The 56,778-nt window shown below is 65.8% G+C and carries 50 protein-coding genes, 1 tRNA gene and 1 riboswitch (2 of these 52 only partly in view); of the genes, 28 read left to right on the forward strand and 23 right to left on the reverse strand.

Annotation, left to right across the window (positions count from 1 at the left end; translation table 11 throughout):
- From metF to ADAD_RS0101605, 9 genes are all read left to right on the forward strand, one after another.
- Positions 1-613: the 3' portion of a methylenetetrahydrofolate reductase [NAD(P)H] gene (metF, locus tag ADAD_RS0101565; RefSeq protein WP_010408541.1), read on the forward strand. The gene continues 347 nt to the left of window position 1, outside the view; the window shows 613 of its 960 coding nt (coding positions 348-960); the start codon falls outside the window, past its left edge; the stop codon is at positions 611-613.
- Positions 610-1,680, forward strand: coding sequence for a homocysteine S-methyltransferase family protein (locus ADAD_RS0101570; RefSeq protein ID WP_029139821.1), 1,071 nt, complete (start codon positions 610-612; stop codon positions 1,678-1,680). The genes metF and ADAD_RS0101570 overlap by 4 nt, the downstream gene beginning before the upstream one ends.
- Positions 1,680-4,376, forward strand: a complete 2,697-nt coding sequence (gene metH / locus ADAD_RS0101575; protein ID WP_010408545.1) for a methionine synthase — start codon at positions 1,680-1,682, stop codon at positions 4,374-4,376. Before ADAD_RS0101570 ends, metH begins: the two co-directional genes overlap by 1 nt.
- 55 nt (positions 4,377-4,431) lie before the next feature.
- Positions 4,432-4,528: riboswitch (glycine riboswitch) on the forward strand.
- A 136-nt stretch (positions 4,529-4,664) separates the two neighbouring features.
- Complete coding sequence (gcvT, locus tag ADAD_RS0101580; RefSeq protein WP_029139822.1) at positions 4,665-5,780, forward strand: glycine cleavage system aminomethyltransferase GcvT; 1,116 nt, start codon at positions 4,665-4,667, stop codon at positions 5,778-5,780.
- Positions 5,781-5,784: 4 nt separating this feature from the next.
- Positions 5,785-6,156: a glycine cleavage system protein GcvH gene (gene gcvH, locus ADAD_RS0101585; protein ID WP_010408549.1), complete on the forward strand. Its 372-nt coding sequence runs from the start codon at positions 5,785-5,787 to the stop codon at positions 6,154-6,156.
- A gap of 47 nt (positions 6,157-6,203) precedes the next feature.
- Positions 6,204-7,571 carry an aminomethyl-transferring glycine dehydrogenase subunit GcvPA gene (gene gcvPA / locus ADAD_RS0101590; RefSeq protein ID WP_010408552.1) on the forward strand — a complete coding sequence of 456 codons (1,368 nt, stop codon included), beginning with the start codon at positions 6,204-6,206 and terminating at the stop codon, positions 7,569-7,571.
- Complete coding sequence (gene gcvPB / locus ADAD_RS0101595; protein ID WP_010408555.1) at positions 7,568-9,169, forward strand: aminomethyl-transferring glycine dehydrogenase subunit GcvPB; 1,602 nt, start codon at positions 7,568-7,570, stop codon at positions 9,167-9,169. The genes gcvPA and gcvPB overlap by 4 nt, the downstream gene beginning before the upstream one ends.
- A 62-nt stretch (positions 9,170-9,231) precedes the next feature.
- Positions 9,232-9,924 (forward strand): hypothetical protein, encoded by a 693-nt coding sequence (locus ADAD_RS0101600; protein ID WP_010408558.1) that lies wholly within the window; start codon positions 9,232-9,234, stop codon positions 9,922-9,924.
- Positions 9,925-9,943: 19 nt separating this feature from the next.
- Positions 9,944-10,675, forward strand: coding sequence for a hypothetical protein (locus tag ADAD_RS0101605; protein ID WP_010408562.1), 732 nt, complete (start codon positions 9,944-9,946; stop codon positions 10,673-10,675).
- 93 nt (positions 10,676-10,768) lie between these two features.
- Here ADAD_RS0101605 and mmsB read toward each other — a convergent pair whose 3' ends face one another.
- The 12 genes from mmsB to ADAD_RS0101665 form a co-directional block, all read right to left on the reverse strand.
- On the reverse strand, positions 10,769-11,641 hold the full coding sequence (gene mmsB / locus ADAD_RS0101610) for a 3-hydroxyisobutyrate dehydrogenase (protein WP_010408564.1): 873 nt from the start codon (positions 11,639-11,641) through the stop codon (positions 10,769-10,771).
- On the reverse strand, positions 11,638-11,907 hold the full coding sequence (locus ADAD_RS0101615) for a hypothetical protein (protein WP_010408566.1): 270 nt from the start codon (positions 11,905-11,907) through the stop codon (positions 11,638-11,640). The genes mmsB and ADAD_RS0101615 overlap by 4 nt, the downstream gene beginning before the upstream one ends.
- The gene (locus ADAD_RS0101620; RefSeq protein ID WP_010408568.1) at positions 11,892-12,674 is read right to left on the reverse strand and encodes an enoyl-CoA hydratase-related protein; all 783 of its coding nucleotides are present in this window, start codon (positions 12,672-12,674) and stop codon (positions 11,892-11,894) included. The genes ADAD_RS0101615 and ADAD_RS0101620 overlap by 16 nt, the downstream gene beginning before the upstream one ends.
- A 122-nt stretch (positions 12,675-12,796) precedes the next feature.
- Positions 12,797-13,846 (reverse strand): enoyl-CoA hydratase/isomerase family protein, encoded by a 1,050-nt coding sequence (locus tag ADAD_RS0101625; RefSeq protein ID WP_010408570.1) that lies wholly within the window; start codon positions 13,844-13,846, stop codon positions 12,797-12,799.
- Positions 13,843-14,232, reverse strand: a complete 390-nt coding sequence (locus ADAD_RS0101630) for a VOC family protein (RefSeq protein WP_029139823.1) — start codon at positions 14,230-14,232, stop codon at positions 13,843-13,845. The genes ADAD_RS0101625 and ADAD_RS0101630 overlap by 4 nt, the downstream gene beginning before the upstream one ends.
- Positions 14,229-15,374, reverse strand: coding sequence for an acyl-CoA dehydrogenase family protein (locus ADAD_RS0101635; protein ID WP_010408573.1), 1,146 nt, complete (start codon positions 15,372-15,374; stop codon positions 14,229-14,231). Before ADAD_RS0101635 ends, ADAD_RS0101630 begins: the two co-directional genes overlap by 4 nt.
- 79 nt (positions 15,375-15,453) lie before the next feature.
- Entirely contained in the window at positions 15,454-16,023 is a 570-nt protein-coding gene (locus ADAD_RS0101640; RefSeq protein WP_010408575.1) for a hypothetical protein, read from the reverse strand.
- Positions 16,024-16,146: 123 nt separating this feature from the next.
- Entirely contained in the window at positions 16,147-16,953 is an 807-nt protein-coding gene (locus ADAD_RS0101645) for a hypothetical protein (protein WP_010408577.1), read from the reverse strand.
- A 171-nt stretch (positions 16,954-17,124) separates the two neighbouring features.
- Positions 17,125-18,048: a polysaccharide deacetylase family protein gene (locus ADAD_RS0101650; RefSeq protein WP_010408579.1), complete on the reverse strand. Its 924-nt coding sequence runs from the start codon at positions 18,046-18,048 to the stop codon at positions 17,125-17,127.
- Positions 18,049-18,152: 104 nt separating this feature from the next.
- Positions 18,153-18,692: a hypothetical protein gene (locus ADAD_RS0101655; RefSeq protein WP_033193124.1), complete on the reverse strand. Its 540-nt coding sequence runs from the start codon at positions 18,690-18,692 to the stop codon at positions 18,153-18,155.
- Positions 18,693-18,720: 28 nt separating this feature from the next.
- Complete coding sequence (locus ADAD_RS0101660; RefSeq protein WP_010408583.1) at positions 18,721-20,226, reverse strand: CoA-acylating methylmalonate-semialdehyde dehydrogenase; 1,506 nt, start codon at positions 20,224-20,226, stop codon at positions 18,721-18,723.
- Between the two features lie 103 nt (positions 20,227-20,329).
- Positions 20,330-21,556: a DUF819 family protein gene (locus ADAD_RS0101665; RefSeq protein ID WP_010408585.1), complete on the reverse strand. Its 1,227-nt coding sequence runs from the start codon at positions 21,554-21,556 to the stop codon at positions 20,330-20,332.
- A gap of 530 nt (positions 21,557-22,086) precedes the next feature.
- Here ADAD_RS0101665 and ADAD_RS0101670 point away from each other — a divergent pair.
- The 4 genes from ADAD_RS0101670 to ADAD_RS15370 all read left to right on the forward strand — a co-directional run bounded on the left by ADAD_RS0101670 (position 22,087) and on the right by ADAD_RS15370 (position 28,612).
- On the forward strand, positions 22,087-24,936 hold the full coding sequence (locus ADAD_RS0101670; protein WP_083825543.1) for a TonB-dependent receptor plug domain-containing protein: 2,850 nt from the start codon (positions 22,087-22,089) through the stop codon (positions 24,934-24,936).
- Between the two features lie 93 nt (positions 24,937-25,029).
- Positions 25,030-26,505: a putative basic amino acid antiporter YfcC gene (yfcC, locus tag ADAD_RS0101675; protein ID WP_139020293.1), complete on the forward strand. Its 1,476-nt coding sequence runs from the start codon at positions 25,030-25,032 to the stop codon at positions 26,503-26,505.
- Positions 26,505-27,731 carry a cyanophycinase gene (locus ADAD_RS15365; protein ID WP_010408591.1) on the forward strand — a complete coding sequence of 409 codons (1,227 nt, stop codon included), beginning with the start codon at positions 26,505-26,507 and terminating at the stop codon, positions 27,729-27,731. The genes yfcC and ADAD_RS15365 overlap by 1 nt, the downstream gene beginning before the upstream one ends.
- The gene (locus tag ADAD_RS15370) at positions 27,728-28,612 is read left to right on the forward strand and encodes an isoaspartyl peptidase/L-asparaginase family protein (protein ID WP_010408593.1); all 885 of its coding nucleotides are present in this window, start codon (positions 27,728-27,730) and stop codon (positions 28,610-28,612) included. Before ADAD_RS15365 ends, ADAD_RS15370 begins: the two co-directional genes overlap by 4 nt.
- 48 nt (positions 28,613-28,660) lie before the next feature.
- Here ADAD_RS15370 and ADAD_RS0101690 read toward each other — a convergent pair whose 3' ends face one another.
- Positions 28,661-29,659 (reverse strand): copper resistance protein B, encoded by a 999-nt coding sequence (locus ADAD_RS0101690; RefSeq protein ID WP_010408596.1) that lies wholly within the window; start codon positions 29,657-29,659, stop codon positions 28,661-28,663.
- A complete protein-coding gene (locus ADAD_RS0101695) occupies positions 29,656-31,356 on the reverse strand; it encodes a copper resistance system multicopper oxidase (protein WP_029139824.1) in 1,701 nt (566 codons plus the stop codon). The genes ADAD_RS0101690 and ADAD_RS0101695 overlap by 4 nt, the downstream gene beginning before the upstream one ends.
- A gap of 76 nt (positions 31,357-31,432) precedes the next feature.
- Here ADAD_RS0101695 and ADAD_RS0101700 point away from each other — a divergent pair, with 76 nt between their 5' ends.
- Positions 31,433-31,732 (forward strand): metal-sensitive transcriptional regulator, encoded by a 300-nt coding sequence (locus tag ADAD_RS0101700; RefSeq protein WP_010408599.1) that lies wholly within the window; start codon positions 31,433-31,435, stop codon positions 31,730-31,732.
- Between the two features lie 3 nt (positions 31,733-31,735).
- On the opposite strand, the gene ADAD_RS0101705 is transcribed toward ADAD_RS0101700, so the two are convergent.
- Complete coding sequence (locus tag ADAD_RS0101705; RefSeq protein ID WP_010408600.1) at positions 31,736-32,326, reverse strand: DUF305 domain-containing protein; 591 nt, start codon at positions 32,324-32,326, stop codon at positions 31,736-31,738.
- A gap of 238 nt (positions 32,327-32,564) precedes the next feature.
- Positions 32,565-33,419 (reverse strand): LysR substrate-binding domain-containing protein, encoded by an 855-nt coding sequence (locus tag ADAD_RS0101710; protein WP_083825530.1) that lies wholly within the window; start codon positions 33,417-33,419, stop codon positions 32,565-32,567.
- 61 nt (positions 33,420-33,480) lie between these two features.
- Here ADAD_RS0101710 and ADAD_RS0101715 point away from each other — a divergent pair, with 61 nt between their 5' ends.
- From ADAD_RS0101715 to ADAD_RS0101735, 5 genes are all read left to right on the forward strand, one after another.
- Positions 33,481-34,701, forward strand: coding sequence for an MFS transporter (locus tag ADAD_RS0101715; RefSeq protein WP_010408602.1), 1,221 nt, complete (start codon positions 33,481-33,483; stop codon positions 34,699-34,701).
- A gap of 50 nt (positions 34,702-34,751) precedes the next feature.
- Positions 34,752-35,933 (forward strand): GDSL-type esterase/lipase family protein, encoded by a 1,182-nt coding sequence (locus ADAD_RS0101720; RefSeq protein ID WP_010408603.1) that lies wholly within the window; start codon positions 34,752-34,754, stop codon positions 35,931-35,933.
- Positions 35,930-36,706: an SDR family NAD(P)-dependent oxidoreductase gene (locus tag ADAD_RS0101725; RefSeq protein WP_010408604.1), complete on the forward strand. Its 777-nt coding sequence runs from the start codon at positions 35,930-35,932 to the stop codon at positions 36,704-36,706. Before ADAD_RS0101720 ends, ADAD_RS0101725 begins: the two co-directional genes overlap by 4 nt.
- 318 nt (positions 36,707-37,024) lie before the next feature.
- A tRNA-Gly gene (locus ADAD_RS0101730) sits at positions 37,025-37,098 on the forward strand.
- A 164-nt stretch (positions 37,099-37,262) separates the two neighbouring features.
- Positions 37,263-39,725: a YadA-like family protein gene (locus ADAD_RS0101735; RefSeq protein ID WP_158005180.1), complete on the forward strand. Its 2,463-nt coding sequence runs from the start codon at positions 37,263-37,265 to the stop codon at positions 39,723-39,725.
- A 60-nt stretch (positions 39,726-39,785) separates the two neighbouring features.
- On the opposite strand, the gene ADAD_RS0101740 is transcribed toward ADAD_RS0101735, so the two are convergent.
- The 3 genes from ADAD_RS0101740 to ADAD_RS0101750 form a co-directional block, all read right to left on the reverse strand.
- A complete protein-coding gene (locus ADAD_RS0101740) occupies positions 39,786-40,286 on the reverse strand; it encodes an EF-hand domain-containing protein (protein WP_010408606.1) in 501 nt (166 codons plus the stop codon).
- A 91-nt stretch (positions 40,287-40,377) separates the two neighbouring features.
- Positions 40,378-40,785 (reverse strand): hypothetical protein, encoded by a 408-nt coding sequence (locus tag ADAD_RS0101745; protein WP_010408607.1) that lies wholly within the window; start codon positions 40,783-40,785, stop codon positions 40,378-40,380.
- Between the two features lie 284 nt (positions 40,786-41,069).
- Complete coding sequence (locus ADAD_RS0101750; protein WP_029139829.1) at positions 41,070-42,890, reverse strand: DUF885 domain-containing protein; 1,821 nt, start codon at positions 42,888-42,890, stop codon at positions 41,070-41,072.
- Positions 42,891-43,105: 215 nt separating this feature from the next.
- On the opposite strand from ADAD_RS0101750, the gene ADAD_RS0101755 reads away from it, so the two are divergent.
- A complete protein-coding gene (locus ADAD_RS0101755; RefSeq protein ID WP_010408609.1) occupies positions 43,106-45,151 on the forward strand; it encodes a S9 family peptidase in 2,046 nt (681 codons plus the stop codon).
- A 66-nt stretch (positions 45,152-45,217) separates the two neighbouring features.
- Here the strand turns inward: ADAD_RS0101755 and ADAD_RS15375 are convergent, their stop codons facing one another.
- The gene (locus ADAD_RS15375) at positions 45,218-45,622 is read right to left on the reverse strand and encodes a hypothetical protein (RefSeq protein ID WP_010408610.1); all 405 of its coding nucleotides are present in this window, start codon (positions 45,620-45,622) and stop codon (positions 45,218-45,220) included.
- Between the two features lie 133 nt (positions 45,623-45,755).
- Positions 45,756-46,622 (reverse strand): MipA/OmpV family protein, encoded by an 867-nt coding sequence (locus tag ADAD_RS0101765; protein WP_029139830.1) that lies wholly within the window; start codon positions 46,620-46,622, stop codon positions 45,756-45,758.
- A 130-nt stretch (positions 46,623-46,752) separates the two neighbouring features.
- On the opposite strand from ADAD_RS0101765, the gene crtY reads away from it, so the two are divergent.
- The 6 genes from crtY to ADAD_RS0101795 are packed head-to-tail and all read left to right on the forward strand — an operon-like array spanning position 46,753 to position 53,386.
- On the forward strand, positions 46,753-47,979 hold the full coding sequence (crtY, locus tag ADAD_RS0101770; protein ID WP_029139831.1) for a lycopene beta-cyclase CrtY: 1,227 nt from the start codon (positions 46,753-46,755) through the stop codon (positions 47,977-47,979).
- Entirely contained in the window at positions 47,972-49,474 is a 1,503-nt protein-coding gene (locus ADAD_RS0101775) for a phytoene desaturase (protein ID WP_010408613.1), read from the forward strand. The genes crtY and ADAD_RS0101775 overlap by 8 nt, the downstream gene beginning before the upstream one ends.
- Positions 49,471-49,899: a hypothetical protein gene (locus ADAD_RS0101780; protein WP_010408614.1), complete on the forward strand. Its 429-nt coding sequence runs from the start codon at positions 49,471-49,473 to the stop codon at positions 49,897-49,899. Before ADAD_RS0101775 ends, ADAD_RS0101780 begins: the two co-directional genes overlap by 4 nt.
- Entirely contained in the window at positions 49,896-50,477 is a 582-nt protein-coding gene (locus tag ADAD_RS0101785; protein ID WP_010408615.1) for a TIGR00730 family Rossman fold protein, read from the forward strand. The genes ADAD_RS0101780 and ADAD_RS0101785 overlap by 4 nt, the downstream gene beginning before the upstream one ends.
- Complete coding sequence (locus tag ADAD_RS0101790; protein WP_010408616.1) at positions 50,474-51,484, forward strand: phytoene/squalene synthase family protein; 1,011 nt, start codon at positions 50,474-50,476, stop codon at positions 51,482-51,484. The genes ADAD_RS0101785 and ADAD_RS0101790 overlap by 4 nt, the downstream gene beginning before the upstream one ends.
- Positions 51,485-51,517: 33 nt before the next feature.
- Positions 51,518-53,386, forward strand: a complete 1,869-nt coding sequence (locus tag ADAD_RS0101795; RefSeq protein WP_010408617.1) for an acetyl/propionyl/methylcrotonyl-CoA carboxylase subunit alpha — start codon at positions 51,518-51,520, stop codon at positions 53,384-53,386.
- A gap of 47 nt (positions 53,387-53,433) precedes the next feature.
- Here the strand turns inward: ADAD_RS0101795 and ADAD_RS0101800 are convergent, their stop codons facing one another.
- Complete coding sequence (locus ADAD_RS0101800) at positions 53,434-54,732, reverse strand: multidrug effflux MFS transporter (protein WP_083825531.1); 1,299 nt, start codon at positions 54,730-54,732, stop codon at positions 53,434-53,436.
- 66 nt (positions 54,733-54,798) lie between these two features.
- Here ADAD_RS0101800 and dinB point away from each other — a divergent pair, with 66 nt between their 5' ends.
- Positions 54,799-55,941, forward strand: coding sequence for a DNA polymerase IV (gene dinB, locus ADAD_RS0101805; protein ID WP_010408619.1), 1,143 nt, complete (start codon positions 54,799-54,801; stop codon positions 55,939-55,941).
- A gap of 33 nt (positions 55,942-55,974) precedes the next feature.
- A complete protein-coding gene (locus ADAD_RS0101810) occupies positions 55,975-56,334 on the forward strand; it encodes a hypothetical protein (protein WP_010408620.1) in 360 nt (119 codons plus the stop codon).
- Here ADAD_RS0101810 and ADAD_RS0101815 read toward each other — a convergent pair.
- Positions 56,331-56,778, reverse strand: partial view of an NUDIX domain-containing protein gene (locus tag ADAD_RS0101815; RefSeq protein WP_010408621.1) — the 3' portion only. It continues 17 nt past the right edge of the window; only the last 448 of its 465 coding nucleotides appear in the window; its start codon lies beyond the right edge, outside the window; its stop codon occupies positions 56,331-56,333. The two genes, ADAD_RS0101810 and ADAD_RS0101815, sit on opposite strands and share 4 nt — an antisense overlap.

A 56,778-nucleotide genomic window follows, 5' to 3' on the forward strand; every position in this document is an offset into this window, starting at 1 on the left:
AGCGGGCGTGCGCCACATCGTCGCGCTGCGGGGCGACATGCCGCAGGAAGACGGCACCCTCGGCCCGTTCGAGCCGCATCCGGAGGGTTATAACAGCGCCGAAGAGCTGGTTCACGGGCTGAAGGAAGTGGCCGATTTCGAAATCTCGGTCAGCGCCTATCCGGAGATGCACCCCGATGCGCAGGACCAGCAGACGGAGATCGACTATCTGAAGCGCAAGATCGATGCAGGCGCCAGCCGCGCGATCACCCAGTTCTTCTTCTCGCCCAACACCTTCTTCGATTACCTCGAAAAGACCGACAAGGCGGGGATCGACGTGCCGATCGTGCCGGGCATCCTGCCGATCACCAACGTCGCCAAGGCGCGCCTTTTCGCCGGGCAGAACGGGGCCGAGTTCCCGGACTGGATGGATGACCTGTTCGAAGGGCTGGACGACCGGCCTTCCGCGCGCAAGCTCGTCGCCGCGACAGTGGCGGGCGAGATGTGCCGCCGCCTCTACGCCGGCGGCATCCGCCACTACCACTTCTACACGCTCAACCGCGCCGATCTGGCCTATTCCATTTGCCACCTGCTGGGGATGCGGCCGAAGGGCGGCCAGGAGACCGGCCAATGACCGACGCTAGCACCAGGGGCGAGGGCGCCCGCGAAAGACTGATGGCCGAAGCGGCCAAGCGCATCCTGATCTCCGACGGCGCCTTCGGCACGCAGATCCAGAACCGCAAGCTGGAAGAAAAGGACTACGCGGGCGATCTGGGCCTGACGGCGGACCAGAAGGGCAATAACGACATTCTGGCGCTGACCCGGCCTGACGTGATCGAGGACATTACCCGCGCCTATTTCGACGCCGGTTCGGATATCGTCGCCACCAACACCTTCTCCGCCAACCGCATCAGCCAGGCGGATTACAACGCGGAAGACAAGGTAGAGGCGATCAATGTCGAATCCGCGCGCATCGCGTGCGAACTGGCGCAGGAATATGCCGGGAAGGACGGGCGCCCGCGCTTCGTTGCCGGGGCCATCGGTCCGACCAACAAGACGCTCTCGCTCAGCCCGGATGTGGAAGACCCGGGCTACCGCGAGATCACCTTCGATCATCTGGTGGACGTCTACCACGAACAGGCCGCCGCGCTGGTCAAGGGCGGGGCGGACTTCATCCTGATCGAGACCGTGTTCGATACGCTCAACGCCAAGGCCGGCATCTTCGCGGTGAAGAAGCTGGAGCGCGAGGTCGGCCATGAGGTGCCGATCATGATGTCCATGACGCTGACCGATCTTTCGGGCCGCAATCTTTCGGGCCACACGGTGGAGGCGTTCTGGCATTCGGTGCGCCACGCCAAGCCCGTCACCATCGGGCTCAATTGCAGCTTCGGTGCGGAGCAGTTGCGCCCGCATGTGCAGCTTCTGGCCAAGCTCGCCGATACGCTGGTGATGGTCTATCCCAACGCGGGCCTGCCCAACGAGCTGGGCGAATACGACGAGGCGCCCGAAACGACGGCGGAACTCGTTTCCAAATGGGCGACCAACGGCAACGTGAACATTCTTGGCGGATGCTGCGGCTCCACCCCCGAACATATCGCCGCGATGGCCAGGGCCGTCGATGGTCTTGCCCCGCGCACTCTGGCCGAAGCGAAGCCCGCCATGCGGCTGGCCGGCCTCGAACCCTTTGAGATTGCAGCCTGATGACAGATCAAGCCACAGCCAGCTTCGTCAATATCGGCGAGCGTACGAATGTGACCGGGTCCGCCCGGTTCAAGAAGCTCATCATGAACGGCGATTACACCGCCGCCGTGGAAGTTGCGCGCCAGCAGGTGGAGAACGGCGCGCAGGTGATCGACGTGAACATGGACGAAGGCCTGCTCGACGCGGTCGAGGCGATGACCACGTTCCTCAAGCTGATCACCGCAGAGCCCGATATCGCGCGTGTGCCGATCATGGTCGACAGCTCCAAGTGGGAGGTGATCGAAGCGGGGCTGCAGTGCGTGTCCGGCAAGCCGATCGTCAATTCGATCAGCATGAAGGAAGGCGAGGAGGAATTCCTCGATCATGCGCGCAGGTGCATGGATTACGGCGCCGCCGCGGTGGTGATGGCCTTCGACGAGGTCGGCCAGGCGGACACCAAGGAGCGCAAGGTCGAAATCTGCACCCGCGCCTACAAGCTGCTGACGGGGATCGGCTTCCCGCCCGAAGACATCATCTTCGATCCCAATATCTTCGCTGTGGCGACGGGGATCGAGGAGCATGATCGCTACGGCCTCGACTTCCTGGAGGCGGTGAAGGAGATCAAGGAAAACTGCCCGCACGCCAAGACCAGCGGCGGCCTTTCCAACCTGTCCTTCAGTTTTCGCGGCAACGAGATCGTGCGCCGGGCGATGCACTCGGTCTTCCTGTACCACGCCATCCCGCTCGGCTTCGACATGGCCATCGTCAATGCAGGCCAGCTGGACGTCTACGACGATATTGATCCCGAACTGCGCGACGCGTGCGAGGACGTTATCCTCAACCGCGAGGTGGAAGGCGACGAGACCGCGACCGAGAAGCTGATCGCGCTCGCCGAAAGCTACAAGGGCAAGGACAAGAAGGCGGAAAAGGAAGCCGCCGAATGGCGCGGCTGGCCGGTCGAGAAGCGGCTGGAGCACGCGCTGGTCAAGGGCATCGACGCGCATATCATCGACGATACCGAGGAAATGCGCGCCGCCACCGCCGAACGCGGCGGGCGTCCGATCGAGGTGATCGAAGGCCCGCTGATGGACGGGATGAACGTGGTCGGCGACCTGTTCGGATCGGGCAAGATGTTCCTGCCGCAGGTGGTCAAGTCCGCCCGCGTGATGAAGAAGGCCGTGGGCTACCTGTTCCCCTTCATCGAGGAGGAAAAGGACGAGAACGCCAAGGCCAAGGGCAAGATCGTGATGGCGACCGTGAAGGGCGACGTGCACGATATCGGCAAGAACATCGTCGGCGTCGTGCTCCAGTGCAATGGCTACGAAGTCATCGATCTTGGCGTGATGGTGCCGTGGAGCGACATCCTGAAGGCCGCCAACGAGAACGATGCCGACATCATCGGCCTGTCGGGCCTGATCACCCCCTCGCTGGACGAGATGGTGACCGTGGCCGAGGAAATGCAGGACGCGGGGATGGACATTCCGCTGCTGATCGGCGGCGCGACCACCAGCAAGGTGCACACTGCGCTCAAGATCGACCAGGCCTATGACGGGCCGGTGATCCACGTGCTCGATGCGAGCCGTGCGGTCGGAGTCGCCAGTCGCCTGCTGTCCGACACGCAGCGCGATGCCTTCGTCAGCGATACGGCTGAAGAATACCACACCGTGCGTGAAAAACGCGCGGGCAAGGGGCCCAGCAAGCTGCTGCCGATCAGGGAAGCGCGCGAGAATGCGGCGCCGATCGACTTTTCCGAGAAACCGCGCGCGCCCATCAAGCCGGGCCTGCATGTGTTCGACGACTGGTCGATTGCCGATCTGCGCAGGTATATCGACTGGACGCCCTTCTTCCGCGCGTGGGAGCTGCACGGCAACTATCCCGCGATCCTGGAAGACGAGACCGTGGGGGAAACCGCGCGCAGCCTGTGGGACGACGCGCAGGCCATGCTCGACACGATCGTCGAGGAAAACTGGCTCAGGGCGCGCGGCGTTGCGGGCCTGTGGCCGTGCCACCGCGATGGCGACGATCTGGTGATCCATCACCGGCACGTGCACGACGTCGTGAGCAAGGATGGCGGCCATTACGAGGACGGCGCGATCCCCGATCTCGACCGCACGAACGAACGCAGCGCGCGCCTCCCCATGCTGCGCCAGCAGGTGCAGAAGAGCCGGGAACGCCCGAACATGTGCCTGGCCGATTTCGTCGATCCGGCGGGCGACTGGGTCGGCGGCTTTGCGGTCGGCATCCATGGTATCGACGAACCGTCCAAGCGCTTCCAGGAAGCCAAGGACGATTATTCGGACATTCTGCTCAAGGCGCTGGCGGATCGCTTCGCGGAAGCCTTCGCCGAGGCGCTGCACGAGAAGGTGCGCAAGGAACTGTGGGGCTACGCCCCGGACGAACAGTTCACCAACGAAGCGCTTATCAAGGAGCAGTATCGCGGCATCCGGCCCGCTCCGGGCTATCCGGCATGCCCCGACCATTCCTTGAAGCCGATCCTGTTCGACATGCTGGACGCGGAAGAGAACACGGGCCTTTCCCTGACGGAGAGCTTCGCCATGTGGCCCACCTCCGCCGTCAGCGGCCTTTATTTCGGGCATCCCGAAAGCGCCTATTTCGGCGTCGCGACCATCGGCCGCGACCAGCTGGAGGATTACGCGAAGCGCAGGGACGTGGATATCGACACCGCCGAACGCTGGCTGCGGCCCAATCTGGATTGACGCACTGCAGCAGATGACGCACACGAACACTGTTCTCCGCAGAAGCGATTCTGCGGCGGAGCGCGCGGGAGAGCCCGCCGGCCTGCAAGCCGGCGGCGCCGAAGGAGCAACCGCCCCGGAAACTCTCAGGCACGACGAACCGCGCGCGCCGAACGGACACTCTGGAAAGCGCCTCGCCCGACAAGGCAGGCCACCGAAGGGGTACGCTCTCAGGTTTTCCGACAGAGGGGGCTGGCGGCAAGGATGCGCGATACCGCGCGTCTTCCCGCGACTGTCGGATATTGAATGATGAGCGAAGAAGAGACCGAAACTCCGCCCGAAACCCTGGCCCTCGATGCGTGGCATCGCGCCCATGGCGCGCGCATGGTTCCTTTCGCGGGCTATGAAATGCCGATCCAGTATGAAGGGATCGTGGCGGAACACGACTGGACGCGCGCCCACGCGGGCCTGTTCGACGTGAGCCACATGGGCCAGCTGACGCTCTCCGGCGACGGTGCGGCGCAAGCGCTGGAAGCGCTGGTCCCCGGCCTCGTCTCCAGCCTCAAGCCCGGCAAGATGCGCTATTCGCTGCTGCTGGCGGAAGATGGCGGCATCCTCGACGATCTGATGATCACCAATACGGGCGAGCATATCGCGCTGGTGGTCAACGGCGCGTGCAAGTGGGACGATATCGCGTTCCTGCGCGAACACCTGCCCGACGAGATCACTCTGACCCATCATGACGAGCAGGCGCTGCTGGCACTGCAGGGTCCCGAAGCGGTCGATGCACTGGGCGAACTGGTGCCGGGCGCCGCCGAACTCGTGTTCATGACCGCAGGCTATTACGACTGGAACGGCGTGCCGCTGTGGATCAGCCGCGCGGGCTATACCGGTGAGGACGGGTTCGAGATTTCGGTCCCCGCCGAACATGCCGAGAAGCTCGCCACCGCGCTGGTGGAAGACAAGCGCGTGAAGCCGATCGGGCTGGGCGCGCGCGATTCGCTGCGCCTCGAAGCGGGCCTGCCGCTCTACGGGCACGACCTGACCGCCGAGATCGACCCCGTCAGTGCCGACCTGACCTTCGCGCTGAGCAAGAAGCGGCGCGAGAGCGGCGGCTATCACGGGCACGAGCGGATCAGCGCCGCGCTGCTCGATGGTTCGCAGCGCACCCGCATCGGCCTCGTGCTCGATGGGCGACTTCCCGCGCGCGAGGGTTCGGAGATTTTCGCGGGCGACACCCAGGTCGGTACCGTCACCAGCGGCGGCTTCTCACCCACGCTCGGCCACCCCATCGCCATGGGTTACGTCGAGGCGGGCCGCGCCGAGATCGGCACCGCGCTCGAAGTGCAGGTCCGCAGCAAACGCCTTCCCGCGCGCGTCGCGCAAATGCCCTTTGTCCCACATCGCTATTATCGAGGGAGTTGAGCAAATGTCCCGTTACTACACCGAAGACCACGAATGGATCGAAGTGGAAGGCGAAGCCGCCACCGTCGGTATCACCGAATATGCACAGGAACAGCTGGGCGACATCGTGTTCGTCGAATTGCCCGAGGAAGGCGCCGAGCTTGAGAAGAGCAAGGACGCGGCGGTCGTCGAATCCGTGAAGGCGGCGAGCGACGTCTACGCGCCGATCACCGGCACGGTGATCGAAGTGAACTCCGCGCTCGAAGACGACCCCGCTCTGGTCAATTCCTCGCCCGAGGAAGACGGCTGGTTCTTCAAGCTGACCATCGCCGACGAGAGCGAGCTCGAAGGCCTGATGGACGAAGCCGCCTACAAGAGTTTCGTCGACGGGCTGTGATGCCTCAAGCCCCCTCCCCTTCAGGGGAGGGGGTGACTGGAGAAATTATGCGCTACCTCCCCCTGACCGATGCCGACCGTGGCGAAATGCTGGCCAAGATCGGTGCGTCCAGTATCGACGACCTGTTCGTCGACGTGCCCGAAGAGGCGCGGCTCGACGGCCCGATCCACGACCTGCCGATGCACGCCAGCGAGATGGCGGTGGAGCGGCATATGCGTGCGCTCTCCAAGAAGAACCTCGCGGCAGCAGACGCGCCGTTCTTCCTCGGCGCGGGCGCCTATCGCCACCACGTGCCCGCGAGCGTCGATCACATCATCCAGCGCGGCGAGTTCCTGACGGCCTACACGCCCTATCAGCCGGAGATCGCGCAGGGCACGCTGCAGATGCTGTTCGAGTTCCAGAGCCAGGTCGCGCGGCTCTATGGGTGCGCGGTGGCCAATGCCTCGATGTACGACGGCTCGACCGCGTGCTGGGAAGCGATTGCGATGGCGGGGCGGATCGCGCGGGGCAAGCGCAAGAAGGTCGTCCTCTCGGGCGCGCTGCACCCGCATTATGCCGAGGTCATCCGGACCATGGCGAAGTTCACCGAGGACGAGATTGCCGACGCGCAGCCAACCTTGCAGGGCAGCCCCGATGTCGATGGTCTGGTGAGCCGGATCGACGAGGATACCTCCTGCGTCGTGGTCCAGTACCCCGACATCCTCGGGCGGCTGTGCGACCTCGAGAAGATCACCGAGGCCGCGCACGCCAAGGGCGCGCTGGTGATCGCGGTCAATCTGGAGCCCGTGGCGCTCGGTGCGATCAAATCGCCCGGCGAGATGGGCGCGGATATCGTGGTGGGGGAAGGGCAGGCGCTGGGCGTCGGCCTGCAGTTCGGCGGGCCTTACCTCGGGCTGTTCGCGGTCCGCGACCAGAAGCACGTGCGCATGATGCCGGGGCGGCTGTGTGGCGAGACCGTGGACGCGGAGGGCAAGCGTGGCTTCGTGCTGACGCTCTCGACGCGCGAACAGCATATCCGGCGCGAGAAGGCGACCAGCAATATCTGCACCAATAGCGGCCTGTGCGCGCTCGCCTTCAACGTCCACATGACGCTGCTGGGCGAGGAAGGGCTGCGGCGGCTGGCGGCGGAGAACCATCGTCTTGCCTGCATCGCGGCGGACAAGCTGGCGCAGGTGCCCGGCGTCACCGTGCTGAACGATCATTTCTTCAACGAATTCACGATCCGGCTGGGTCAGGATGCGCGCGAAGTGGTGCGCAAGCTGGCCCAGGACGGCATCCTCGCGGGTGTCTCGCTCGGTCGCCTCTATCCGGATGCGGACGACCTGTCGGACGGGCTGCTCGTCACGCTTACCGAAACCACCAGTGAGGAGGATATCGACGCCCTCTGCGCTGCCCTGAAGGAGGTGCTGGCATGAACGCGCCCAACAAGTCCGGCTGGAAGCCCAGCGCGCCCGTAACCGGCGACAGCGACAGCCCCACCACCACCGGCAACCGCGCGCTGATGCTGGAAGAACCGCTGATCTTCGAGATCGGGCGGACCGGCACAACCGGCGTCGACCTGCCGCCGGTGCCGGAGAATACCTCCAACCGCCTCGGCGGGATGGAGCGCAGCGAGACGATCGGCCTGCCCGGTCTCTCGGAGCCCGAAGCGGTGCGCCACTATACCCGGCTGAGCCGCCAGAACTATGCGATCGACCTCGGGCTCTTCCCGCTGGGCAGCTGCACGATGAAGCACAACCCCCGCCTGAACGAGAAGGTGGCGCGCATGCCCGGCTTCGCGGACGTTCACCCGCTGCAGCCGGCGGATACCGTGCGGGGCGCGCTGGAAGTGGTCAGCGAACTGGCCAACTGGCTGGTCACGCTCACCGGCATGCACTCGGTCGCGATGAGCCCGAAGGCGGGCGCGCATGGCGAGCTGTGCGGGATCCTGTGCATCCGCGCCGCGCTCGAAGCGCGCGGCGATGCGCGCAAGGTCGTGCTGGTGCCCGAGAGCGCGCACGGCACCAACCCCGCCACCGCCGCCTTCGCGGGCTACGAGGTGGAGGATATCCCCGCCACCGCCGAAGGCCGCGTGGATCTGGAAAAGCTGAAGGCACGCCTCGGACCGGACGTTGCGGCGGTGATGATCACCAACCCGAACACCTGCGGGTTGTTCGAGCGGGACATGAAGGCGATCTCCGACGCGGTCCACGCGGCGGGCGGCTTCGTCTATTGCGACGGCGCGAACTTCAACGCGATCGTCGGCAAGGTGCGCCCCGGCGACCTCGGCGTGGATGCGATGCACATCAATCTGCACAAGACCTTCTCCACCCCGCACGGCGGCGGCGGGCCGGGCAGCGGCCCGGTCGTTCTGTCCGAAGCGCTCTCTCCCTACGCCCCGCTCCCCTTCACCGCGAAGGGTGAGGACGGCACGGTGCATCTGGTGGAAGAAGAGAACGCCGGTGAATGGGGCCATTCGGACGCCTTCGGGCGGATGACCGCGTTCCACGGCCAGATGGGCATGTTCACGCGTGCGCTGGCCTACATGCTCAGCCACGGGGCGGATGGCCTGGCTCAGGTGGCCGAGGATGCGGTGCTCAACGCCAACTACATCCTGCGTTCGCTCGACGATCTGCTGCTTGCGCCATACGGCGAAAGCGGCCCCTGCATGCACGAGGCGCTGTTCGGCGATGAAGGCTTTGCAGAGGATATCTCCACGCTCGACCTCGCCAAGGCACTGATCGACGAGGGCTTCCATCCGATGACCATGTACTTCCCGCTGGTGGTCCACGGCGCGATGCTGATCGAGCCGACCGAAACCGAGAGCAAGGCGGGGCTCGACCAGTTCATCGCCGCGCTGCGTTCGGTCGCGGAACGGGCCAAGGCGGGCGACGATAGTCTGAAGGCCGCGCCGTACTTTGCGCCGCGCAGACGGCTCGACGAAACGCAGGCGGCGAGGAAGCCGGTGCTGGCGTGGGAGGGCGAGCTCGCCCCCGCAGGCAAACCTGTGGCGAGCGAGATCGGCGGGCAGTAGTCTTGTAACGCGCGCGCCTGCCCGGCATGATCCTTCCTCGCAACCGGGGGAGGTCAGACATTATGCGTTTTGCGATCGGGATCGTGGCTGCGGCCATTCTGGTGAGTGGCTGCGGAGAGGCATCGGCGGATGATGTCCCCTCGGCAGGTGAAGCAGCCTCCGCCACGCAGGCCGCCGCCTCGCCGGAGGCAGCCGAACCCGAACCGCTGCGCGGTCCGGACCTTTCGGGCCTTTTCGACGCGGACGAGAACCATGTACTCGCGCCCATGACCATGGATGCGCGCATGCTGCTCGACTATTCCTTCAAACGCAGCGAGGATGGCACGGCGCTGGTCTCGACTGGCCCGCGCCCGGTGCCGACCACGGAGTCCACTGTCACGTCGCGGATCATCCCGCCCGAGGGCGCAGACGGCCTGTGGAAGGTGCGACTGGATTTCGAAGGTCAGTGGGAAGGTCTGCAGGTTCTCGGCCTAGGGACGGACACATGGCCCGAAGCCTTCACGCCAAGGCCGAATCTAACGATGATGTACTTCGCGCAGCCCGTGCCCGTCGTCGCGGCGAAGCTCGCGGAACTCGGGATCGAGGTGAACCCGGATGGCTCGCCGAAGGTGCTTAACCGGACGCCGGCCGATCTCCACCCGGCCGGAGTCGGGAATCGCTTCGACTGGCACGGTCAGGTCAGCATGGTGCGCGAGGTGGAGGGCAAGACGGCCTACGTCTTCTGGCAGGGCTTTTTCGACGACGGCACCTACTGACCGGAAACGGAAAGACAATGTGCGGATAATCTTCAGCCGCAAGGGGTTCGACAGCGGATCGGGCGGGGGATCCTCGCCCATCGTGGACCGCGTTCCGGTTTCGCTGCCAATCCCCGACACCAAGGGGATCGCGCGCACGACCTACGGCGATCTGGGCCTGGCCGAGCATGTCGCACAGGCGAGCAGGGGTGCCTATGGTACGGACAGTCTCTGCCACCACGATCCGATGTTTACCCCCGACGGTCGCTGTATCTTCGGGCAGGTCGGCTCGGCGCAAACGCACCTTGCCAACAATGGCGTGCGGCGGGCCGATGTGTTCGTGTTCTTCGGGCGTTTTGCGGGCGAGGGGCAGGGGCCGCATCATCGCATTTTCGGGTATTGCGAGGTCGAGCAGGTGATCGACCTGACCAGATGCGACGAAGCGATGCGCTCCGAATACGCCGCGCTCGGTCATCCGCATGCGCTGGGCCTGCATGGGGCGAACGATACGCTCTATGTCGGGCCGGGGCGCATGGCGGGCAGGGCGTCCGACGCGCTGCGACTGACTGCGCCGGGTGAAGCGCTCAGCCGGTGGGTGCGGCCGAAGTGGCTGCGGCGCGGCGACCTTTCGTTTCATGATGCCGATTGGCGCTGGGCCGAGCGCGGACGTCTGATCGCGGTCAGCCGCGGGCAGGAATTCGTTGCGGATGTGGGCAGGCGCAAAGCCCCGCGCGAATGGCTCGCGCGGGTGATCGCGCAGATCCACGCATAGTTCGTCATTGCGAGCGGCGGAGCCGCGCGGCAATCCAGAGTGTGCGTGAGGGCCCCTGGATTGCTTCGCTCCGCTCGCAATGACGAGGAAGTGCTACTTGTACGTCTTGATGATCGCCGAGAAATCGAGGCCGTCATTGCCCGCGCCCGCGAAATCCTCGTACAGGCTCGCCGCGCGTGCGCCCAGCGGAACGCCCGCGTCGACCTCTTCCGCGGCCGCCATCGCGAGGCGCAGGTCCTTGAGCATCAGCGCGGTCGCGAAGCCGCCCTGGTAGTCGCGGTCGGCGGGGCTTTCGACGCCGACGCCCGGGAGCGGGGTATAGGCGTTGAGCGACCAGCAATAGCCGCTCGACTGCGACGAAATCTCGTAAAACTTCTGCGGATCGAGGCCCAGCTTCTTCGCCATCTGCATCGCTTCGGCGACGCCGATCATGCTGATCGCGAGCAGCATGTTGTTGCAGATCTTCGCGGTCTGGCCCGCGCCCGCGTCGCCCGCGTGGATCACCGCCTTGCCCATGCCTTCGAGGATCGGCTTGGCCGCCGCGAAGGCCTCTTCGCTGCCGCCAACCATGAAGGTCAGCGTGCCGCCGTCCGCCGCCGCGATCCCGCCGCTGACCGGCGCATCGACCATCTTGTAGCCCTTGGCGGTGGCCATCTCGCTCACTTCCTTGGCTGTGGCGACGTCGATGGTCGAGCAGTCGAGCAGCGCGGCACCTTCGGGCGCGTGGCCGATCACGGCGTCCGAATAGACCGACTTCACGATTGCCCCATTGGGCAGCATCGAGACCACCGCATCGACGCCCTGCACCGCTTCCTTCGCGTCGGTGAAGGTCTCGCAGCCATTGCTCTTGGCCTTGGCGAGCGCGTCTTCGGACAGGTCGAACGCGCGCACTTCGTGGCCGTTCTTGACCAGGTTCGCGGCCATCCCGCCGCCCATGTTGCCGAGGCCGATAAAGGCGATTTTCATATTGCACCTGCTTCTTCGAGGAGACCGTATACACTGAAGCTAGTCAGCAGCACTCCGAAGAGTAGCGACATGACCAACTGAAAATAATGGAGCCATTTGTCGAAGGCTGTGCGGGGTTCTGGCTCCTCCCCCGCGACCTTCAGTATCGCAGCTTCAGCGACGCTGATCGAACCACCATCTCGATACTTCCAGAGCCGTGAGGCCATCCAGAGGAAGAACAGACCGCCAATCAATAAGACCAGTCCAAAGATTACCGCCCCTTCCATTCACCATCCCTCTTTTCGATGAAGGCTTTCATGCCCTCGGACTTGTCCTCGGTCGCGGTGAGGATCTGGAACAGGCGGCGTTCGTGGAGCACGCCCTGGCCGAGGAAGGTCTCGTAGGCGGCGTTGACCATTTCCTTGTTCACCATCGCGGCCATCGGCGGCATCCCGGCGATCGTTGCGGCGGTGGTGCGCGCCTCGTCCATCAGCGTGTCATGCGGCACGACGCGCGCGACGAGGCCGCTGCGCTCGGCTTCCTCGGCGTCCATCATCCGGCCGGTCAGGCACATTTCCATCGCCTTGGCCTTGCCGACCGCGCGGGTGAGCCGCTGCGATCCGCCCATGCCCGGCGCGACGCCCAGCTTGATTTCGGGCTGGCCGAACTTCGCCTTGTCGCTCGCAATGATGAAGTCGGCCATCATCGCAAGCTCGCACCCGCCGCCCAGCGCGAAGCCGTTGACCGCCGCGATCCACGGCTTGCGCACCGCCTCGACGATGTGGCTGGTCCACTTGGCGAAGAAGTCCTGCAGATAGAAATCCGCCGCGTCCTTCTCGCTCATTTCCTTGATGTCCGCGCCTGCTGCGAAGGCCTTGTCGCCCGATCCGGTCAGGATCGCGCACAGCTGGCTGTCGTCGTTCTGGTAGGCGGCGAAAGCCTCGATCAGCTCGTCGAGCACCACGCTGGAGAGCGCATTGAGCGCCTGCGGGCGGTTGAGCGTGATGGTGGTGACGGCACCGTCGGTCTGCGTGGTGATGGTTTCGTAGGCCATTCAGGGCTCCTCAAATTCGTCACCCTGAACTTGTTTCAGGGTCCAGTCTTCGATCCGTACCGTCTGCCCGAGAGGCGGGCTGGATGCTGAAACGAGTTCAGCATGACGGTCTTGCCAAAGGATCAGCTCAGCGGCGTCCACTCCTCGCCCTCGGGCAGGACGGCGAAGATCGCCTCGATCTGTTCGTCGGTTACGCCTTCGGGCGTGGCGGGGTTCCACTGCGGGTCGCCGGTCTTGTCGACGATCACCGCGCGGACGCCTTCCGCGAAATCGTGGCTGACGAGCACGCGGCTGCCGATGCGGTATTCCATCCGCATCTCGTCGGCGAAGCTGCCCAGCGTCAGGCTGTCCGCCAGCTGGCGCAGCGCGACCTTGCAGCTCTGCGGGCTCTTGGTGCGCAGCGTCTTGAGTTCCTTCGCGGCCCACTCGGAATCGTCGGCCTCGAGCGCGGCGAGGATCTCCTCCAGCGTGCGGCCTGCGAACAGCCGGTCGATATTCTCGCGGTTGGCGAGGATGCGCGCCTCGGGCGGCGTTTCTGATGCCTCGTCGAGGATCGCCTGGATATTGGCCGGATCGTCGATGATCGCGGCCTTCACGCGCGCCAGCTTCTCGCTCGCGATGTAGTGCGTGGCGAGGCCGATGGCGTGGCACTCCGCCCCGTCGAGCCGCGCGCCGGTCAGCGCGAGGAACTTGCCCGTCTGGCCCGGCAGGCGGCTGAGATACCAGCCGCCGCCGACATCGGGAAACAGGCCGATCCCCGTCTCGGGCATGGCGAACTTCGTGTTCTCGGTCGCGACGCGGTAGCTCGCGGGCTGACTGATGCCGACCCCGCCGCCCATCGTGATCCCATCCATGAAGGCGACCACCGGCTTCTTGTAAGTGAACAGCTGGTGGTTGAGCTGGTACTCGGCGTGGAAGAATTCGCGGCCCGTCTTACCCTCGTCATTCAGCGCCGAGTTGCGCAGCATGGCGATATCGCCGCCCGCGCAAAACCCGCGCCCTTCGGCATGGTCGATCATCACCGCAGCGATGCCATCGTGGCTGGCCCACTCGGTCAGCGCCTCGGCCATCGCGACGCACATCTCGGTGGTCAGCGCATGGATCGCCTTGGGGCGGTTCAATGAGATATGGCCCACGTTCTGGTGGGCGTGGATGTTGAGCTGGTCGGTCATGCCGCGTCCTTGTGTTCGATGAGATCCCAGCGGTTGCCCCACGGATCGTTGAAAACCGCGACGGTGCCATAGGTCTCTTCGCGCGGTGCTTCGGTGAATTCGACGCCCCATTGCGCCATGCGACGATGGTCGGTCGCGAAGTCATCGGACTGGAGGAACCAGCCGACGCGCCCGCCTGCCTGATGGCCGATCGCCGCAGTCTGTTCGTCGTTTGCGGCGCGCGCGAGCAACAGTTTCCCGCCGCTTGCCCCTGCTACCACCACCCAGCGCTTGCCGCCGCCCAGATCGCTGTCTTCCTCGACCGCGAAATCGAGCGCGTCACGGAAGAAAGCGATCGCCTCGTCGTAATCGGGGACGAGGAAGGTGGTCATGGCAAGGCCGGTCACTGCCGCAGCAGATCCCGGCCCACGATCATCCGCATCACCTGGTTGGTGCCTTCGAGGATCGAGTGCACGCGCAGGTCGCGCCAGTAGCGTTCGATCGGGTAGTCCTTGAGATAGCCGTAGCCGCCGAACAGCTGCAGCGCGTCGTTGACGACCTTGCTGCCATTGTCGGTCGCCAGTCGCTTGGCCATCGCGGAGAAGCGCGACTTGTCGGGCGCGTTGTCGGTGACTTTCGCCGCCGCGAGATAGAGCAGCGCGCGCGCCGCCTCCAGATCGGTCGCCATGTCGGCGAGCATGAACTGCGTGTTCTGGAAGTCGGCAATCTGCTGATCGAACTGCTGGCGTTCCTTGGTGTATTTCACCGCCTCGTCGAGGCAGCGCTGCGCCCCGCCGAGCGAGCAGGCGCCGATGTTCAGCCGCCCGCCGTCGAGACCCATCATCGCGAAGCGGAAGCCTTCGCCTTCGTCGCCCACCCGGTTCTCCACCGGCACGCGCGCATCCTCGAAGATGACCTGCGCGGTCGGGCTGGCATTCCAGCCGAGCTTCTTCTCGGGCGCGCCGAAGCTGACGCCGGGCGTATCCTTGTCGACCACCAGGCAGGTGATGCCCTTGGTCTTGTGATCGCCCGTGCGGACCATCGTGACGTAGACGTCGTTCACGCCGCCGCCCGAGATGAACTGCTTGGTGCCGTTGAGCACATAGTGGTCGCCATCGAGCACCGCCTGCGTCTTCAGCCCCGCCGCGTCCGACCCGCTGCCCGGTTCGGTGAGGCAGTAGGAAGCAAGCTTTTCCATCGTCACCAGCTGGGGAAGGTACTTCTCCTTCACGCCCGCCCCGCCGAAGCGGTCGATCATCCAGCTGGCCATGTTGTGGATTGAGATGAACGCGCTGGTGGTGGGGCAGCCATAGGCCATTGCCTCCATGATCAGCGCAGCTTCAAGGCGGCCGAGGCCGATCCCGCCCGATTCCTCGGACACGTAGATCGCGCCGAAGCCGAGTTCGGCGGTCTGCTTGATCGTGTCGACGGGGAAGATCTTCTCCTCGTCCCACTTGCCCGCGTGAGGCGTGATGTTGTCGGCGGTGAACCGCTGCGCCATGTCCTGGATCGCGAGCTGGTCTTCTGAGAGCTGAAATTGTCCGGTCATGGCCTGCGGCCTAGCCCCGCCAGCCGGGCAAGAAAAGGGGGCGCGCGAGAGCGCAGGGGCGAACCCTGCCCGGGCCGGGTCAGGACGAAGGGTCGGTCCGTTCCGCAGGGCAGCGGCGGCGCGTCGTGCCCGGGCCCGATTGCGAGACTTCGCGCACTGCAAGCTGCTCGCGATTCTCGCCCAGGTTCATGGCGTACTGACTGGTCCAGCTTTCGCCTTCGCCTTCCATGGCCAGGCTCAGAACGATGCCGGGCCGCCCGCGTCGCACGGCGGTGACCTCGCCCTGCGATTCGTAGAAGGTGATCGTGCCCGGCCGGATGGTCATGAACATCTCCGATTCGGGCGAGCACGGGCCGTCGGGGGCATCCCACTGGCCGAGAAAGCGTGCCGGGATCGCGGTGAGCGCGGCGCGATCCTCTGCCACGTCGCCCGCCGGAACGTCGGGCAGGTTGTACAGCGTGGGCTCGGGCGCCGGGCTCTCGCCGTCCTCGGGCGCGGCGGGAGTGGCGCCATCCGCGGCTTCGGTCGGAGAAGGCGCAGGCGTCATCTCGCTCGCGGCGATGTCGATTTCCTCGCCGTCGATCGCGGCCGTCGTCTGCTGGGCAGACGGCGCGGGCGCCTGGGTATCGCATGCGCTCAACAGGCTCATGCATGCCAGCACAGTTACAGCCGTGATTCTCATGCGCCGTCTCCCTGTCCCGAACCGCGCGATACGGACCTTCTACCGCAATCCGCCCGAGTTAGCGATAGGCCTGTCCGGGCGGCGTGGGCGTCAGCACCGGTTGTAGTCGAACGGCTCCATCCCATCGAAGAGCTCGCTCAGGCGCTCGCCGTCGTCCGAAAGCTCGATCTCGTGGCTTACGGGTTCGGTGGTCGGTTTACCGTTTTCGACATACCGGCCTTCAACCGCGATCGTGTTCGCGCTGACCCGGCGAACGCTGGAGATTTCGACCCGTCCGGACCCGTAGTAGACGATGCGGTTCGCGGTGATCGTCATATCCTGCCCGGAGTTTTCTCGGGCGCAGGCCATGTGATCGCCTTCCCCGCCCCAGGTCCCTCGATAGCGTGCCGGGATGGTGTTGAGCGCCGCCTGATCCGGGCGGGCGGCGGTTGCGCTTTCACCGTCGCATCGCACGAAGTTGGTTGAGGACATCTGCGGGGCGAACAGGGTCATGCCATTCCCGTTGCCGTTCAGCGCAAGGCCGAAGCGCTGGTCCGCATCGGGCGCGTTCGGATCGGGTTCGCCCAGCAGCTCCACCGTATTGGCGTTGATGATCCTCACGTCGACCACGCGGTTGCGCTCGCCATCCCAGGCGCTGGTCCAGTTTTCGCCGACCACATAGCGAGGCTCGCCAGGCGTGCAGCTGTCGGACGCGCGCATGTCCCACGATCCGCGGAAGTCCGCCGGAATGGAAACGGAGGGTTCGTCCCCCTTCGCATCGCTCGTCTGTTCACCCTGGGCCGGGGCCTGCGCTTTGCCAGCGTCCCCGGTTTCGGCTGCTTCGGTATCGCTGGCAGATGCGCCGCAACCGGCGAGCGCAAGCAGGGTTGCCGACGCGATGGCGAAGATCTTCCGCATGATTTCCCCCTCTTGTGCAGGCTGCGGCCTACTGACCGTCAGCCCGATCCTCACGGCAGGCTAGCAAGAAAGGCCGGAATTCACAAAACCCGGCGGGCACCCGCGCTTGCGCGCGACGCCACCGGTTCAGTCTGCGTTGTTGGCGGACCTTCCCAGTACGCGGGCGTCGAATCATTCCTGCGCGAGATCGGTGTTGTTGCCGCGATACCACCGCGGGGCGGGCACACCTTCTTGCCATGCCACCTGCTCTGTCAGCGTACCTTGCGCAAAGGGCGTATCGTAGGTGGCCGCGTCCGCCGCGATGGGATCGGCGAAAGCTTCGTCCGCGCTCACGATGGTCCACCCTTTCGCGCGCAGCGCCCGCACCAGATCGTCGATCCACATGGCCGCGATGTCCGTTTCGTGCAGCAGCAGGACATGGACGGGCGAGCGGCCCCATGCCTGCCGCGCGATACCCTCGTAGAATTCGGCGGCCTCGACATGGGCCTCCACATAGAGGTCGCGCAGCGCGTCACGGTCGACCGGGGTGCCCGCCGCCACCGCCTTCTTGGCCGCAGCTTCGTAGAACCAGTCGCTCGCATCGATCGTCGCATAGGCGTTGAGCAGACCGCGTTCGGCCAGCGCGGCGCGCATGGCATCGCGCTTCGGCTTGTCGCGGCTGCCTTCGTCCAGATACGGGTAGCGGAACCAGGGGCGATAGCCGTCCTGCCCGCGCAGCCAGCTCTCCGCCGCGTCCAGATCGGCAAGATAGGCCTCCAGTCCGACCTGCGAGAGACGCGGATGGGTGGCAGTGTGATTGGCAATGACGTGGCCTGCCGCGACATAGGCAGCGATGCGATCTTTCGCGCCCTCGCGCTGCGTGATCCGGCCCGGGTTGAGGAAGAAGGCGGCCTGATCGACGCCCGCGCGTTCGAGATTGGCGAGCAGCAGGAGCGTGCGATCGTCTTCCTCCAGCCAGGGGCCGGGCGCGCGCGGAACATCGTCGAAGGTGATCGCTACGCGCTTTTCGCCCCCGGGCGTCTCTTGCGCGCTGACGGTGGCCGTGGCGAAAAGCGCCGCGATGGCCAGCACCGCCACATGAAAGAAGCTCATCATTCCAGTCCCTCCAGACCCGATACAAGGGGGAGGGCTAATGCGATTGCCTGCTGGGGAGAAGGCTGCTGCCGGCAACGTGCCGCGAAGCCGAAACGTCCTGGCGCTTAACCGCTCGGGCAGCGGCGGTAGGTCACGGTGCCGCGCTCGCCTGCGTCGAAGTTTTCGACCGTCAGCGTTTTGGCCACGGGATCGACCCGGAATTCCAGCTCGTCGCGCGTGGGTTCGTCGGCATAGGTGGTGTCGAACAGCGCGCGGATGTGGCCCGGTTCGCGGGCCGAGACGGAGATGAAGCGGCCGCCCGTTTCGAAGAAGGAATAGCTGTCCTCGCGCACCGTGAGCACCTTGCCAATGTTCGCGCTCTCATAGCCGTCGCATTCTTCGCGCGTGACGGCATCGCCATCGGTCGCGCGCCATTTCCCGCGGATCGCCACGGGGAAGGTCTGCGCGAAGGCGGAAGGCTCCTCCGCCTCTCCCCCATCGTAACCGATGGGCGGGCCGGCTCCATCGCCGATCCCGCCATCGGGTTCGACGGGGATCGCGGTTTCGGTAGGGGCCGGTTCGGTCGGCTCATCCGGCGCGGGCGTACAGGCGCTGGCGAGCAGGGCCAGCGGAAGCGCGGCGCAAAGGGGGGCGAGTGTGTTCATGTCCATCCCAATGCGCCGCAACCCGGTTTTATCCCATGGTCGGGATGACAAAGGCGTCCTTGTTGTCCGCATCCGCCGTGCCATCGGGCCAGCGCTGCGTGACCTTCTTGGACTTGGTCCAGAAGCGCAGGCCTTCCTGGCCGTACTGGTCGATGTCGCCGAAGCCCGAACGCTTCCAGCCGCCGAAGCTGTGGTAGCTGACGGGCACGGGGATGGGCACGTTGATGCCGACCATGCCCACGTTCACCCGGTGCGCGAATTCGCGCGCGGCGTGGCCGTTGCGAGTGAAGATGGCGACGCCGTTGCCATACTGGTGCTCGCTCGGAAGCTTGACGGCTTCCTCGAAGTCCTTCGCGCGCACGATCTGGAGGACGGGGCCGAAGATCTCTTCCTTGTAGCTTTCCATGTCGGTGGTGACATTGTCGAGCAGGGTCGGGCCGACGAAGAAGCCTTTCTCGTGCCCCTGCAGCGTGAACCCGCGCCCGTCGATGACGACCTCGGCGCCTTCCTTCTCGGCCGTGTCGATCCATTGTTCGATGCGCTGCTTGTGCTCGGGCGTCACGACCGGGCCGTAGTGCGCTTCGGAATCGTTGGAGACGCCGACGCGCAGGGCGTTGATCGCGGGGATCAGCTTTTCGCGCAGGCGCTTCGCCGTATCCTCGCCCACCGGCACCACCACGGGCAGCGCCATGCAGCGCTCGCCCGCCGAACCGAAGGCCGCGCCCGCCAGATCGTTCACTACCTGGTCCAGATCGGCGTCGGGCATCACGATGCCGTGGTTCTTCGCGCCGCCGAAAGCCTGCACGCGCTTGCCGTTCGCGGTGCCGTGCGAATAGATATATTGCGCGATGTCGGACGAGCCGACGAAGCTGATCGCGGGGATATCCGGATGGTCGATGATTGCATCGACCATTTCCTTGTCGCCGTTGACCACCTGCAGCAGCCCCTCGGGCGCGCCCGCTTCGACGAACAGCTGCGCGAGACGGATCGGCACGCTCGGGTCGCGTTCGGAGGGCTTGAGGATGAAGGCATTGCCCGCCGCGATGGCCATGCCGAACATCCACATCGGGATCATCGCCGGGAAGTTGAACGGAGTAATCCCCGCCCCGATGCCGAGCGGCTGGCGCATCGAATAGACGTCGATGCCGGGGCCCGCGCCCTGCGTGTACTCACCCTTGAGCGCCTGCGGGATGCCGCAGGCATATTCGATCACTTCGAGCCCGCGCTGCACGTCGCCATGCGCATCGTCGACCACCTTGCCGTGCTCGCTCGAGAGAAGCTCGGCCAGTTCCTGCTTGTTCGCTTCGACCAGCCGCTTGAATTCGAACATCACGCGCGCCCGGCGCTGCGGGTTGGTCGCGGCCCATTCGGGCTGCACTTCCTTCGCCTTGGCGACTGCGCGTTCGAGCAGCGCGGCATCGCCCAGCGCGACCTCGGCCTGCACTTCGCCGGTCGAGGGGTTCCACACCTTGTGGGTGCGAGTGGCTTCGCCGGCGGCAACGCCGGTGGCGAGATGATGGTCTATCTGGCGCATGTGGGGGAACTCTCTCCGCGTGATGTTTTCTTGCCCTGCGCGCTAGCGCCGGAGGGCTCGTCAATCAACTGACGGAAAGGCGAGGCGTTTCCGGATACCCGGTTCACCCCCCGCTGACCGCGCGCATCATCTCCGCACACAGGATCGCGCCATAGGTGCCCAGCGCATAGCCCAGCACCGCCAGCAGCACGCCCACAGGGGCGAGGGCGGGGTGGAACGCGCCCGCCACCACCGGCGCGCTGGCCGCTCCGCCGACATTCGCCTTGCTGCCCACGGCCACGAAGAAGAAGGGTGCCTTCACGATCTTTGCGACGGTCAGCAGCAGCACCGAATGGATGGTCATCCAGATCAGGCCCACCGCCATGAACAGCGGGGCATCGCCCAGCTGGAAGATATCCATCTTGGTCCCGATCACCGCGACCAGCAGGAAGATGAATACGGTGCCGATCTTGGAGGCGCCGATGCCTTCCAGTTCGCGCGCCTTGGTGAAGCTTGCGGCAAGCCCGATGGTGGTCGCCATCACGACCACCCAGAAGAACTCGCTCGCCAGCACGGCTTCTGCGCCCAGCGCGGACGTGAAGTAGTAAGACAGCCAGCCCGCGCTCCAGTGCGCGAAGGCGACCGCGCCGAAGGTGAAGCCGGTCAGCACGATCAGCTCGTTCGCGCTCGGCACCTTTTCCACCTGCGCACTGTAATCGGCCATCGAATCGCGCAGGCGGGCAATGGCGCTTGCATCCGCACCCAGCCAGCGGTCGATCCGTTCGTGCATCCCTGCGCCATAAAGCAGGAACGCCATCCAGATATTGGCGACCACGATATCCACCGCGACCATCGCGCCATATTGTTCGATATTATAGCCGTAGACCTCCAGCATCGCGGTCTGGTTCGCACCGCCGCCGATCCAGCTGCCTGCCAGCGTGGCGAAACCGCGCCAGGCCGCGTCCGCGCCCTGGCCCGCGATGATCGAGGGTTCGAACTGCGCGACGATCCACAGCGCGATCGGCCCGCCGATAATGATGCCGAGCGTGGCGGTGAAGAACATGATCAGCGCCTTGGGGCCCAGGCCCAGGATGCCGCGAAGATCGATGCTGAGCGTCAGCAGCACCAGCGCGGCGGTGAGGAAGTAGTCCTTGGCGATCGTCCACAGGTTGGATTCGCTGGCGTCGATCACCCCGAAGCTGACCATCAGCGAGGGGATCAGGTAGGCGAGCAGGATGATCGGGACGAAGGTGAAGACCTTGTCCCACACACCCCCGCGCTGGCGCAGGAAGAACAGGATGCCGAGGATCGCGGCGAGAATGCCGAAGATGATGGTGTCGCTGTGGATCATGTGGGCGGGTCTCTCCGGCGGAAGGGGGTGGCCTGGGACGATGCGTCCGGCCGCTGGGGCATTCCTGCCGATCAATTGGCGAAGGTGCAATCATCTGCATGCGGGTTTTCAATGGAGCGAGTCGAGGGTTCGAGATTGCCTTCCGGACCCATGCCGATTCAGCATTGTCGGCCGGATGGGCGGCCCGAGTTGGCGCACGAAATTCTTAGTTTCGTTCGCAAATCCGTAGTTTTGCGCATGCATCTTGCGCGCCTTTCGATTTCATGAAATATTTTCCCAATGGATCACAGATTTTTCTGTCCACCATCCGGCTTGATCGCCGTTCGCCGTTCGGTCGAATTTCACCTGACCGACTGGTTCGATGAATGATCTTTCTCTCGCGCTCTGAGGGCTGACGAGACAGGACAGAACATGTGTGCCCCGTTTCAGGGGGCATTTCCCGAAATCCGGCTCCCGCCCTGTTGAGCGATACATCGCCATGCGCGCTGCGCGTGGACGACGAGGTATCCTTGTGGAGGGAACGATTCATCATGATCACCAACACCAAGAGTTTCACTGCGCGCTGCGGCGTGTTTCTGGCCCTGTTGATGGCCGGTTCGGCAACTCCGGCGCTGGCGCAAACCGCGTCGCAGACGGACGAGAGCACCGCCCCCGACACCGATCAGGCCAACGAGCCGGATGCAGACGATGAAATAATCACGGTCATCGGCACGCGCATCCCCGGTCTTCCCACGGATGGTCCCGTACCGACCGAGACCATCACGCGCGAAGACATCATCGAAAGCGGCGCGGGCACGCTGATCGAGGTGCTCGAGGATCTGCCCGTGACCACCGGCGGAGGGCAGACATTCTCCACCGCAACCGCAGGCGCGCTTTCCTCGGACACGCCGGTGGGTGCTTCGGCTGTCTCGCTGCGCGGGCTCGGAGCCTCGGCAACGCTCACGCTGATCAACGGCCGGCGCGCGCAGATCAGCGCCTTTGCGCGCGGGCAGGAGAGCTTCATCGACGCAAGCTCGATCCCGCTCGCCGCGATCGAGCGCGTCGAGGTCCTGCCCTCGGGTGCCTCGGCGATCTATGGTGCCGACGCGGTGGCGGGCGTGGTCAACTACGTGCTGCGCAGTGATTTCGAAGGGATCGAGCTGTCAGGCTCCTACGGCAATTCGACCGCAGACACCGATGAAGGCCGCTTCAACCTGACCGGCGTGGTTGGCACGCGCCTGGGTGAGCGCAACTCGATCATGCTGGTGGTCGATTACTTCAAGCGCAATCCGTTCTTCCTGCGTGACCGGGCGATCAGCGCGAATAGCTTCCGCCCCAGCCAGCAGGGTTTCTACCCCAGCTTCAACGACCTCTTCTTCCTGGTCGACGCCAACGATCAGACCGAGGAGCCGCAGGACGGCGGCTGCCCGGCAGACGATTTCGGCGTCGGCAATCTGGGCGAGTTTTGCGAGGTCAACACCAATGCCTTCGTCTCGGCCAAGGACCGGCTCGAGACCATCGGCGGCCTGTTCACGCACCAGTTCGAGATCAGCGACAGCCTGACCTGGTACAACGACGTTCTCTACCAGCACGTGGAATCGCGCGGGATCAGCTCGCCAGCCAACTTCTCGCGCACGCCGGTCGATCCCGAGAACCCGTTCTGGCCCGCCGCGCTCCAGCAGGATATCGTCGATGAAGGCGGCGTCGGGGATTTCAGCGACTTCTTCGGCTTCCCGATCTTCGCCTGGGGCAAGATCCCCGAACCGCGCGCGGTCGAAATCTCGTCCGACAGCTACCGGATCACCTCGGGCTTCAAGGGCGACATTTCCGACGACTGGCAGTTCGACGTGGCATTCCTGTTCGGCGGTAACGACCGGGTGCAGCGCGGGCTGTCCGGCCTCTATCTTTCGGAGAACTTCTACGATCTCAACCTCGGCAATATCTGCACCGATGGCACGCGCGTGGAGCGGTGGGACGTCGATCCCGAGCGCCCCGACGCCGACTTCGTGGGCGACACGTGCGAGGGCGTGGGCAAGACCACCTTGTGGTACAATCCCTTCGGGGGGCAGGCGACGCAGGAAGACGGCGTGCTCGATCTGCTCGAAACGCAGGCCGAGCGGACGGGCAAGTCGCGGCTTTATGCAGTCGATGGCTTCGTCAACGGCAACCTGTTCGAAATGCCCGCGGGAATGGTCAAGGTTGCCCTTGGCGGCGAATTCCGCCGCGAAACGCTGAACGATACGCCCTCGGGCGTAGCCGTGGCGAGTGCGAACAATCCCGAGCCGATCCTCGGATTTTCCTCCACCAGCGCCGAGGCAAGCCGCAATTCCTGGTCTGCGTTCGGCGAACTGTACATCCCGCTCGCCGATACGCTCGACGTGCAGATTGCCGGGCGCTTCGACGATTTTCAGGGCTTCGGCAGCGACTTCAACCCCAAGATCGCGGCGCGCTGGCAACCGCTCGAATGGCTTGCGCTGCGCGGCAATTATTCGACCAGCTTCCGCGCCCCGTCGCTTGCGCAGAGCGGGGCGGGCGTCCTGCTGTCATCCTACCGCGTCGATTGCGAGGCGACGCCCGGCGCGTGCGATGGCGATGCGACCGAAGATGGCGAGGCGCTTCTGTCCGAAGATGTCGGCAACCCCGCGCTGGGCGCGGAGAACGCGCGCAGCTTCGGAGGCGGAATCGTTATCCAGCCGGGCAATGGCATCGAACTCCTCGTGGATTACTGGAACATTCGCCACGAAGATCTGGTCGGCATCGACGAGGATGATTTCATCCGCCGCGCGCTTGGCGGAGAGTTCCCTGTGGTCGGGCCGGGCGAACTGCCGACCGGCACGGCCGGGCTCGAAGTGACCGGCGGCTTCGTCACCGATGCGCATTTCCAGATCACCAATCTGGGCTTCCAGAAGACCGACGGGATAGACTTTGTCTACACCCATCGCTTCGCCGATGGCCCGGCGGGCCGGTTCACCCTGACCGCGGATGTGACCCACATCTTCAACTTCGAACGGCAGGGTTCACCCGCCAGCCCGGTGGAACAGCTGGCAGGCGACTACCTCTATCCCGACTGGATCGCGTCGAGCCGCCTGCGCTGGCGCAAGGGGGACTGGCGCGCGTCCGTCGCGGGCTTCTATACCAGCGGGTATCGCGACGATCCCTCCGACCGCACGCTCGAAGCATTGGGCCTGCCCACCGGAGAGGACTATTTCGTCGACGATCATGTCACCTTCGACCTCAGCGTGAGTTACGACTTCGCGCGGGACAGCTACATCCAGCTGGCGGTGCGCAATATCTTCGATGCCGATCCGCCGCGTGTGCTCGGTTCGTCGTCCAATGTCGATCTGTACAATCACGATCTGATCGGGCGGTATGCCACCGTGCGCGTAACCAAGCGGTTCTAGGCTCGGCGGCCGCGAGAGGTCACGATCGGTCTGTCCCGGCGGGTTGCCAAGGCAAGCCCTCGCCGGGGCAGACCGGCAAAGGAAGCATCGGCAATGGCAGACCCTATGGACAAGGCAGGCCCCGAAGGCGCGACGCCCGCAGCGGCATGGCGCGTGCCCGACACCCTGCTTATCCTGTTCGTGCTCGCGCTGGTCGCCTGGGCAGCGACTTTCGTGTTCACGCCGGGCGCGTATTCGGTCGCGGGCGATCCGGCGCGTATCGTGCCCGGCAGTTTCGTCGCTGCCGATGGCCCGTCGCCAGCCCCCATCCTCGGCGATGCCGAGAGGGTCGGCTTCCTCGATTTCTTCTTCGCCGGGTTGGTGAGCGGCGATCGCTACTCGGCCACCGTCGGCCTGATGGCCTTCATCCTCGTGATCGGCGGCGTGTTCGGGATGATCTCGCGCACGCGCGCTATCGACGCTTCGCTGATCGCTGCTTTGCCCGGCGGCAAGGCGCGCAGCGAAAGGCTGGTGGTAGGCCTGTTCATCGGCTTCTCGCTGGCGGGCGCGGTCTTCGGCATGTCAGAAGAGGCCATCGCGCTCACGCTGGTCCTCACGCCTGCGCTTGCCCGTGCCGGTTACGACGCGATCACGGCCCTGCTCGTGACGATCGTAGGCACGCAGATCGGTTTCGCGACGAGCTGGATGAACCCGTTCAACGTGATCGTCGCGCAGTCGATCGCGGGGCTTCCGCCGCTATCGGGCATGGGGGTGCGGATAGGCGTATGGACCGGCTTCACCCTCCTGGCTGCGCTGTTCACCTGGCGCTATGCCCGCAGCGTGAGACTGGGCGAGCGCGCAGGCCTGCGCACCGTCTCATCGGCCAGCGAGGCGCAGGGCGAGGAGGATCCGGGCCTGGGTCACGCGCGCATCGCGATCATGATCGCCATCGCCGCGACCATCGCGTGGGTCGCATGGGGCGTTGGTGCCCGCGGCTATTACCTCGCCGAACTCTCGGCGCAGTTCATGGCGCTGGGCATTTTCGTTGCGCTGGTGGCGCGGGCCGCGGGGCTGGAGGGATGCTCCCTGAACGCCACGATGGATGCATTCAGGGATGGCGCGGCGCAGCTCCTGCCCGCAGCGCTGATCGTGGGTGTGGCGAAGGGCATCCTGCTGCTGCTGGGCGGCGACGAGCCGACCGCTTCGTCGCTGATGAACACGCTGCTCGACGGTCTTTCGTCCCTGACGGCGCTTTCGCCGGACTGGATGACCGCCTGGGTCATGTATCTCGCCCAAAGCGCGATCAATTTCTTCATCGCCTCGGGATCGGGCCAGGCGAGCGTCACCATGCCGATCATGGCCCCATTGGCCGATCTTTCCGGCGTCACGCGCCAGACAGCGGTGCTGGCCTTCCAGCTGGGCGATGGCCTTACCAACCTGGTCATTCCCACGTCCGCCGGGCTGATGGGATGCCTTGCCGCCGCACGCGTCAGCTATACCGACTGGCTGGCCTTCGTGTGGAAACCCTTGCTTGTCCTCATGGGCATCGCTTCGATCGTGATCCTCGCAGCGCACGGGAGTGGATATTGATGCGCCTTCTCACCGCCCTGATCTTTCTCGTAGCCGCGGCACTGCCCGGCGCCGCCCTGGCCGAGGGGCACCTCGTCATCGTGGGCGGCGGGCTGAAGGCGGAAAACGCAGCCGTCTACCGCGCCTTTCTAGACGCGCGCCCGGAAGGGGCGCCGGGAATCGTTATCATCCCCGCGGCATCGGGCGAAGCCAGCGCTTCCGCCGAGGCCGTGCGCGATGCGCTGGTGAAACACGGGGCGAGCGCTGCAGACATCGCCATCGCGCAAATCGCGATGAAGGACGATCCGGGCACGCGCACCGTCGATGAAAGCCGCTGGGCGAGGAATGTCGAGAGCGAGGAGGAGCTGGCCCGGCTCGAAAACGCGGGCGCGATCTGGTTCACCGGGGGCGACCAGTCGCGCATTACCGGACTGCTGCTGACAAAAGACGGAGAAGACACGCCGTACCTCTCCGCCATCCGCGCGCGCTATGCGGAAGGGGCGGTGATCGGCGGGACGTCGGCGGGCGCGGCCATCATGAGCGGGGCGATGATCACGCAGGGCGATTCCATGGGCGCACTGCTGCCCGGCGATTCGGGCGAGGACGTCGGCCTTGCGCGCGGTCTCCATTTCCTGCGCAGCAATCTTATCGACCAGCATTTCGGCGAGCGCGCGCGGCTCGGGCGGCTGGCGGTGGCGCTGATCCGGCTGAAGAAGGCGCTGCCCATCGGGCTTGGTATCGACGAGAATACGGGCCTTGTCGTCGCGCCGGGCCAGCGCAGCGCAACCATTTTGGGGGCAGGCTATGTGACCGTGCTCAACGCGGCCCAGGCCACCGCTTCGTCGGGAGAGCACGCGCGCATCACCGGGCTTGTCGTGGGCCTTGCAGGCAATGGCGACGAAATCGACTTGGACGACGGATCGGTGAAACCCGCCTGGTATCGCAAGGACACGAAGGGACGCGAATATTTCGAGCGCGCGGTTCCACCAGCCGGAGGGATGGCCGTGCCGGGCACGATGCTGGCCGATGTGATCGGCGAGGCGCTGATGGACAATTCCGGCGCGGACGAGGTCGTGCGCTATTCCTTCAGCGGCGATCTGGGCGTTGCCTATCGCTTCGGGCAAGCCGAGTCCTCGCGCGCCGCATGGGGCCGGGACGAAGCGGGCAAGGCCGCCTATTCCATTTCGGGCGTGCGCTTCGACATCGAGCCGATTTCCGTATCCATCCAGCCGATCGAGGACCAATGACCGCCAACTACGCCATCGCGCTGCACGGAGGCGCGGGGGTCGATCCCGCGCGCGACTACCGCGAGGTCGAAGACCATCTGGCCGACCTGATCGCCCGCTGCGCCGACAAGATGGGCGCCGGGCTCAGCGCCATCGACGCGGTCGAGTGGGCCGTGAGCGAGCTGGAGGCGAGCGGGCTCTATGTTGCAGGGCGCGGTTCCGCGCCCAATGATCGCGGATTTGTCGAATGCGATGCCGCGATCATGGATGGCGCGAGCGGCAAGGCGGGCGGGGTGTGTGCCTTGCAGGAGGTCGCAAACCCCGTGCGTGCGGCGCGTCTGGTGCTCGACGAAACGCCCTTCGTGCTGCTCGCGGGCGACGGAGCGCGGCGATTTGCGCTGGATCATGGCTGTGCGCGGGTGGGCGATGCGGCAGCGCATTACCGCTTGCCCGTGGGGGTCGAGCAGGAGGATCTCTCGCGGCTTGATCCGGGCCTGGTCCACGGAACCGTGGGTGCGGTGGCGCTGGACGGCAACGGCAGGCTGGCGGCGGCAACCTCGACCGGGGGGCTGCTGGGCAAGCAGGCGGGGCGCGTGGGCGACACGCCGATCACCGGCATTGGCAACTGGGCCGACGGCAAGGTGGCGATCAGCTGCACCGGTATTGGCGAGAGCTTCATCCACGCAGGCGGCGCGCGCGATGTGACCGCACGCATGGCCTATGGTGGCCAAACCCTCGAACAGGCGGCGGCAGGCATGCTCGACGCGGTTGCCGCCAGGGGAGGCGATGGTGGCCTGATCGCCCTGGACCACACGGGACGATGCGCGATGCCGTTCAACTCGCCGGGCATGAAGCGCGCCCTCGCACGCGCGGGCGAGGAGCCGATCGTGGCAATCCTGTAGAGCCCATGGCGGCCCTGAGGGTTCGCGGCTTGCTCTCGGGGCCGGGGCTCAGAACCAGGTTCGCAGCCCGATGACGGCCTTGAAACCGTCGGGGTCCGCCCCTCGCGCGCGCGCAATGTCGGCCGTTCCGCCCAGCTTCGCCTCGTATTCGACGCCGATATACGGCGCGAATTCCGGCACGATCTCATACCGCAGGCGCAGCCCCGGCTCGATGCCCTTGAACCCTGCGCCGGTCTCGCGCTCGGGAATGTCCTGCGCCGCGAATTCCGCCTCGATCCGGGGCTGGAGGATCAGGCGCTGGGTGATCTTCTGGTCGTATTCCGCCTTGATCCGCGCGGTCAGGTCGCCACGGTCGGACAGGAACAGCGCCCCATCGACATGAAACATGTAAGGCGCCAGGCCAGCCACGCCGACCACAAGATGCGTCAGGCTGTCGGGTTCTGGGTCGAAGCGCGCCCCCGCCTGCAGATCGAAGAACGGCCCGATGGCTCGGCTGAAGAGGGCCTGTATCTCGGCGTCTTCCAGTTCGCCGCCGAACTCGCCTTCGCCTTCGGTCTTGAACACGACACGGTTGAGGTCGCCGCCGTACCAGGCTTGCGCGTCCCACACGTAGCCATCCGGCCCGCCATCGGTCGCGATGCGCGCTTCCAGCCGTTCGACCAGGATCATGCCGGTTTTCATGCCGCCGTTGTTGCGGGCGAGTTGAACGCGAGAAGGCTCCATCGCCTCGCGGCCCCAGATGGCATCGGCGGCGTGCCGCGGACCTTCGAGCGCACGCGCAGGGACGGCCCCCTCGGGCGCGGCGCCGGGCGCGGACTTGCCAGACATCTTGTCATGCGCGCCATGATCCATGCCGGACATGTCATCCCCCGGCAGGTCTTCCTCCGGCGTGTCTTCGGGCGGGCACTGCTCGGGCGGGAGGTGCCCCATCGCGCAGTGATCCATCTCCGGCACGGGCTCGCCCTTGCTGCCATGGCCCGAATGGTCCTGCGCGGCCAGCGGAGTGGGCAGCAGCAGGGCGCCGGCGAGCATCGCGGTGCGCATCATGCCTCACCTCCATCGGGGAACGGTCGCACCGTCACCACCTGCATCATGCCTGCGTGCATGTGGTAGAGCAGGTGGCAGTGGAAGGCCCAGTCGCCCGGCTCGTTCGCGGTCAGGTCGAAGGTAGCGGTGCCGCCCGGCTGCACGATCACCGTGTGCTTGAGCGGCTGGTGCATGTGGTCCGCGCCGTTGACCAGTTCGAAGAAATGGCCGTGCAGATGGATCGGGTGCGCCATCATGGTCTGGTTGACCAGCTTGACGCGCACCCGCTCGTCATAACCGAAGCGGATCGGATCGTCGGTGACGGCGGTGAACTTCTTGCCGTCGAAGCTCCACATGTAGCGTTCCATGTTGCCGGTGAGATGGATTTCTATCTCGCGGTCGACTTCGCGGTGCGGGTTCATCCGCTTCGCCTTGAGGTCGGTGTAGCGCAGCACGCGGTGGCTCACCTTGTCGAGGCCGAGGCCGGGGAAATCCATGCGATCCATCGGCATGGGCGCGATCATGTCCACGCCCGGCCCGACCTTCACGTCATCGGGCACGAGGGACTTGTCGCGCATCGAGTGGTCCATCCCACTCATCCCCTCCATGCCTTCCATTCCGCCGTGGTCCATCATGCCCATATCGACCATGCTGAGCGTCGGGATCTCGCGCAGCGGCGGCGGGGTGGCACGGTGGCCCTTGTGGCTCGTCAGGCTGGCGACGCCCATGCCGCTGCGGTCCATCGCCTCGGCGACGATCGCGTGGCTGCCATCGGGCGGGGTCACGATGACATCGTAGGTCTCGGCCACGCCGATCTGGAATTCGTCCACTTCGACGGGGTCCACGTCCTGCCCGTCCGCCGCGATCACCGTCATCGGCACGCCGGGCAGGCGGACGTTGAAGAAGGTCATCGCCGATCCGTTGATGACGCGCAGCCGCACCCGCTCGCCTGGTTCGAATGCCAGTTGCAGATCGTCCGCCGGACCGTGTCCGTTGATGAGGAAGGTGTAGGTGCTGCCCGTGACGTCCGAGATATCGCGCGGGTTCATCCGCATCTCGCCCCACATACGCCGCATCTCGCCCGACATGTCGCCCTCGGTCGCGGTCAGCATGTCGCGCTGGAAGTAGTGCTCGCCCACTTTCAGCTTCCGCATGATCTCGTGCGGATGCATCGGCGTGAATTCGCTCAGCAGCACCACATAATCGCGGTCGTAGCGCGGATCGGGATCGGCGCTTTCGACCACGATCGGCCCGTAATGCCCTGCCTGCTCCTGCAGGCCCGAGTGCGAGTGCCACCAGTAGGTGCCGCTCTGGCGGATCGGGAATTCGTAGGTGAAGCGCTCGCCCGGGCGGATACCCGGGAAGCTGACGCCGGGCACGCCGTCGAACTGGAACGGCACCAGCAGGCCGTGCCAGTGGATCGAGCTGTCCTCTTCCAGATGGTTGGTGACGTGCAGGCGCACGTTCTGCCCTTCGCGCAGGCGCACCAGCGGGCCGGGAACGGTCCCGTTGACCGCAACCGCGTGGCCCGAGCGGCCGCCGGTGCTGAAATGGTGGTTGCGAATCGCGAGTTCGATATCCTCGCCCGAAACCTCGCCGAAACCGTTGCCGGCGTGTGTGAGCGACTGTCCACGAGCCCAGGCAGGCATCGGCAACGCGCTGACGGCGGCCAATGCGGCCGTGCTCTGGATGAGGCGTCGTCGGGAAATGGGGGGCATGGTGTCTTTTCGCTGATTGATCCTGTGCGCCGCGCTATATATACCCCCACCGGGTATGACAATCGGACCTAAGGCCATGGCTGAATCGACCTCTCCCAAAACCGGCACGCCTGACGCGAAGGCCGCAAAGATCAATCGGTTGAACCGGATCGCCGGGCAGGTGCGCGGGCTGGCCCAGATGATCGACGACGACCGCTACTGCATGGACATCCTGCACCAGATGCAGGCGGTGAAGTCCGCGCTGGCCAAGGTGGAAACGCAGGTTCTCAAGGATCACGCCGCCTGCTGCGTGGCCGAAGCCATCGCCAGCGGCGACGAAGCCGACCAGCGCGAGAAGTTCGAGGAACTGGTCGACCTGTTCGCCAAGCGGCGCTGACGCCTATTCCGCTTCGGTCAGGCCCGCATCCTCGCGCGCCTTCCGGCGCAATTCGGCCGTCAGTTCGGCGGTGCGCGGGGCCAGCACCTCGCCGCTACCCTGCTCGCCATTCTCCTCGATATCCTCGAGCAGCATTTCCATCTGCGCGATTTCCTTCACCTGTGCCTCGATGATCGCATCGGCCAGTTCGCGCACGCGCGGATCGCTGATCTCGGCGCGGCGACTGGTCAGCACGGCGATGGAGTGGTGCGGGATCATCGCCTTCATGTAGGCCTGATCGTTCACCGTCGTCTGGCTGCGGGCCAGAAACAGGAACAGCGCGAAGCCCAGCACCGCCCCGATCATGACCAGAACCTTGGTCATGAAGGTGCGATACATGCCCCACATGAAGCCGAGCATGATGACGATCATGGCCATGCCCATCATCAGCGCCATCCACATGCGCGTCTGGCTGAACCAGATGTGCCCCGTGTCGTAGACGTTGGAATACTTGAGCACGAACATCGTGACGATGGAGGTCGCAATCATCGCCGCGAAAGTGGGCCATTTGTTGCCCTGCCCGTGTCCGTTCGTGGTTGCGTTTTCGTGTGCCATGCGTGCCTCCTCTGTGGAACCTACACCCCCCGGGGGTATCGGGTTCCGAAATTGCGGGTGGGGCACCGCATGCAACAGGGGCGGGCAACCGGGCCGGGCCAGGGGCACGCCTGACGACTACCGCAGTGGATCGACCGCCAGCTTCTGCATCATATAGGTGGCCATGATCGCGGCGGTGCGGAATTGAGTAACCCTGGGTCGGACAGTCCACTTCCGGCCCGGGCGCAGACGCGGCACATCATCCGACTTTCCCATGCCGGGCGATGAAGTCGATAAGGATCTCGACCCGCCGGGGAAGGTTTGCCGCCCGGCCGGTGTAGACGATGTGAAATGGTTCGGTGAAGGTTTGCGCTGGGTCCAGCACGCGCAGATGTCCGCTGTCGAGCATGTCGGCTATGGCGAAACGTGGGACGAACCCCTGGGCCGATCCTGCCCGGACTGCCGCGATGATCGTTGCGCCATCATCTGCGAGGAAAGGCGGCGGGCGTCTGTGCCACTTCGTATCGGCGCGGGCGTAGGACAGACCGAAAAAAGGCAATCCGGCAGTCCTGCCCGCATTCACCAGCTCAATCTCACCCAGTGATCGGGTGAACAGACCGGAGTCGGGTAGCGGGCCAGCCCTGATCGCGAGATCAATACCCGCTTCGGCCAGCGGCGAGACACGATCGGACAGGCAGAGTTCGATGCCAATAGCGGGATGTTCTGCGTGGAACCGATTCAACAAGGGCGCGAGAATATGGCCGGCATAGACCGCGCTGGTCGCGATCCGGACCAGTCCTTCGGGCCGGTCCTTTGCCATGTCGCGTTCCAGGGCGGATAGTTCGGCAACGATCGTCCGGCCTCGCCCGGCGAAAGCCTCGCCCGCTTCGGTCGGCGTTACATGGCGGGTGCTGCGATGGAAAAGCACGACGCCCAGCCGCTCTTCGAGCCGCGCGATCGCCTTGCTGATCGCGGACGCCGTGCGGCCCGTACTGCGGGCGGCTTCGGAAAAGCTGCCGCCATCGATGACGGCGATCACCAGTTCCAGTTCGGCAAGGCGGTTGTTGGGCGCGATCATCGATGAATTCAATTCACAAGAGCTGGTCTGAACCATAGCCTAATATCACAAGTCCGCGCGGCCTATCCAATGGTTCCTCCACACGCCGGGACCGCCGATGACCGATTGCACACACCCTTTCCTTCCATCGAACGCGACGACCGACCATGCCCGATCCACCCCGTCCAACCGGCGCGGCCTGATCGCGCTGGCAGCGGGATCCTTCGGGATCGGGCTGACCGAATTCGTCATCATGGGCCTGCTGCCGCAGGTCGCGCGCAGCCTCGACGTCGGGATCGCGAGCGCGGGTCTGCTGGTGGCGGGTTACGCCCTCGGGGTCGTCTTCGGCGGGCCGGTGCTGACGCTGCTGACCGCCAGGGCGTCGCGCAAGATGGTGCTGCTGATGCTGATGGGTGTCTTCACAATCGGCAATCTCGCCTGCGCGCTCGCCCCGACATATACGACCCTGATGCTGGCGCGGATCGTGACCGGGTTTGCGCATGGCACGTTCTTCGGGGTCGGCGCGATCGTGGCGCAGCAGCTGGTCCCGCCGGAGCGGAAAGGCTCGGCCATCGCACTGATGTTCACCGGGCTGACGCTGGCCAACGTGCTCGGCGTGCCCTTCGGTACTTGGATCGGACATGCCTGGGGCTGGCGTGCGACCTTTCTGGTCATTTGCGCGCTCGGATTGCTCGCCCTTGCAGCGATCGCGCTGTGGGTGCCGCGGCTGCGGGTCGAACGCGCGCCGCGCAAGGCCCGCACCGAATTGGCGGCCATGCTGGGCAAGGGGCCGCTGCTGGGCTTCGCGATGACGGTGCTGGGCTTTGCCGGCGTCTTCCTGCTGTTCACCTATATCGCGCCGGTGCTGACCCGGATGAGCGGGTTTGCGGACAGTGCAGTGGCGCCGCTGCTGCTGCTGTTCGGCATCGGGCTGGTGGGCGGCAATCTGGCTGGCGGATGGCTGGCCGACCGGAACCTGCGCAAGGCGGTTCTCGGCACGCTGCTGGCGCTTGCGGCGACGCTGATCGTGTCGCGCTGGGCCTTCTGCTCCATGCCCGGCGTGGCGCTGGCGATCGCGATGTTCGGCGCGGTGGCGTTCGGCACCGTCGCTCCGTTGCAGGCGTGGACGATCCGGCAGGCGCGCGGCGCGGACGAGGCGCTGGCCTCCACCTTCAACATCTCGGCCTTCAATCTGGGCAATGCCATCGGCGCATGGATCGGCGGCCTCGTGCTGAGCGCCGGATGGGGCCTGCCCGCCCTCTTCTTCGTCGCCGCAGTCCCGCCGGGGCTGGCCGCGGCCATCGCTTTCCTGACCATCGAACCGGAGACCACGCCATGACATATTGCAGGCCGCTTGCCGCAACACTTCCTCTCGTCCTTGCCGCGCTCATGATCCCCCAAGCGGCTCACGCCCAGGCCGTTGATGCCGGGGCCGATCAATGGGTTCCGCTGTGGACGGCCAGCCCGCAGCGCGTGTGGGACGATGAGAATTCCTTCTTCGAAACGGGGCTACCTGCGCCAATCGAGGGGACGACGGTCGACCAGCCGCTCACGCTCGCGCTGCCGAGCGACCATGTCCGGATCGAGTTCTCCAACCGCTACGGGGCGGGTCCGCTCGAGCTGGCGGAGGGGACGGTGCGCTGTCTCGATGCGGGCGCGGGGAAAAGCAGCACACCACTCACCTTCGCGCAGTCGGTACGGGCAAGCGCGCCGGCCGGCACGACCGCGCTCAGCGACCCCGTCGCCATCGATGGCTGCCGCCGGATCGCCGTGCGGATTCGCTTTGCCGGAGAACACGGCGGCGACTTCCACTGGGACGCGCGCGAGACGAGCCGCTTCGTCACCGCCGATGGGGCCGAGGGCACGATGACCGCCCGGCTCGCCCTCTCAGCCGTCTATGGCGATGTCGAGGCGCGCGGGGTCGTGGTGGCGCTGGGTGACTCGATTACCGACGGCAACGGCGCGCCGGTTGATGCGCTGGCCCGCTGGCCCGACTATCTGGCGCAGGATCTTGCCCCGGAGAACATCGCGGTGGTGAACGCCGGGATCTCGGGCAATCGCCTGCTCTCGCCCGGCATGGGGGAGCCCGTGCTGGAAAGGATCGCGAGCGAGGTCTTCGCGCTCCCGGGGGCGGACACGGTGGTGGTCCTGATCGGGACCAACGACATCGCCTGGCCCGGCACGCCCTTCCGGCCCGACGAGCCGATGGTGACGCTCGGCGCGCTGCAGGACGGGGTCCGCAGCCTGATCGCGCAGGCGGAGCTTCACGGCGCCCGGATGATCCTCTCCACCATCGCCCCCTTCGGCGATGCGCTGCCCGGCACGCCGATGGAGGGCAATTACTGGACGCCCGAAAAGGACGCGCTGCGCCGCGCGTTCAACGAGTGGCTGCGCGCCCATCATGGATCGGCCACGCTGTTCGATCTCGATCGCCTGCTCGCCGACCCGGCCGATCCGGCGCGGCTTCTTCCTGCCTACGACAGCGGTGACCGGCTGCATCCCGGCGCGCAGGGCAACCGTGCGATCGCCGATGCGTTGGTGACACTCATCCAGTCAGGAGACAGACATTGAAACTCGACCTTTCGGGCCGTTCGGCCCTCGTGACCGGTTCCACCGCCGGGATCGGCTTCGCAGCCGCCAAGGCGCTGGCCGAATGCGGCGCGCGCGTATTCGTCAACGGGCGCGATGAAACCCGCACCGCCGAGGCGGCCGGGCGAATAGCGGCGGGCGCGCAGCCCGTGGCCGGCGATGTCGGCACGGCGCAAGGGTGCAAGGCGATCCACGCCGCCACCGGCCCGGTCGACATCCTCGTCAACAATGCCGGGATCTTCGAGCCGGCCGATTTCTTCGATACCGACGACGAGACGTGGGATCGCCACTGGCAGGTGAATGTGATGAGCGCGGTGCGGCTGTCGCGCGCCTATGCCCCGGCAATGGTCGACAAGGGCTGGGGCCGGATCGTGATGCTGGGCTCTGAAAGCGCGTTCAACATCCCGGCCGAGATGATCCATTACGGCGTCAGCAAGACCGCCGACGTCGCTTTCGCCCGCGGCCTTGCGAAACGGTTGGCTGGGACCGGGGTGACCGTCAACTCGGTCCTGCCCGGCCCGACGCTGTCCGAAGGGCTGGAAGACATGCTCGCCGACCGGGCCGCGCAGAGCGACAAGCCACTGGAGGAGGTCGCCGCCGACTTCGTGATGGAGAACCGGCCGACCTCGATCATCCAGCGTGCGGCGAGCGTGGAGGAGGTGGCCGCTATGATCGCCTATGTCGCATCGCCGCTGTCCAGCGCGACCACCGGCGCATCGCTGCGCGTCGATGGCGGCGTGGTGGACAGCCTCTAGCGGCGAAGCGCAGGCGCTGCCTGAAGCAGCATTGCCTCTGCGGTCAGGCCGACACCCCCTCGATCGAACGGCAACGACCGCTCCGGGGAGGCCAGGCGACAGGGCGGATGGCCGCGATCGGGGCGCGAAGCTGCCCTCGCTCCGCCAAGGATTGCGAGATGACAGCATGAACTGCCACTCGGCCTCGGGCGGAAGAAACCGGCGCAACCGATGCGTTGATGAAAGCGATTGACGCAGCCCGGTAACTAAGACATCTGCCTGCGCGCTGTAAAAAGCACTGTAAAAGATCGCTTGCGATGACGATTAAGTCATTGAAGTGCGGGTGTAGCTCAATGGTAGAGCAGCAGCTTCCCAAGCTGACGACGAGGGTTCGATTCCCTTCACCCGCTCCAGCGCTTCCCGGCTGGCAGCCGCAGCCTTTCCATACCGGCGTGTCGAGCCTTCCGGCTCCATCCCCTATCCGGTTGAATTTTCGATAAACCGCAGCTGAATTTGCTTGTTCTGCAACCGGTTCTGGCGAATGCATGCGACGGACGAAACGGGGGGCGATTCAGCCATGAATTCAGGACGTATTTTCTCCGCTCTGCTGCTGGGCGCGAGTGCGATTTCGGTAGCAGGCTGGCATGGCGAGGCGCGCGCCGACGAAACGCCCGGCTGCAACGCGAGCGAGGGGCCCGACGCCACGCTCGACACCGATGACGACGGGCTCGAATGCGGGGTGGCCTCCGAAGCGACCGGAGATCGGGCTGTCGCCATCGGCACCACGGCGAGCGCGACCGGAGACGGGTCCGTCGCGCTGGGCGAGCGTGCGGGCGCGTTCGGCACGGCAGCCATCGCCATCGGCTTCCAGTCGACCGCCAATTTAAGCGGTTCGATCGCAATCGGGGGTACGGCGAGGGCGGGATTGGACGCGGTGGCTCTGGGATATGGCGCGAGCGCGGAATTCACCCGGGGCGTTGCGGTCGGACGAACGGCCTATGCAACAAACGACGCCGTTGCTCTGGGGGCCAACACTCTGGCGAACTACGTGGGGTCCGTCGCTCTGGGCACGAACTCCAGAACCTACGCCGAAAACACCGTCTCGGTCGGCAACGACGATCTGCAGCGCCGGATCACGAATGTCGCCAGCGGTATCGATAACAGCGATGTCGCGACCATCGGCCAGTTGAACTCCGCCATCGCCGGCCTGGCCGGCGGGGGCTCGCAATATCTGGTCGTCAACAGCACCGGCGGCGGGGCTGCGGCGACGGGCACGGATGCCATTGCCATCGGCAGCGTCGCGCAATCGGAGGCAGAGGGGGCGATTGCGGTGGGGCGTGCCTCGTCGGCCGGCAGCGGCGACGCCGTTGCCATCGGATCGGAATCGGTTGCGCAATTGTCCAGGGCGATTGCCATCGGGCCCAAAGCGAACGCCACCGGCCTGCGCGCCATCGCCATTGGGGGCGACGGGTCGGACGATGACGATCTGGGTGCGGTAAGCGACGGCCTGGGATCGGTCGCGCTGGGCAGCGATGCGAGCGTCACTGCCGACCGGGGTGTCGCAGTCGGGCTGGATGCCAGTTCCGAAGCCGTCGATTCGATCGCTGTCGGCGCGGACAGCCGCGTCACGCAACGCTCCGCAGTGGCGATGGGCAAACGCGCAGCGGCCGTAGGCGAAGGCGCGGTGGCGATTGGCGGCGAAGCGGTCGAAGGGTCGTTCAATGGTGCGCGTGCGCGCAACGCGGGTGCGGTCGCCATCGGTGCCAGCGCGCTGGTCGACTTCAGCGCCGCGCAGAGCGTTGCCATCGGGTATCTGGCGCAGGCAAGCGCGGCAAATGCCATCGCCATCGGCGCGAACTCGATTGCCGACGAGGCCAACACGGTGTCGGTCGGATCCTCGACCAACAGGCGGCGGGTGACCAATCTGGCGGATCCGATCAACGCGAGCGATGCGGCGACCAAAGGCTACGTGGATGCGGTAGCCTCTTCGATCGGTGCCACTTCGGCCGAGCTGGCCTACTTCGCCAGCGGATCCTCGCAAGGCACGGCCATCGCCAGCGGGACCGACGCGCTCGCCATCGGCGGCGACGGTTCGGACGGCGATACCAGCGGGGCGCGCGCCACCGGCCAGGAATCGCTGGCGGTCGGCGCGGACAGTGCCGCCACCGGCCTGCGGACCACTGCCTTCGGCTACGGCGCGACCGCCAACGGAGTGCAATCGACCGCGGCAGGTGCGGGCTCTACCGCATCGGGTGTCGGCACGCTCGCTTTCGGAGCCTTCGCCACCGCGCGCGGCAATTTTGCCACCGCGCTCGGCTATTCGAGCTTCGCGCCCGGATTGCGGTCGACCGCAGTGGGCAATGGAGCACAGGCGACCGGCGAGAACGCCACCGCGCTGGGCCGCGCGGCGTTCGCTCGCGCCAATGGCGCGACCGCGCTGGGTACGGGCGCCATCGCCGACTTCACGGGTTCGACCGCGCTGGGCGCAGGCGCGGTGACCACGGCGGGCAATCAGGTGGCCATCGGCCAGGCGAGCGGTACGGTAGAGGTCGCAAGCCTCGCTTCGTCCAGCGCGAAGCAGGAGGGCACGATCTACCTCGTCACCGCCGATGAGTCGGGCACGCTTGGGCGCACCGCGATCAGCACGAGCGCGGCCGGGGGCTTCCAGCGCGCACTGAGCATGCCGATTTCCGCCGTGAGCGACGCGCAGTTCAACGCGCTTTCCTCGGACGTGACCGCGCTCACCGGAAGGGTCGGCGCGCTGGAGGGGCAGTTCGCCGATCTCTCCTTCCAGCTGGAAGACCTCGATCGTTCGCTCTCTGGCGGGATCGCGGCGGCCATGGCGATGGGCAATGCGCCGATCATTCCGGGCAAGAACGTGTCGGTGTGGCTCAACGCGGCGACCTATAACGGGGAGCAGGCGCTGGCAGGCAGCGTGAGCGGGCGGTTGACCGAAGCGGTCTACATCTCCGCAGGCGTCACCAGCAACACCGCCGACGACGAGTTCGGCGCGCGCGTGGGCTTGGGCTTCGGCTTCTGACGGCGCAACTTCGTTGCTATGGGGGAGGGGCGGCCACTGCGGTCGCCCCTGCAAGTCCCGCTAGTTCGACACGATCCCTGCGGTGGCCATTTCGCCGGGGCTGACGACCCCGTCGCGGTCGGCATCGATAGCGTCGAAATTGCCCTGTGTGGCAATGCGATATTCCAGCAGGGTCACCACGTTGTCGCCGTCGCGATCGAACCGGGCGAGGATCGGGCTGGCGGCGATGGGCACGGCGTCGGGGTTGGCGAGGCGAGCGAATTCCTGCGGGCTGAGCGAGCCATTCCCGTCGCTGTCGAGCGAGGCGAACACGGCCTGGTTCTGCCGCAGCGCCTCCCGTTCTGCCGCAGCGCGCTGGCTGGCGGCGATCTCCGCTTCGGTAAGCACGCCATCGCCATTGCCATCCAGCCGCACGAACTCGGCATCCATCTCGGCGATGAACTGCTGCCGGGTGATCGGTTGCGCGCCCGGCGGCGCATCTGCCGCAGCCTCGTTCTGCTGGGCAAGCACCGGCGAGCCGGTGGCGGCCATCAGCCCGGCCAGAATCACAATCTTGCGCATATCGTACTCCGTCGCCGCTACGCGCCTGCATAGCGGCTGGATAAACCGCACATCAACCGCGTAGCGGGCATGCCCGAACGGGACGCCCCCCTCAGAAAGTGTCGAGCCGCGACAGCGCGACGAAGATGAACCCGGCGCCCAGCACTGCTGACAGGCCGGCCCACACCTCGCTCGCGCCCGCCATGGCCCAGCGGCCGAAGGTCACGAAGCGCTCTCCCGCGGCAAGCAGCAGGATGCCCTTCACGACCAGCAGCCCGCCGAAGCCCGCTACGGCGATGAACAGCCAGTCATCGGGTCGCCACGGCGTCACCAGATAGACCACCGCGCCCAGCAACAGCGTGATGATCCCGGCGATGAACCGCATGCCCGGCGACTGTTCGAAATCCGCCAGCATGCCGTTCCATGTGCCCGGCATGCGCAGTTCGCCCATGGCGGCGGCGAAGGAATAGATGCCGAGAAACATGACGATCCAGGCGGGGAGGGTATCGGCAGTGGCCATGACGGGGGAGGTGCTCCTTGAAAGTGTTTTCTCGCCCTTGCCGTGCCGGTGGCCTGAAGGCTCAGCAGGAGAGGGTAGTCATGTCGCGCGGCATGGGTGGCCCAGGCCGAAGACGTGCGGTCCTGCCTGTCAGATACCGCAAATCCGTTGCATCACAACGGGTTCTTAATGCGCGCGCATGCGGAAAACCAGAAGCGCCAATCTGCCCTGTGTTTCAGCCGGGAACAGCGACCGGAGCGGCGATTAACGCCGGGCGTGCACCGCTTTCCCGCCTGCCTGTCGGCTCAGCCGCCCCCGGCGGCGATCCAGCGGTCGATCTTCTGTTCCAGAACCGGCAGCGGCAGCGCGCCCGTGCCCAGCACCTGTGCGTGGAAATCCTTGATGTCGAAGGCATCGCCAAGCTCGCTCTGCGCCCGCTCGCGCAGTTCCTGAATCTTCAGCGCGCCGATCTTGTAGGCGAGCGCCTGGCTGGGGATGGCGATGTAGCGCTCCACCTCTGCCACGACTTCGGTGCGGGTCATGCCGGAGTTCTCCAGCATGAAGTCGATCGCCTGTTCGCGCGTCCAGCCCTTGGAATGCAGCCCGGTGTCGACCACCAGCCGCATCGCGCGCAGCTGTTCGTCCTGCAAGGTGCCGTAGCGATTCCATGGGTCTTCGTAGAAGCCCATCTCCTCGCCCAGCGTTTCGGCATAGAGCGCCCAGCCTTCGACATAGGCGGTGTTGCCGCCGAAGCGCATGAAGGCGGGCAGATCCTGGTTTTCCTGCGCCAGGCTGATCTGGAAATGGTGCCCCGGCGCGCCCTCGTGCAGGTACAGGGTCACGTTGCCGGTCGTCAGGCGACTGGGCAGGTCGTAGGCATTGAAGAAGAAGGTGCCGGGCCGCGATCCGTCGGGCGTGCCGCTCTGATAGGATCCGCCCGCGCTGAACTGTTCGATCGACGGATCGTAGGGCTTGATGACCAGATCGGTCTTGGGGACCAGCGAGAAATAGTCGCCGATCTTCGCGTCGACCTGCTCGCCGATATCGTAATAGCTCTGCGTCAGCGCCTCGCGGCTCTCCGGCTTGAACTGCGCGTCGGTGCGCACGTAGTCGAAAAACTCGCCCAGCGTCCCTTCGAAGCCGACCTCCGTCTTCAGCGCTTCCAGTTCGCCCTTGATCCGCTCGACCTCGGCGAGCCCGAGCCGGTGGATATAATCCGCCTCCAGCGGCAGCGTGGTCGTCTGCTCGATCAGCAGGGCGTAAAGCTCTTCGCCGCCCTTCATCGCGCCGAGGCCGACATCCTCGCGCGCCGCCGCGAGATATTCGTCGCGCAGGAAATCGCGCATCTTTTCGTGTGCGGCGTAGATTTCCTGGGTCTTGGCGCGATAGGCCCGGGTCAGGCGCGCCTTCTCGGCTTCGGAGAAATCGTCGGGGAACATCGCGACCGGCCCCATGAACTGCGATTCCTCCACCGGGATCGCCAACTGGGTGTTGAACTGTTCGATCACGTTGCCGATCGTCAGCTTGGTTTCGACCACGCCGCTTTCCATCCCTTCGCGGAACCTCGCGATCGCCCGGTCCGTGGCGGCGATGTAATCGTCGTGACGGCCGAGGTTGTCCTCGTAATTCGCGATCGTCCTGAACGGCGCCGCGCCCGTGCCGCTGGCGAAGTTCGGGTAGAAGGTGTGGAACCCGCTGAAGTGATTGACCGGGCGTACCTCGGTCAGCGCACGGATTTCGGGCGTGCTGGCCGCCAGCGCCTGCTCCTGGTTGTAGAGGAACACGTCATAGGCCAGCCGGTCCGTTGCGGAGAGCCTGCTGCGGTCGATCTGCTGCAGCAGCGCGACGTTGAGCTGCGTGTCGCGCAGCTGCGCGTAATAGGCGGAATCGGTGAAGAAATCGCCCAGCCGGTCTGCATTGGTGTCGTCCCCGCGGAACAGGCGGCTGAGCGGGTTGAGTTCGAGGCTGCGCTCGTCGGAATTGGCGAACAGCGCGAACAGTTTGTCATGTTCCGATTGTTGCGCGCTTGCGGAGGTGTCCGCCTCGGGCGACTGGGCAAGGGCGGTGCCCGGTGCGGCAAGAAAGGCGAGCGCGGCGGCTCCGGCTAGCAGGCGGCGATTGGCCATTGTTTCCCCCTCGATTGGATCGCGCGCGACGATAGGCGTGCGGTCGCGCCGCGCCAATCGCGTTCTGCAAAGGCCCGGCACGGTTCGACGGGCGCCGAAGACGGCATGCGGGCAGGCCAATTCGCGCCCGGACGCAGGGAGAACACGCCTCGCCGGTTGTCGTTGCGCGCGCGCGATGTATGAGTCCGCCCATACGAATTCACGAGAGGACCCCTATGACCCGCACCCTTCTTGCCGCCGCCACCCTGCTTGCCGGCGTTTCGCTCACCGCGACCGCGCAGGCGCGCCCGATGACGCCCGAAGATGTCGCCCAGCTGGAAAGCCTGGGCGCGGTCGCGGTCTCGCCCGATGGCAGCCGCGTCGCCTATACCACCTCCAGCCTGCCCAACGTGATCGAGGGCGAGGATAATGGCAGCACCACGCAGCAGCTCATGATGGCCTACGGGCCCGACAATGCCCGCGTTTTCCTGCCCGAGGACGTCTCGGTTTCCACCGTCAAGTTCTCGCCCGACGGGCGCATGGTCAGCTTCCTGTGGAAGAAGGACAAGGAAGAACGCGCCGTCTGGGGCATTCCGGTGGATGGCGGTGCGCAGGTGAAGCTGGCCGCGCTCGAGGATGCCGGCGTGCGCAGCTATGCTTGGGCCCCGGACGGCAACATGCTCTACCTGCTGGCATATCCGGCGCCCGACAAGGAGCGCGAGGCAGAAGACAAGGATGGTTTCGACGCCGTCGTCTATGAAGAGGAATCGCGCTTCAACCGCCTGTTCTCGGCGCGCGTGGGCGGTGACGAGATCGATGCGGCACCGGCGGAAATCTCCATCCCCGGCTACGTCACCAGCTTCTCGGTTACGCCGGACAACCGCTACGGCGTGATCGAGAGTCAGCCGACCCCGCAGATCGACGACACCTACACGTCCAGCCGGGTCAACATCCTCGACCTGGCAAGCGGCGAAGTGCTGCGCGAGGTGGCAACGCCCGGCAAGCTGGGCGATATCGAAATCTCGCCCGACGGCCGCCAGCTCTCGATGGTTGCCGGGATCGACGTGAACGATCCGGCTGCCACCACGCTGCACCTCGTCGACGTGGCGAGCGGCAATTTCCGTGCGCTGAACGAAGGCGCGGCGGAAGCGACCGGCGATACCGAGTGGATGGCCGACGGCAAGCTGGCCGCGATCATCGACAAGGGTGCGGACACGATCCTGCGCATCTACAATGCCGATGGCAGCGTGGCGCAGGAAGTCGATCCGGGCGCGCTGATCCTCACCAGTCTCGAAAACGGGGGCAGCGGCCGCATGTTCGTGGCTGCCAACAGCCCGCGCCACCCCACGGAACTGTTCGCCTTCGATGGCAGCAGCTTCACCCGCTGGACCGATCACAACCCGTGGCTGTCGGAAATCGACTTCGGCGAACAGCGCGCGTTCACCTATTCGGCGCGTGACGGGCAGCAGATCGAAGGCGTGCTGATCGAGCCGGTCGGCGGCGCGCCGCGCGGGGGCGCACCGCTGATCATGGATGTGCATGGCGGCCCGGAAGCGCATGAATCGAACGGCTGGGTGACCGCCTACAGCAGCCCCGGCCAGGTCGCGGCGGGCCAGGGCTATGCCGTGTTCCTGCCCAATTATCGCGGTTCGACCGGCTACGGCACGGCGTTTTCCAAAGCCCACCAGGACGATTACGCGGGCAAGGAATTCAACGACATCGTCGACGCGAAGCGCGCGCTGGTGGAAGAAGGCATCGCCGATCCGGAGCGCACGGGCATCACCGGCGGTTCCTACGGCGGCTACGCCAGCGCCTGGGGCGCCACCGCGCTGAGCGAGGAATATGCCGCTGCGGTGATGTTCGTCGGCATCTCCAACCAGATCAGCAAGTTCGGCACCACCGACATTCCGATGGAAATGTACAACGTCCATGCGCGCAAGTGGCCGTGGGAAGACTGGCAGGGCATGCTCGAAGTCTCGCCGATCTATCATGTCGACAAGGCCGAAACGCCGATCCTCATCATGCATGGCGACAGCGATACGCGCGTTTCGCCGAGCCAGAGCTACGAGCTGTATCGCAACATCAAGGTGCGCAAGCCCAATACGCCGGTGCGGCTGGTGCTCTATCCGGGCGAAGGCCACGGCAACCGCCAGGCCGCGGCGCGCTACGACTACAACCTGCGCATGATGCAGTGGTTCGACACCTACCTGAAGACGGGCGACCGCGATGCGGAAATGCCCGCGCCGCGCCCCGAACTGAAGATCGAGGACGGCGAGGACTAGGGCTCAGGACGTCCGAACAAAGAAGGGCGCGCGGATCAGCTCTGCGCGCCCTTTTTCTTGTTTGTCTCAGTCGTTGAGCGGGTGCCAGTCCTTCAAGCGATAGGTCGACCCCTTGGAGAAGTAGGAGCGGACCCGCACGTTCGACCCATAGCTGTGGTGTTCGCCCCCCAGCTGTTCGATCACGAACCGGACGACGGCACCAATGTACCTTTTCATGGGATCGGTGAAGGCGGCCTCGCCCACCTCGTCAATCAGAAGCGGTTCGACAGCGGGCTGGGGAGGACGGGTGGGAGCGGCGAGAACTGCCCCCAGAAGCAGGTGCGATCCGATCCGCGAAACGCAGATGGCAAAGCACTTCTGGCCGACTTCGCTGTTGTGGGCGGCGCCATGGCTTCCCGGATTGTAGGCATCCAGATCGATGAAGGGATTGGGCTGGCGGTCGATGGAATCGTGCTGAGTGGGTACGGACATTGAAAGACCTCGTGCTTCGTATTGAAAAATACCCCCTTGATCGTGGAGCGAGGCCGCCTCGATCGGCGGCCATGAGGTCTTATTGCACCATCAAGGTTTCAGATCCGTGACAGCAGGCCAGTCGGGCCTGAGTTTAGAAAGTGTAGCCGATTCCCGCGCCCACGATCCACTGGTCGGCATCGCCGCGCTGCGCGACGTAGGGCGAATCGGCGGCATCGCCGATCACCTTCGAATAGCCGCCCATTGCGAACAGCGCGAAGCCGCCATTCGTCAGGTCGCCATCCAGATCGAACGCGCCCAGCAGCGTCGCGCCGACCTTGTTGAAGCCGCCGTCGGCCTCATAGGCAGGCAGGCCGCTGGCCAGCGCCTGCGCGGGCGTGACCGAGAAATAGTAGGAATTGAAATCGTCGTCCCCATGCTCGGCCGAAAGCGACAGGCTGACGGCGGCACCCCGGCTTACGGGCGTGAAATAGGTGATCGACGGGCTGATCGTCATTCCTTCGTGTGCGCCGGCAATGTCCCAGCGCGCATCCACGTTCACGCCGATGCTGTCATAGGGATTGAGCAGCCCGGAATAGCTGATCCCTGCGCTCGGCCCGATTTCCACCGCCGTATCCAGTTCGCCCGCCGCGGCGACCACCGGGTCTTCGATATCGCCCGTCCGGCTGGTGCGCAGCCGCAGGGCCGGGCCGAAGCTGAAGGCGACATCGCCATCGCCGTCGGGCACCACGTCCAGCGCGACCCCAGCCGCGCGCGGCTGGATGTCGATCCCGCCGATACGGCCCCGGATCAGCGGCAGCGGGAACGCCTCGTAATCGTCCGAACCATCGTAGTCGGCCGAGTAGGCAACCCCGATCCCCAGCTGGATATAGTCGCCGTCCAGCGCGGAGCCTTCCATCATGTCCGGGGAAGGGGCATCGCCTTCGTCGCTCTGGGCAAGGGCGGGGGCGGCAGTGCCGCCAAGGGCGAGTGCGGCAAGGGCGGGTGCGATACGGCGCATGGTTTCGGGGTTCCTCCTGTAGTGCATCCCGAACGGGCTGCGCGGCCCAATGTTCCGCAACTGCGAAGTGGCCCGGCCACTGCCCTCAAGGCCATTTGCACCTTTCAGCCCAGCGCCCTACGGCCAGGGCATGACACGGGCCACGCCGCGACCACGCGCCGACATTGCGATTATTGGCGGCGGCCTTGCGGGCGGATTGATCGCGCTCGCGCTGCGGAGGGCGGATCCATCGCTGGCGGTGCTGCTGATCGAGGCGGAAGAGACGCTGGGCGGCAACCATCGCTGGAGCTGGTTCGAAAGCGATCTGCCCGAAGGCGGGGAGGCGCTGCTCGCCCCCTTCCGCAAGACCCAGTGGCCGGTCGGCTATGCCGTGCTGTTCCCGCAGCACACGCGCACGCTGGACAGCGTATATTCCTCGCTCTCCTCGGTCGATTTCGACGCCGCGCTGCGGCGCGAGCTGGCGCAATCGACCATCCATGCGGGCCGCAGGGTCGCAACGCTCGATGCGGGCGGAGCGACGCTAGAAGGGGGCGAGCGGTACGATGCGCGCTGCGTGATCGACGCGCGAGGCTTCGTACCGTCGGACGCTTTCGAGGGCGGCTGGCAGGTCTTCATGGGCCGCCACCTGCGTACGCAGGCCCCGCACGAGCTGGACCGCCCGATCGTAATGGATGCGCGGGTGAAGCAGCACGACGCGTTCCGCTTCCTCTACACCCTGCCGCTTGCCGCCGACGAGCTGTTCGTCGAAGACACCTACTACCAGGACACGCCCGAGCTGGACCGTACGGCGCTGTCTGCCCGGATCGACCGCTACTGCGCGGCGGTGGGCTGGCAGGGCGATCCGCTTGCTTTCGAGACGGGCGTGCTGCCGGTGGTGACGGGTGGAGACCTTGCGCGCTACCAGCGCGAGGTGCGCGTGGACGGTGTGGCGATGGCGGGGGCCCGCGCCATGATCGCGCATCCGCTGACCAGTTACACGCTGCCCTTCGCGGTGGAGACCGCGCTGCTGGTGGCGGAAAACCGCGATCTGCCCGGCGAACAGATGGCCGCGCTGCTGGAAGCGCATGCGCGCCGCGTGTGGAAGCGCACGGGGTTCTACCGGATGCTGGGCAAGATGCTGTTCGGCGCGGCCGAACCTGCCAGGCGCTACCGCATCTTCCAGCGCTTCTATCGCCTGCCGCAGCCGCTGATAGAGCGGTTCTATGCCGGGCGCTCTACCCCGGGTGACAAGATCAGGATACTCGCGGGCAAACCGCCTGTGCCCGTCACGCGCGCGGTGCAGGCCCTGGCGGGCCATCGCCCGCCGCTTTCCATGAACGCCCAGACAATCGAAGAAGGATCGCAAGGACATGGCTGAAGGCCGCAACGCATGCGTGATCGGCGCCGGTTTCGGCGGCATGGCGCTCGCCATCCGTCTCCAGAGCGCCGGGATCGCGACGACCGTGATAGAGGGCCGCGACAAGCCCGGTGGCCGGGCTTATTACTGGGAGAAGGAAACCGACGCGGGCACCTTCACCTTCGATGGCGGGCCCACGGTCGTCACCGATCCCGATTGCCTGCGGGAACTCTGGGCGCTCTCGGGTCACGACATGGCGAGGGATGTCGAACTGGTCCCGGTCATGCCGTTCTACCGCCTCAACTGGCCCGACGGGACGAATTTCGACTATTCGAACGATCACGAAGAGCTGTTCTCGGAAATCGCCAAGCTCAACCCACGGGATGTGGAAGGCTACCAGCGCTTCCTCGATTATTCGGCGGGCGTGTACGAAGAAGGTTACGTCAAGCTGGGCACCGTGCCTTTCCTCGACTTCAAGTCGATGCTCAAGGCCGCGCCCGCGCTGGCGAAGAAGCAGGCCTATCGCAGCGTCTATTCGATGGTGTCGAAGTTCGTCGAGAACGAGAAGCTGCGCGAGGCGCTGAGCTTCCACACGCTGCTGGTCGGCGGCAATCCGATGAAGACGTCGAGCATCTATGCGCTGATCCACAAGCTGGAGATGGATGGCGGCGTGTGGTGGACCAAGGGGGGCACCAACCGGCTGATCGCTGGCATGGTCCGCCATTTCGAGCGGCTGGGCGGCACCATGCGCGTGGGTGACCCGGTGACGGGCATCGAGGTCGACGACAAGCGCGCCAGGAGCGTGCGGACCGAGAGCGGCTTCGTGCAGGGGTTCGATGCGGTCGCCAGCAATGCCGACATCATGCATTCCTACCGCGACCTGCTGGGTCGCTCCCAGCGCGGGTGGAGCATGGGGCGCAGGCTTGCCCGCAAGAGCTACAGCCCCGGGCTGTTCGTGGTCCATTTCGGGCTGGAGGGCAGCTGGCCGGGCATCGCGCATCACATGATCCTGTTCGGCCCGCGCTACAAAGGCCTGCTCGACGACATCTACAGCCACGGCGTGCTGCCGGAGGATTTCTCGATCTACCTCCACCATCCGAGCAAGAGCGACCCTTCGATGGCGCCGCCGGGCCACAGCACGTTCTACGCGCTGGTGCCTGTCGCCCATCAGGGCAAGCTGCCGGTCGACTGGGACGAGATCGGCCCGGTGCTGGAAAAGCGCATCCTCGATGAAGTGGGCAAGCGGCTGGTGCCGAACATCCACGAACGCATCGTGACCAAGTTCCACTATGCGCCCAGCGATTTTTCGCACGACCTCAACGCGCATCTGGGCAGCGCCTTCAGCCTCGAACCTGTTCTGACGCAGAGTGCCTATTTCCGTGGCCATAATCGTGACGATGTGATCAGGAACTTCTACCTCGTCGGCGCGGGTACCCATCCTGGCGCCGGCATTCCGGGCGTGGTCGGCAGTGCCAAGGCGACCGCCGGGCTGATGATAGAGGATTTGCTGAAATGATGATGCTCGCCGCCTTGCTCCTTGCCGGAGCGACCGTTCCCGGCCCCGAAGTCTCGCCTCTGGCAGAGGCCGATCATGTCCACGAATGGACGCAGGCCTACACCGATGACGAAGGCATTCTCTGGGTAGATCCCACGTGGCACGCTTCGTTGGACGTCGATGGCATCGAACTGCCGCTGTTTCTTATGCGCATGGAAATGACCCCCGATGGTATGACAAGCCCCATCATCGCCGACATGGCGATGGCAGTGGACTGCGAGCGCGACCGGATGGGGATCGCCGGTTCATGGACCGAAGCTCCGGAAGCCGAGACGCAAGGTGCCGCATGGTTTGACGAGGTGGACATGAATGTGACCGAAGAACCGCTCGGCGAAGACGATATAGCCGTTTTCCGGGCGGTCTGTGGGCCGAACTGGCAGCCGTGAACCGTCTCGCCATCTATTGTGGGTCGGCCACGCCGCCCGATCCGCGCTATGTCGAACTGGCGCGCGAAGTCGGCAGCGACCTCGCCCGGCGGGGCATCGGCGTGGTCTATGGCGGCGGGCGGCTGGGCCTGATGGGCGCGTTGGCGCAAGGCGCGCTGGCCGAGGGCGGCGAGGTGATCGGCGTGATCCCGCATGCCATGGTGGAGCGCGAATTCGCCAATCATGACTGCACGCAGCTGATCACGGTGGACACCATGCACGAACGCAAGGCCCGTTTCACCGATCTGGCGGATGGCTTCGTGACGCTACCCGGCGGGATCGGCACGATGGACGAGCTGTTCGAAGCGCTCAGCTGGGCGCAGATCGGCTACCACGAAATGCCGGTCGGCCTGCTCAACGCCTTTGGTTTTTACGATGGTTTGATCCAGTTCGTAAACCAGATGGGCGATACGGGTTTCATCAGGGCAACACATCGCGAGATTCTGCAGGTTGCGGACAGTTTGCCGGAACTGCTGGACAAGCTTGCGTCTTATGTCCCCAATACGCCGATCTATCGCATGAGTGTCGACCAGTTGTGAATCAGCCCCGCCCGCTTGTCCCTTCGCGCTTCGTGCGCCCGTCGATCCCGCGCCCCGGGGGCGGGCGAGACCGCGCCGCGCTGGTGCGGGAGGCCTATGAGGCGATTGCGCAGGGATCGCGCAGCTTCGCGCTTGCGTCGAAACTGTTCGACCGGCCGACCCGCGAACGCGTGTGGATGCTCTATGCCTGGTGCCGCCGGTGCGACGATCTGGCCGATGCGCAGGACCTGGGCGGCGAGCTGGGCGACCAGGCGGGGATCGAGGATCGTGTACAGGCGATCAAGGTGCTCACCCGCCGCGCGCTGGAAGGCGGCGCGACAGCCGATCCGGCCTTCGATGCGCTGGGCCAGGTCGCGGGCGAGGCGGGGATCACGCTGGACATGGCGAACGAGGTGATCGCCGGCTTTGCGATGGACGCGAACGGCTTCAGCCCCGCCAGCGAAAAGGAGCTGATGCGCTACTGCTACCACGTCGCGGGCGCGGTGGGCGTGCTGATGGCGCGGGTGATGTTCGCGCCCAACGACAGCTTTATCTACGACCGCGCGTGCGACCTGGGGCTGGCGTTCCAGCTGGCCAATATCTCGCGCGATCTGGTGGAGGATGCGCGGGCCGGGCGATGCTATCTGCCGGAAGACTGGCTCGCCGAAGCGGGGCTCACTTGCGAGAACTACGCGGACGAGGAAAACCGCTTTGCGCTTGCGGCCGTGTCCGCGCGGCTGGTCGACCGGATGGAAATGTACGAGGCGGCATCCCGGCTGGGCGCGAAGCACCTGCGCTTCCGCCAGCGCTGGGCGGTCCTCACCGCCGCGCGCATCTACGGCGCGATCGGACGCAAGGTGCGCGCGCGCGGCCAGCTGGCATGGGATACCCGCACCTACGTGACCTTGCCCGAGAAGCTGTGGCATGTCGCCGCAGCCTTCGGCGAGGCGCTGACCAAGCACGCGCCCGAGCCCGAGCAGTGGCCGCCCTACAAGCGCGAAGACCTGCGCCCGGTCGCCGGGTGGTAGACCTGCGCGCTGCTTGGCGGTAGCGGGTTGGCCATGATCCAGAAGCTCCTGATCGCCAATCGCGGCGAAATCGCCTGCCGCATCATCCGCACCGCGCGTTCGATGGGTATCGCCACCGTCGCGGTCTATTCCGATGCCGACGCGAGAGCGCTGCACGTGCGCTCCGCCGACGAGGCGGTGCATATCGGCCCCTCGCCTGCGGCGGAGTCCTACCTTGTAGGCGAGAAGATTATCGCCGCCGCGAAGGAAACCGGCGCGGAAGCGATCCATCCGGGCTACGGCTTCCTGTCCGAGAACGCCGATTTCGCGCAGGCGGTGAAGGATGCAGGGCTCATCTGGGTCGGCGCGCCGCCTGCCTCGATCCGCGCGATGGGACTGAAGGATGCCGCCAAGAAGCTGATGCGCGAGGCGGGCGTGCCCGTGACGCCGGGCTACGACGGCGACGACCAGTCCGCCGAACGGCTGAAGCAGGAGGCGGACGCGATCGGCTACCCCGTGCTGATCAAGGCGGTCGCGGGCGGCGGCGGCAAGGGGATGCGCAAGGTCGATGCCGAGGGCGATTTCCTCTCCGCGCTCGAATCCTGCCGCCGCGAGGCCAAGGCCAGCTTCGGCAATGACGACGTCATCCTGGAGAAGTGGATCACCTCGCCCCGCCATATCGAAGTGCAGGTGTTCGGCGACAGCCACGGCAACCACGTCCACCTGTTCGAACGCGACTGTTCGCTGCAGCGCCGCCACCAGAAGGTGATCGAGGAAGCCCCCGCGCCGGGCATGGACGAAGCCACGCGCGAGGAAATCTGCTCCGCCGCCGTGCGCGCGGCCAAGGCGGTGGATTACGAGGGCGCGGGCACGATCGAATTCATCGCCGACGCCAGCGAAGGCCTGCGCGCCGACCGCATCTTCTTCATGGAAATGAACACCCGGCTTCAGGTCGAGCATCCTGTTACCGAGGAGATTACCGGGGTCGATCTGGTCGAATGGCAGCTGCGCGTCGCGGCGGGTGAGCCGATACCGCGCAAGCAGGACGAGCTGAGCATTGCCGGCTGGGCGATCGAAGCGCGGCTCTATGCCGAAGACCCGTCAAAGGGCTTCCTGCCATCGACCGGCCCGCTCCATCACCTCGACCTCGGCCATGAGGGGCGGATCGAGACCGGCGTGGAAGAAGGCGACGAGATCAGCCCGCATTACGACCCGATGGTCGCCAAGCTGGTGGCCTGGGGCGAGACGCGCGACGACGCGATCGACCAGCTGATCGAAATGACCGACGGCGTCGAAATCTGGCCGGTCCGCACCAATGCCGCCTTCCTCGGCAATGCGCTGGGTGAGGACGACTTTGCCGACGCGCAGCTCGACACCGGATTTATCGAGGCGAAGGGCGATGCCCTGCTTGCCGATCCCGAACCCAATGATGCCATCCGCGCGGCGGCGGCCGACATCGCCCTGCTTGCGGCGGGCGTGACCGAGCAGCCGATGGCGGGCTTCCGCCTGAACCGACCGCTGCGGCTGACCGTGGCGCTGGGCCAGGGCGGCGAATTCACCACGGTCGATCCGGCCGAGGCAGCTCCCTTCGAATCGCTCCCCGGCTTTGCCGACGATTCGCGGGTGGTCGTGTTCGCGGACGGACAGGCGCACGAGTTCGATCTGGCCGCACGCGGCGGCGGCGCTCTGGCGGCGAGCGACGGCGCGATCCTCGCCCCCATGCCGGGCAAGGTCATCGCGGTCGATGTGGCCGAGGGCGACAGCGTCACCGCAGGCCAGCGGCTGATGGTGCTCGAAGCGATGAAGATGGAACACGCGCTCACCGCGCCGTTCGATGGCACCGTGACCGATCTTGCCGCCAGCGAAGGCGGTCAGGTGCAGGTCGAGGCGGTGCTGTGCGTGGTGGAGCCTGCTTCGGAATAGAACCCGCCCCGCACCCCTCCCGCAAGCGGGGTGCACTCAAGCCCAAATCAGTCTGCCACCACCGGCGGGCCGAACAGCTTGCCGCGTTCGGCGTAGAGCACCAGACCCACGCAGATCAGCGCGCCGGTGAACAGCGCGGTTGCCAGCGGTACCGCCGTGCCGTCGTAGGCATAGCCGATCCCTGCGCCGATCAGCGCGGCGGTGGTCATCCGCATGAAGGTCTGCACGCTGGCCGCCGCGCCCGCCGTCTCGCGGAAGGGATGCATGGCGATGGAGCCGAAGTTCGCGCCGATGAAGCCGAGCAGCATCATGTTTGCCGCCATCAGTGGGACGAAGGTCCACAGCGTTTCCTCGGTCATCGTCGCGAAGAACAGCTGCATCGCGGCCACGATCAGAAACAGGAACAGGCCGGTATGGCTGACGCGGCGTGCGCCGAAGCGTTCGACGATCCGCGAATTGGTCCAGCTCGCCACCGCCATCGCGCCCGCGCAGCTCGCGAAGATCAGCGGGAACCACGGCCCCGCGCCGAACGCCTCGCCTACCAGCTGCTGCGCGGAGTTGATGAAGCCGAACAAAGACCCGAAGATCACCGCGCTGCCCAGCGTATAGCCGAGCGCCTGCGGCATGGTGAGCGTGGCGCGCATGTTGCGGGCGATCACCTTGGGACGGATCGGCTGCTTGTCTTCGGGATGCAGCGTCTCGGGCAGGTTGCGCCATGCCCACAGGCCCATGCCCACACCCGCGAACGCAGTGAACACGAAGATCCAGCGCCAGTCGCCCATCAGCATCAGCACGCCCTGGCCAAGGCTGGGCGCGATTGCGGGCACCATCAGGAAGATGACGAAGATCAGGCTCATCATCCGGGCCATCTTGTCGCCGCCCACCCGGTCGCGGATGATCGCAGGCGGCAGCGCCACGATGCCGGCCGCGCCGAAGCCCTGCAGGAAGCGCAGCGCGAGCAGCGATTCGAAGCTCCACGCCAGTGCGCACAGGATCGAGAATGTGACGTAGAGCGCCAGACTGGTGAACAGCACCGGGCGGCGGCCGTAGCGATCCGCCAGCGAACCGGGCACCAGCGCGCCGAGCCCGGCGGCGAGCAGGTATGCGCCGACCACGAACTGGCGCGAATTACCCGTCGCGCCCAGATCGGTGGCAAGATTGTCCAGCGCGGGCAGGATGGCGTCGATGCCCAGCGCGTTCAATGCCATGAGCAGCGCCATCATGCCGATCAGCTGGCGTTCGCCGATCCTCTTGCCCGAAGGGGGCAGTGCCGCCGGAGAGCGCACATCCGCGCGCGGCTCCTGCCGGTCAATCGTCTCGCCGGTCGCATAATGTCCATTTCGCATCTGCACAAAACCGCAGATGGCGTCGTCGGTTCCGCTTGGCAACCTGTGTGCTATTCACGGGCCGCGATGAGCGAGGATGATGCACGGCCGGACGATGGCGCAGAGGAGAGCGCGGGCGAACAGCGCCAGCGCAAGATCATCCATGTCGATATGGACGCCTTCTTCGCCAGCGTGGAACAGCGCGACAATCCCGAATTGCGGGGCAAGCCGGTCGCGGTCGGCGGGTCGAGCGGGCGCGGCGTGGTCGCCGCCGCCAGTTACGAGGCGCGCAAGTTCGGCGTGAAATCCGCCATGCCCTCCGTCACCGCCAAGCGGCTGTGCCCCGACCTGATCTTCGTGAAGAGCCGCTTCGATGCCTACCGCGAAGCGTCCGAGCAGATACGCACGATCTTCCGTCACCACACCGATCTGGTCGAGCCGCTCAGTCTGGACGAAGCCTATCTGGATGTGACCGAAAACAAGCTGGGTATCGCCGCAGCAACACAGGTCGCGCAGATGATCCGGCAGGAAATCCGCGCGAAGACGCAGCTGACCGCGAGTGCAGGGGTGAGCTACAACAAGTTTCTCGCCAAGCTGGCGAGCGACCAGAACAAGCCCGACGGGATGTGCGTGATCCGCCCCGGCGAAGGTGCGGCCTTCGTCCAGACCCTGCCCATTCGCCGGTTTCACGGGGTGGGCCCCCGCGGGGAGGAGAAGATGGCGCGGCTCGGCATTGCGACGGGCGCGGACCTTGCGGCGAAAGACCGCGCGTGGCTTGCGCAGCATTTCGGCAGCTTCGGCGAGTATCTGTATCGCGCGGCGCGCGGCATCGACGAGCGGCCCGTGCGTGTGAACCGCATCCGCAAGTCGATCGGGGGGGAGCGGACCTTCTCGGCGGACCGGCACGAGGCGGAGGAACTGCGCACCACGCTCGACGAGATCGTAGAGATCGTGTGGGAGCGGATCGAGCGCGCGCAGGCGCGTGGGCGCACCGTCACCCTGAAGCTGAAGTACAACGACTTCCAGCTGATGACCCGCGCGCGTTCGCTGCCGCGCAATGTCGATGGCAAGGTGGAATTCGCCGCGCTGGGGCACGAGATTCTGGAAAGCCTGCTGCCGCTGCCGAAGCCCATCCGGCTGATGGGGCTGACGCTTTCCAACCTCGAGCGCGATGGCGACGAGGAGGCGCTGCGGCGGGACGGCAAGACCGGCCAGCTTTCGCTGCTGTAATTTCTTGTCGGTATTGCGAAACGGCATTACTGGATGGCGATGATCCGCTCGTTCCTGCCGCTTGCGGCACTCCTCGCTTCGCCCCTCGCGGCACAGGAAACGCCTGCTGCGCCGCTCGTCAGCTACGACGACGCGGTTGGATGCGCCTTTATCGCCATGGGTTTCGTCATGCGCGACGATCTCTCGCCCGAAAAGAAGAAGGCGGCCGGCGCTCTTGGCACCCGTTACATGGAGTATGCCAAGAGCTTGAGCGGTAAATCCACGGAGGAGGTAGTCGACGACATGTCGGCCGCCGCGAAACCCATTCTTGCCGAGGCGAAGCAGGACGCCAGGCCGGCAAAGCGGTTCGACGCGCGCTACGCAGACTGCGAAAGCAAGGCCAAGCTGTTCTAGCTTTCGGCGAGGATCGCGAGCCTGCGCCGGGTCAGCGCGCTGATCGGCCCGGGCACGCCTTCGGGCGCGAAGAACCGGGCTTCCACCACCTCGCGCCCGTCCGGCCGTGGCTCCGCGTTGGCCATGCCCGCGAAGACGTGGGCAGTCTGCGGCGCGCCGGAAACCGTCTCTTCGAATGTCGCCAGCAGGGTCGGATCGGGCAGGTCGAGGCCCAGTTCCTCGCGGATCTCGCGCCTCGCCGCCTCTGCGGGCGGCTCGCTCCCGACGATGCCGCCCCCCGGCAGCGTCCAGCCGGGCGGGCCGTAGGAATGGCGGATGAACAGCACGCGCCCCTGATCGTCGCGCACCAGCACGGTGACGGCATGCAGCTGCGGTTTTGCGATCTGCCGCCAGTGATGGCGCAGGCGGTTCGCAATGCGAAGGGCGAACCTGTCAACGGGTTTG

The organism is Citromicrobium sp. JLT1363, from assembly GCF_000186705.1.
Classification (GTDB): Bacteria; Pseudomonadota; Alphaproteobacteria; order Sphingomonadales; family Sphingomonadaceae; genus Alteriqipengyuania.

Coding starts and splice junctions, on each gene's coding strand:
- ADAD_RS0101750 (WP_029139829.1), bottom strand. CDS start 42,890: ATGGCCAATCGCCGCCTGCTAGCCGGAGCCGCCGCGCTCGCCTTTCTT.
- ADAD_RS0101810 (WP_010408620.1), top strand. CDS start 55,975: ATGGCGATGATCCGCTCGTTCCTGCCGCTTGCGGCACTCCTCGCTTCG.
- ADAD_RS0101640 (WP_010408575.1), bottom strand. CDS start 16,023: ATGAGCCTGTTGAGCGCATGCGATACCCAGGCGCCCGCGCCGTCTGCC.
- ADAD_RS0101620 (WP_010408568.1), bottom strand. CDS start 12,674: ATGGCCTACGAAACCATCACCACGCAGACCGACGGTGCCGTCACCACC.
- ADAD_RS0101700 (WP_010408599.1), top strand. CDS start 31,433: ATGGCTGAATCGACCTCTCCCAAAACCGGCACGCCTGACGCGAAGGCC.
- ADAD_RS0101780 (WP_010408614.1), top strand. CDS start 49,471: ATGATGATGCTCGCCGCCTTGCTCCTTGCCGGAGCGACCGTTCCCGGC.
- ADAD_RS0101655 (WP_033193124.1), bottom strand. CDS start 18,692: ATGAACACACTCGCCCCCCTTTGCGCCGCGCTTCCGCTGGCCCTGCTC.
- ADAD_RS0101755 (WP_010408609.1), top strand. CDS start 43,106: ATGACCCGCACCCTTCTTGCCGCCGCCACCCTGCTTGCCGGCGTTTCG.
- ADAD_RS0101795 (WP_010408617.1), top strand. CDS start 51,518: ATGATCCAGAAGCTCCTGATCGCCAATCGCGGCGAAATCGCCTGCCGC.
- crtY (WP_029139831.1), top strand. CDS start 46,753: ATGACACGGGCCACGCCGCGACCACGCGCCGACATTGCGATTATTGGC.
- ADAD_RS0101635 (WP_010408573.1), bottom strand. CDS start 15,374: ATGACCGGACAATTTCAGCTCTCAGAAGACCAGCTCGCGATCCAGGAC.
- ADAD_RS0101720 (WP_010408603.1), top strand. CDS start 34,752: ATGATCCCCCAAGCGGCTCACGCCCAGGCCGTTGATGCCGGGGCCGAT.
- ADAD_RS0101615 (WP_010408566.1), bottom strand. CDS start 11,907: ATGGAAGGGGCGGTAATCTTTGGACTGGTCTTATTGATTGGCGGTCTG.
- ADAD_RS15370 (WP_010408593.1), top strand. CDS start 27,728: ATGACCGCCAACTACGCCATCGCGCTGCACGGAGGCGCGGGGGTCGAT.
- ADAD_RS0101735 (WP_158005180.1), top strand. CDS start 37,263: ATGAATTCAGGACGTATTTTCTCCGCTCTGCTGCTGGGCGCGAGTGCG.
- ADAD_RS0101690 (WP_010408596.1), bottom strand. CDS start 29,659: ATGATGCGCACCGCGATGCTCGCCGGCGCCCTGCTGCTGCCCACTCCG.
- ADAD_RS0101775 (WP_010408613.1), top strand. CDS start 47,972: ATGGCTGAAGGCCGCAACGCATGCGTGATCGGCGCCGGTTTCGGCGGC.
- ADAD_RS0101665 (WP_010408585.1), bottom strand. CDS start 21,556: ATGATCCACAGCGACACCATCATCTTCGGCATTCTCGCCGCGATCCTC.
- ADAD_RS0101600 (WP_010408558.1), top strand. CDS start 9,232: ATGCGTTTTGCGATCGGGATCGTGGCTGCGGCCATTCTGGTGAGTGGC.
- ADAD_RS0101695 (WP_029139824.1), bottom strand. CDS start 31,356: ATGCCCCCCATTTCCCGACGACGCCTCATCCAGAGCACGGCCGCATTG.
- ADAD_RS0101660 (WP_010408583.1), bottom strand. CDS start 20,226: ATGCGCCAGATAGACCATCATCTCGCCACCGGCGTTGCCGCCGGCGAA.
- ADAD_RS0101650 (WP_010408579.1), bottom strand. CDS start 18,048: ATGATGAGCTTCTTTCATGTGGCGGTGCTGGCCATCGCGGCGCTTTTC.
- mmsB (WP_010408564.1), bottom strand. CDS start 11,641: ATGAAAATCGCCTTTATCGGCCTCGGCAACATGGGCGGCGGGATGGCC.
- ADAD_RS0101705 (WP_010408600.1), bottom strand. CDS start 32,326: ATGGCACACGAAAACGCAACCACGAACGGACACGGGCAGGGCAACAAA.
- metH (WP_010408545.1), top strand. CDS start 1,680: ATGACAGATCAAGCCACAGCCAGCTTCGTCAATATCGGCGAGCGTACG.
- gcvT (WP_029139822.1), top strand. CDS start 4,665: ATGAGCGAAGAAGAGACCGAAACTCCGCCCGAAACCCTGGCCCTCGAT.
- ADAD_RS0101745 (WP_010408607.1), bottom strand. CDS start 40,785: ATGGCCACTGCCGATACCCTCCCCGCCTGGATCGTCATGTTTCTCGGC.
- ADAD_RS0101570 (WP_029139821.1), top strand. CDS start 610: ATGACCGACGCTAGCACCAGGGGCGAGGGCGCCCGCGAAAGACTGATG.
- ADAD_RS15375 (WP_010408610.1), bottom strand. CDS start 45,622: ATGTCCGTACCCACTCAGCACGATTCCATCGACCGCCAGCCCAATCCC.
- ADAD_RS0101800 (WP_083825531.1), bottom strand. CDS start 54,732: ATGCGAAATGGACATTATGCGACCGGCGAGACGATTGACCGGCAGGAG.
- gcvPB (WP_010408555.1), top strand. CDS start 7,568: ATGAACGCGCCCAACAAGTCCGGCTGGAAGCCCAGCGCGCCCGTAACC.
- ADAD_RS15365 (WP_010408591.1), top strand. CDS start 26,505: ATGCGCCTTCTCACCGCCCTGATCTTTCTCGTAGCCGCGGCACTGCCC.
- ADAD_RS0101670 (WP_083825543.1), top strand. CDS start 22,087: ATGATCACCAACACCAAGAGTTTCACTGCGCGCTGCGGCGTGTTTCTG.
- dinB (WP_010408619.1), top strand. CDS start 54,799: ATGAGCGAGGATGATGCACGGCCGGACGATGGCGCAGAGGAGAGCGCG.
- gcvPA (WP_010408552.1), top strand. CDS start 6,204: ATGCGCTACCTCCCCCTGACCGATGCCGACCGTGGCGAAATGCTGGCC.
- ADAD_RS0101645 (WP_010408577.1), bottom strand. CDS start 16,953: ATGCGGAAGATCTTCGCCATCGCGTCGGCAACCCTGCTTGCGCTCGCC.
- ADAD_RS0101765 (WP_029139830.1), bottom strand. CDS start 46,622: ATGCGCCGTATCGCACCCGCCCTTGCCGCACTCGCCCTTGGCGGCACT.
- ADAD_RS0101625 (WP_010408570.1), bottom strand. CDS start 13,846: ATGACCGACCAGCTCAACATCCACGCCCACCAGAACGTGGGCCATATC.
- ADAD_RS0101710 (WP_083825530.1), bottom strand. CDS start 33,419: ATGGTTCAGACCAGCTCTTGTGAATTGAATTCATCGATGATCGCGCCC.
- yfcC (WP_139020293.1), top strand. CDS start 25,030: ATGGCAGACCCTATGGACAAGGCAGGCCCCGAAGGCGCGACGCCCGCA.
- ADAD_RS0101740 (WP_010408606.1), bottom strand. CDS start 40,286: ATGCGCAAGATTGTGATTCTGGCCGGGCTGATGGCCGCCACCGGCTCG.
- ADAD_RS0101715 (WP_010408602.1), top strand. CDS start 33,481: ATGACCGATTGCACACACCCTTTCCTTCCATCGAACGCGACGACCGAC.
- gcvH (WP_010408549.1), top strand. CDS start 5,785: ATGTCCCGTTACTACACCGAAGACCACGAATGGATCGAAGTGGAAGGC.